Origin of the sequence: Microbacterium panaciterrae (assembly GCF_039541635.1) — a bacterium.
Classification (GTDB): domain Bacteria; phylum Actinomycetota; class Actinomycetes; order Actinomycetales; family Microbacteriaceae; genus Microbacterium; species Microbacterium panaciterrae.
This window is the reverse complement of sequence record NZ_BAABGP010000010.1, coordinates 1-55778: the sequence shown is the minus strand read 5'-3', so window position 1 is coordinate 55778 and position 55778 is coordinate 1. Positions and strand designations below refer to the sequence as shown.

Here is a 55778-nt window from a genome sequence, read left to right as displayed (position 1 = left end):
CGCTCTCGCCGGTGCAGAGCTCAACCGCATCGCGGTCGAACACGGCATGCGCTTCGAGTACGAGGGATCCGTCATGAGTGGAACGCCCGTCCTGAGCTTCGCGTCCCGCGTACTGCCGGGGCTGCGGGTGTCGGGGGTGCAGGGCATCCTGAACGGCACCAGCAACTACGTGCTCGGCCAGATGGAGACCGGCATGACGCTCGCAGACGCCGTCGCCGAGGCGCAGGCCCTCGGATATGCCGAGGCCGATCCGACCGCCGACATCGAGGGGTCCGATGTGCAGCTGAAGGTCGTGATTCTCGCGAACGAGATCCTCGGTGCGAACATCACCACCGCCGACGTCGAGCGGCAGGGCATCTCCCGGATCACACCGGAGGACATCGCCGAGGCCGCGGCCGACGGTCGGCGATGGAAGCTGATCGGCGCCGCCCGGCGCGATCCCGACGGCCGCATCATCGCAACCGTGGAACCTGTGGCGCTGCCACTGACCCACCCGCTCGCCGGGATCACCGGGCCGACCAACGCCGTCTCGTTCGACACCGACCTGCTCGGCACGGTGACGGTCTCTGGTCCCGGCGCGGGGCGCACCGAGACCGGCTACGCCCTGCTCTCCGATATCATCGCGATCGATGCCCACCAGCGCGCGGCCGCCGAGGCGCTGCGATGAGCACCTCGGCCGTCGTGGGCGCGAAGATCACTGAGGAAGCCTCCGCGCTGATCGTGCGCGACCCGTTCGACGGGAGCACGATCGGCTCCCTGCCGCAGAGCACGCCCACCGACATCGAGTGGATCCTGAGCCGCGCGCGCACCGGCTTCCTGGCCTCCCGCGCACTGTCCCGGTTCTCCCGGCATGGGATCCTCGAGCGGGCAGCGGGTCTGCTGCGCGAGCGGGCCGACGAGGCGGCCGCACTCATCGTGCGCGAGGCAGGCAAGACCATCCGGCAGGCTCGCAAGGAGGTCCAGCGCGCCGCGACCACACTCTCGTTGTCCGCCGAGACCGCTCGTTCCCATGCGGGCGAAGTCATCCCGTTCGATGCTGTCGAGGGATCGGAGAACCGGCGAGGCTGGTTCACGCGCGAGCCGCTCGGCATCGTCGTGGCCATCACTCCGTACAATGACGCACTCAATCTCGTCGCGCACAAACTGGGCCCGGCGATCGCCGCCGGCGCCGCGGTGATCCTGAAGCCGTCGCCCTTCACGCCGTTCACGGCTGCGTTCCTCGTGGACCTGCTCGTCGAGGCGGGCCTGCCCGACTCGATCATCACGACCGTGCACGGAAAGGCGGATCTCGCGCAGGCGCTGATCGGCGTGCGCGAGGTGCGCCTGGTCTCGTTCACCGGAGGATTCGCGACCGGGGAGGCCATCGCCCGGGGTGCGGGCCTGAAGCGACTCGCGATGGAGCTGGGCGGCAACGCACCGGTGCTCGTGTTCTCGGACGCCGACATCCCCGCCGCGGTCGAAGCATGCGTCTCGGGCGCGTTCTGGGCGGCGGGCCAGAATTGCGTGGGAGCACAGCGGATCCTGGTGCAGCAGGACGTCTACGCGCACTTCCGTGATGCATTCGTCACGGCGACGAGAACGCTCGTCGCCGGAGACCCGGCGGATGAGCGGACCGACGTCGGCCCGATGATCTCGGTCGCCGCGGCCGAAGGCGTGCAGCGTCTCGTCGATGACGCCGTCTCCGCGGGAGCCCGCGTGCTGGCCGGGCACCGGCGGGAGGGGGCTGTCTACTGGCCGACCGTCGTCGAGGGCGTTGCTTCATCCTGTGCGCTGTGGCAGGACGAGGCCTTCGCGCCGGTCGTGGTGCTCTCCTCCTTCGAGACGGAAGAGGAGGCCATCGCACTCGCCAACAACGTCGATTACGCCCTGCACGCGGGCGTCTTCACCGCCGACGTCACACGCGCACTGCGGGTCGCCGAGCAGATCGAGGCAGGAGGCGTCATGATCAACGACTCGTCCGACTACCGCATCGATGCGATGCCGTTCGGCGGTGCCGGGTACGGGGCCATGGGGCGGGAGGGCGTGCGGTTCGCCTACGAGGAGATGACGCAGCCGAAGGTCTTCTGCATCCGAGCGTGAGGGCGCAGCGGCCAGGATCGGCCCTCACGCCCTGTCGATGACCCGGGTCAGCGAGACCGAGGTGACCGTGTTGTCGATCCCGGGGATCGCTGCGATCTCTTCCCAGATCTCCCCGATCCGATCCATCGTGTCGGCCTGCACCGTGACGAACAAGTCGAAATCGCCGGACTGGATGTCGCAGCGCACCACCTCAGGGATGCGCTCGAGTGCGGTCACCACATGGGCGCCACGCATCCGGTCGGAACGGTAGACCATGACGATCGCGGTCACGCGTCGCGCCGCCGCTGTCCCACGGACCACGGTGTACCCCGCGATCACGCCGTCGCGCTCCATGCGCTGGATCCGCTGCTTGACCGCATTCCGCGACAGGTGCACGCGGGCGGCGAGCGCGACGAGCGCGATCCGAGCGTCGGCTGTCAGCGCGGCGAGGATGCGCTGATCCGTTCCGTCCATGCGGCGCCGCCTCTTCACTCCATGCAATATAGACAATTGGCAATGTCCATGCCACACGCTAGCCTAAGCTGTCGCGATGCGTCGACATCGCCTGATCCGGGAGGAACCCCATGTCCGAACGCCCCGACCGCACCCGGCCTGGCACGCTGTCGGATGCGAGCCTCGCCGTCCACGCCGGCATCCACGTCGACTCGACCAAGGCATTGCGCACGCCGCTCGTGATGGCCAACTCCTATCAGCTGCCCGACGACCCCAGCGAGATCAGCTGGTCGGCGACCGCGCCGGGTCTCTACACGCGCAACACCGGCGTCAATCAGCAGGCCCTGCAGGAGAAGCTGGCCGCGCTCGAGGACGGCGAGGACGCGGTCGCACTGGCGTCCGGCGTCGCGGCCCTGCACGCGGTGTTCTTCACGCACGTGCGGGCGGGCGACCACGTGGTGGTCAGCGACGTGACGTACGAGGCGACCTGGCGCCTGTGGACGGAGCTGCTCCCGCAGCGCTACGGGATCGAGGCGAGTTTCGTCGACATGACCGATCACGACGCGGTGCGTGCGGCGATGCGCCCCCACACCCGCCTCGTCTGCATCGAGGCGATCGCGAATCCGACCACGAAGGTGGCCGATGTCGCCGTGATCGCGGCCATCGCGCACGGCGCGGGCGCGATCCTCATGGTCGACTCGACCTACACACCTCCGCCCGTCTACCGTCCCCTCCGCGACGGCGCCGACCTCGTCGTGCACTCACTGACCAAGTACATCAACGGTCACGGTGATGCCATGGGCGGCGCCGTGATCGGGCGGCGAGAGCTGATCGAACCGATCAAGGCCGACGCGATGGTGGACGTCGGAGGGATCATCTCGCCCTTCAACGCCTGGCAGATCCAGCGCGGATCCGTCACGCTGCCGCTGCGGATGCGCCAGCACCTCGCCTCCGCGCAGTCGATCGCCGAGCTCCTCGCGGAGGACCCGCGCGTCGCCTACGTCTACTACCCCGGGCTGCCATCGCACCCGCAGCATGACCTCGCCACCCGCCAGTTCGGCCGCGGCTGCGGCGGGATGCTGGCGTTCGCGGTCGACGGCGACCCGGATCTGCAGAACCGCTTCGTCGCGAACCTGCGTCTCATCACCTCGGGATTCTCACTCGGCCACGACGACTCGCTCATCGTGCACACCGGCACGGAGGGAGGGCGCGTCGCCGCGTATCCGGAACCGTTCCGCCGGATGGGTCACCTGCGGCTGTCCGTCGGACTCGAGGACGTGGACGATCTGCGGGCGGATCTGCGCAGCGCCCTGGACGAGACGTTCACCAGCAGGGTCTGACGACCTCGACCTGGCCGCGCGCGCGCCGCTCGACCGCGGCGACCGTGCCTGCTGCACCGTGTGCGGCGCATCCCAGCACGATGAGGTCGTCCCGACGCGCCTCTCTCAGCAGCGCGGATGCCGCGGAGCCCTGGCGGATCCGGCTCATCACCCGGATCCCCGGCGCCGTCGATCGCGCACGCGGTGCCGCTGTATCCGAGTCCAAGCCCGCTCGCGGCCCTCACCCCGCGCGAGCACGAGGTCCTCGTCCTGGTCGCGGAAGGGCGCTCGAACGCGGCGATCGCCCGCCGCCTCTGGCTCACCCCGCGCACCGTCGAAACGCACATCCGCGGCATCTTCGCCAAGCTCGACCTGATCGAGGACGCCTCCGACCACCGGCGCGTCCTCGCCGTGCTCGCCTTTCTCACCGCGCGCGACGAACTCGCCGGCTGACGTCGATCGCCTTCGCGGATCCGGATTGGCAGGACCTTCGGAGACGGCGAAGGCCCCGACTCTCGTCGGGGCCTTCGTCTACTGTCTCAACACAGTGTGCGCCTGGAGGGACTCGAACCCCCAACCTTCTGTTCGGCCCACGACCTCACCTGGACCGACCACGACGACACCGCAATGCGGCGCTACTTCGCCGAGCTCGACTCCGATCCCGCCATGATCTGGCGATGACCATCACTCCCCAATGGCGTGTCGCAATCGACACGTTCATCGAAGTCCAAGCCGCCGCCGGATCCCCCACCACCACGCAACGTTGCCGACGCCAACACCTGCAACACCTCGCCGCCCGCATCGGCGTCGAACCCTGGGACGTCACCGCCGACGCCCTCACCGCGTACGCCGCCACACAAGACTGGGCGCGAGAGACCCGACGCGGGAGGCGTGCCACGTTCACCGCATTCTGGGCGTGGGCGATCGCCACCGAGCGGACCGCCACGGATCCGAGCGCCGCACTCCCCAAGATCAAACCCGGCGACCCCGACCCCCGCCCCGTCCCGGATCGGGTCTACCTCGCCGCGCTCATCAAGGCCGACGCCGACGAACAGATCTGGATCGACCTCGCCGCCGAACACGGACTACGCCGCGCCGAGATCGCACGCATCCACGCCGACGACCTCACCCACACCCTCCTCGGCACCGACCTCATCGTGCACGGCAAAGGCGGGAAGAACCGACGCGTACCGCTCACCGGCCCTATGACCCGAGCACTCACCGACCGCGCGCAGCTGCTCGACGGCGGCTACCTCTGGCCCGGCGAGGAAGACGGGCACGTGTCCGCGCGCTGGCTCGGTCGCCGCATCTCCCGGCTGCTTGACGGCCCTTGGACGATCCACAAACTAAGGCACCGTGCCGCCACCCGATTCTGGGTCGCAGCGACCGGGGACCCGTACGCCGTTGCAGACCTCATGGGCTGGGCGAATCTCAACATGGTGCGCACCTACGTGCAGCAACCCACCGACCGGCTCCGAGCAATCGTTCACGCCGCCTCACGAGCTCACGCCTGACCTGGACCGCCAACTACCACCCACAGAGCGGCACGCTCCGGGCAGGTAGCTCCGCTCCGGACACGCGTCAAGGGTGCTCCGCATTTTGCTACGCAAAACCGCCTCCGGCGGCCCTTGACCCGCGCCCTCCACTCCACTGATCGGCGAGGGCGCCGAAATCACCAGGTGATTTCGGGCCAAGCCGAAACACCACACCGAGAGGATTCAAGACCATGTCAACCGCGATCTGCACCATCACCACCGAGTTCCACCCCGAAACCAACGCGAAGCTGCGCCTGGTCACGTACACCGGCGACGAAACCGGCGACGGGCAACCGTTCACCGAGTGGCAGGTGATCAGCGGCGGCGTCTGCGTCGCACGCCTTACCGCCGCACAGATCAAGACCGCCATGCGCGTCACCCTCAGCAGCGAGGAGCCGGTGCGATGACCACGAACGCCGTCGGCATGCCCATCCGCCACGAACCCGAAAACCTCGCCCTGCTCACGCTGCAGCTCGCGTCCGACGACATCGCCGCCGCGATCCGCGCGACCGTAGCGACGGACTACGATCGGGCGGCCCACCACATCACCGACGCCACCGACCTACTCGCCGTCGCCCTCAACCGACTTTAGAACACAGGTTCACAGCGATCGCTCACACCGAAACGGGATCCGCGGAAACACGCGGATCCCGTTCTTCGCGCCGGCCGGCGACGTCGCGATCGCGAAGCTCCGCCGGCCAAACCGACATTCGAACATCAGGCCGATCCCGCGACCCCGTCCGACTCCTCCGGGAAGTTCCTCGCGTACCACTCCCGCCACCTACGATCAGCATGCTCAGCGCCGAAACGCGCGGCCGCGTCCCAAGCCTTATCGACGCCACCATTCCACCCCTGACGAAACGACTCGGCGGCCACAGCCTCACGCTCGAGTCGAGCGCGCTTGTCTCGCCAAAGCGCGTAGACCACGATCGTCAGCATCACGCCGAGCAGGACGCCGATCAACAGCGCCGCGACCAGGTTGACGAACATGGCGCGGTCCATCCCCAGAATGTCCACACCCGCAAGCTACCGTTCGCGGTGCCTCCGACGCCACCCCCACCAGCCGAGCAGCGCGAGCAGCCCGACGGCCGCGACCCACGGCAACGGCAGTGCCCATATGCCGCGGAAGATCGCCGCGTGCACGATCCACCCGAGGATCCGATCGATAACGTCGTTCATGCTGCACAGGTGCACGCCGGGCGGATCAGCTTCGGACGGTCGCCACCGCAGTTCAGGCAGATGCCCTCCCCCGAGTCGACATGATCGACAGAGTCGAACGTGTCGTACGCGCCCTCAGCCCACGACCCCGGCCGCCACATCCACGCGTTCGCTTTGCCCTTAAGCTTCGCTTCCTTGTTATCTGACCAGGTCGTGAAGTCCATCGAGTCGTACGTCGTCCACCGGAACAACCGGTTCGAGCCCCACACGCGCGTGTCATCGCCGCGGTTCTCGATCCGCGGCATGAACCCGCGACACACGGTCACCGCCTGCGTGACCTCGCGCAGCACGATGTTCGCCCTCGACCACGACGGCGCCGTCCACCGCAGCAGAATGTCCCGCCGCCGCAGCTGGTTCAAGAACAGCTGCACCTCCTTGGGAAGCGATTTGCCCGCCTCGGACGCCGCGATGCCGATCACCTCATCCATGAGCACGTCCCCGTCGGAGAACGACAGCAGCTGGTCCCACCGCCGGAACGGCTCATACCCCGCATACGTGTCACCCGTGCGCGGGTCGAGGACTTTCACCGTGGACAGGATCGGCCGGCCACGGTCGATCGACAGCTTCGTGTCGTGCATCATCGCCAACGATTTGCCGTGACCGTTCGCCCCCACATACGCGTGGATCGTGTATCCCCGTCGCGTGCGGGATCCCTTCGATTTCCACCGGCGAGGCGAGCCAGCAGGCGCGCGCCGCTCCGCGACCCCCGCCTGCTCTGGCTCGCCCTCGACAATGTCACCGAACAACTCCAACACCGACTGGTCAGTCACCAGCCCCTCCAATCGCCGGAATATGTGCCGCCACAGCACGCACAACCTTGATGCCAAGCACGATGCCCCACGCCGCGACCGCCGCCGTCACGCACGCCCCGAGGACGCCCCAGTCGACCCAGACGCCGAGCGACGCGAACGTCGTCACCAAGTTGCTGACACCGGTCGCCATGTCGGTCAGCTGCTGCGGAGGCGTCCATGTGCCGAACAGACCCGCGAGCCACGTCACGAACTGCTGCGCCAACCCGAGGAAGAACTCGCTGATCACCCGTCACCACCACCCGCCGACCCCACACCCGGCGCGTGCACCACCGACGACGCCCGCCGGATAATACCGAGCCCGGTGAACCAGATCAGAATCGCGGAACCGATCAACCGCGCCCACGACGCGATCGATGCCGCAGGATCCGCGCACGCCGACAACGGATACCCGTCATAGTCCGCGTTCGCGCCCGCCAGATGCAACGGAATCTGCACGTGCGGACCCTGACAACCCGACCCGCCCGCAGGCACCACAATCGCCGTACTCACCACCGTCGGTAGTCGGCCGACGATCGTGGGAGCCCAGGCCGTCGCGATCGCGGTCTGCGTGGCCGTAAGCACAGACGTCCGCGGGACGAACGCCCACACTAGCGCGCACTTCATCGGGAGCAGCACCCACGCGATCGGGTCCGGCGCGGACGGCCACTCCGCCACGCACTGCCCAGTCGGGTCATCGCCGACCAGCGCGCCCGGGTTCGCTGTGTTCACCGGGTTCGGTTTCGCGATCCACAGCGTATCCGTCCCGGTCGCGGGGTCCGTGATCGTCGGCGTCGCGGTCTGCGTATCGAACGTGTGCCGATACACCCCACACTGATCCAAGCTCACCGGGTCACCACCGAACGTGCACTTGAACGTCTCGGTCCCGACCGTCTCGACCGTCCCTGCCGATGTCTTCGTCCACCAGTTCGTGCAATCCGCGGCCCACGTGTTACACGAGTCCGTGACCGTCCCGATCGTCTTCCGCAGCACGAGCCCGGCCCCCGGGACGCTCGGAGACATCGATTTCGTCTCCGTCGCCGTGAACGCGGGAACATCCTGCTTGCTGATCTGCGTCTTCGCCCCCGCCGCATCCGTCGAATCGACCTCGATCGTGGACGGGAGCAACGCCGGACCGCCACCCGGCTTCGACACGTACGCCTGTTCACAGCCAAGCCCCGCCGCGCTCATCGGCAGGCCCGTAGAATCCTTATACGTCGAACCCGTGCCCGTCGTCGTCGTGCTGTCCGACCACGTGATCTTGCACGACGGTGTGCGCACCGGGTCCGGCACGACACCGGTCGCACTCGCCACGATCACCCCGTCCGAAGCCCGCTTCACGCCAATGACAGGCGGTGCCGGGTTGGTCCAGAGCTTCCCCGACGGGCAGTATGACGAACCGCCGTTCATGTTTGCCCAGCCGGCATCACCCGCGTTGACCTTCCACACGGCGACATTCCCCGCGGGAACGCTGCTCGACCAGCACCAGTACCCATACGTGCCCACCGACGAGTACACCACCGCCCCACCGCCATACGTCAGCGTGTACGACGCGATCTGATCCGCATTCGGCGTGATCACCGTGCTCTTGCAATCCGGCGTGATCCCGAACGACAGAAACGCGTTCGTGCCCTGATACCACTCCGGCGTGTCACAGACCATCTTCTGATAGTCCGTCCCCGTCGCTGCCGCATACGCGACCAACCCGCCCTGCCCGAGCCCCCAACCGATGCTCGGAGCGATCAGCAGCACCCCCACCGGGCTCCCGACCCGCGCAACCGTCGCCGCCTTCGTCAACGGCACCACCACATCGGCCGTCGTGACTCCCGTCGTGGCCGCAAGCCGCGCTTTCGCCGCCGAGATCGCCAAGTTCCGTTGCGCATCCGTCGCCAGACCCGCCCCGACCGTTTTCGACGCCACCGACGGCAACACCGGAACCGGCTCCACCGGAGCCGGCGGCGCGGTCACCGCGTTCGCTGCGCTCGGTACCGCCACCGCGAAGACCGCCGCAATAGCGACAGCCGCGAGAGCGGCACCCAACCTGCGAACATTCACCGCACACCACCTTTCACCGCATCGAGGTACGACGACGCCCCGCACACGACTCGCGTGCGGGGCGTCGAAGGCTCACTTGGCCGTCTTCTTGAAGAGGCCGATGAGCTTGGGGAAGCCCCAGAACGCCGCCGCGACGCCGAGACCCGCCGCGACGACGAGCCCGCCCGCCGTGACCACCTGCGGGCCGAGCGACGCCAGCGCCGCGGTCACGCCCGAGAAATCCACCGTCAGATCCGTGGGAACCATGTTTCACCCCCTTCCCCAGCCAAGTACCGACCGGAACAACCCGACCAGCACACCCGAACCCAGAAGCAGAAGCGCCCCTGCGAGAACATCACCCGTGGACATCAGCCGTTCCGGTATTCGTCGGAACGCTTGTACTCCATGACCCCCACGACGTGTTTGAACAGCTGGATCAACCGGGGCACGCCCCACCAGATCCCCGCGACCACGAGCGCGCCGCCGACGACGAGGCCCGCCGTGAGGGCGATCTTCGCGCCCAGTTCGCCGAGCATCGGCGCGAGCACGTCGACCAGCGGCGACGCCGATCCGATCCGAATCATGAGATCCCCTTCCAGAGCCTCAGCAGAGCGCTCACGCCGATCGTGAGAGCCTCAATCGCGACCAGCGTGGCCACGAGCGCACCCGCCGCGGCGATCGCGGTCACCGGGAACCGCCGATGTACCGGCCCGCCACGTAGCAGCCGATCCAACCGAGCAGCACCGCCCAGATGTGGACGTCCGGGACCGGGATCGAGAGCGCGTCCATGTCAGTAGCGCCCGTCCAGGACGACCGCGGCCGTGACCACCAGGAAGGTGAACGCGCCCACAATGCCGACGAACCAGGCCGCGATCTCGAACACGATCAGGCCTCGCCGCGCTTAGCGATCAGACTTCCGATGTACTGCCCGAGGTACACCGACGCGGCACCCAGAACCGCAAAGACGATGTGCCCGATGGCCTGCACGTCCATGGCAGCGCCTACTTGCCCGAGGTTGCCGCGTGGAGCGCGGACGAGATCGCGTCGAGCGCGGAGTAGGCCGGGGCGACCGCGACGAGGGACACGAAGCTGATCTCCTGCCCGTCGCGGGACATCGAACCCTCGGAGACACGGGCCTCCACGGCGACATACTCGCCGAGCTGGGGCAGCTGGAGCTTGTCGCGGACCCGGTACCGGATCACGAGTTGCCCGCCGTCGCCCTGCGACAGCAGCACGTCGTACCGGTCCACATCACCGACGATGCCGCGTGCACGATCCTCGGGGGAAACCCACCCGTTTCGTTCCTGAACCGCGATCACGGTTCCCGCCGCGATGATCCGCGGATCGACCTTCACTCCGATAGCCATCTCACCCACCTGTTTCTGTCTCAGAAGCCCCGTAATCCCGGGATGCTCCGAGTCTTAACGACGAGCAATCGACTTGTGAAACTGCAAATCCGGGACTTGTGAAACGTCAATTCAGCGGAGGCGGCCACTCGAACGGCACGAGCTCGCCCACGTCTTCCACCCGGTCCTCTTCGACGAGATACAGGATCCGGGCCAACACGTCGGGATCGTCCCGGACCGACCGCCAGTGCGCCGCGCGGATCACGATGACGCGCTCGTCTTCGACCTCCTCCGCTTCCGCCTCGGCGATCTCGTCATCATCGACCTCAGCGATACCCGCAGCCTCTTTCAGACCCCGGGACCAGGTCATCGAGCGTCGCCCCGACGTCGACGCCGCGTATTCGATCCAGTACGCGCGGTTACGGTCGCGCTCATCCTCCGAGAGCCCGTCGAGGTCGAGGAGTTCGAGCGGGACGAGGGAGTCTTGCCGACCCTTCTTCAGATCCTGCCGGGTCATCTCCGACCCGACTTTCCACCCGCGCTTTTCCCGGTCGCCCTCCTGGAGCTTCGACACGTACAGCGCGACCACGTTCCCGTGACGGACCGAGCGGATATCGACACCGCGCCGCTTCGACGGACGCCGGCCACCATGCTTCACGACCATCGCCGCCCACCGCTCGTACAGCCACGAGTGCAGTTCGCGTTCCCGCTCACGCCCGATGCCCTGCTTAGCGATCCGAGCCGCCTCCGCCACCTCGGCATCGCGCCGCTTCGCTTTCGCGATCTTCACGCCCCGAACCCGGGGCGCGGCCGCGTCCACCTCCGCCCACGCTCTCGCGGCATCCTCGCGCGCGTCCGCCACCGCGCCGGGCAGGTCCACGAACAGCAGCACGTGCAGGTGCGCGTGCCACCCGTTCTGCCAGCCCAGCGTGACCTCCTGCGCTTTGATCCAATGCCGGATACCGTGCCGCCTGGTGAACCGCTTCCACGGAGCCCCGTTGATCGTCGCCGTGAACGCGTGCGTCAGCGCGTCCATCGTCCTCGTCAGCGAGTCTTCGGCCCAGTGCCGCACCGTGAGCGTCAGGAACAGGAACTGCCCGCCCTGCTTCTCCCACCACGCCGCCGCATCCTGGACCTCGCCCGAGCGGTGCTCGCGGATCCGCGACCCGCAGCACGCACACGACCACACCGAGCCGCACGTCTGCACACCCGTGAACCGTGCCGGACCGCCCGCCGCTTTCATCACGCCCACCGTGTCGCCGGTCTGCCACCCGCACGTCGCCGGGCGCAGCGCAAGCCGGACCGCAGCATCCTGACCGTGCACCGCAGCAGCGTCATCGAGCAGCCACCGGCGCGACACAACCCGACGCGCGAAACGGTCTCGGCGAGCCGCCCGGAAGGCACTCGCGTCACGGCGTCGGGTTACCGTATTCGCCGTGGTACCAAGTCCGGCCAGCGGCTCCGCCGCCCCGGCCGCGAAACTAACCACGAGAACCCTCCAGAACGCACGAGGACGCCGCGTGAGCGACCAACGCATGCAGGGACGTGAACCGGTGCCCGCACGACGGGCACGGCACCCCAGCCGGATCCTGGCCACCGCGGACGCCGACACGTGTCGGCGGGAGACCCACGCGGGCCTGCGCACGCTCGAGGTGCTGCAAACCGATCGGAGCCGGAAGATCCGGGACCGCGGTCGGCTTCTCCCACCCGCAATCCAGGCACAGCACGAAAGAGCCGAACTCGACCCGGCACACGTGCTCACACCGCCCGGTCACGGCAGATTCCCGAACACCAGCACCGCGAGGGTCATCACACCCACAAGGACCACCCCGACCCACACCTCAAACTCAGGCACCGGCCACTCCGGCCCACTCACCGGTCGCCCTCCCGCAGCGCCGCGTAGCCGTCACGCAGGCCGAACCAGCGGGCGCACCACAGGTACACCAGCCCGAACAGCACGAACGCCTGCGCCAGGCCGCTCACAGCGAGATCCGCTCGAGAATCGCATCGCGACCCGGCCAGTCCGCGATCGGAGCCTCAACGCGCGCGAAGCACTCCGGGCACATGTCGAAGACACCTTCGTGACCCTCCGACGCATCCGTCCACCGCCACCCCAGCGGAGGCGACACGGAACCGCGTCCCACCATCGGCACCGCGCGGCCGCACAGATCGCACGTCACCACGTGCCCCCGGCTCACAGCCCGGCCAGCCGATCGCCCGGCGACCGCCACGCGGTCACGGCCTCCTCGGTGAACAGCCGAGCACCGTTCACCCCCGGAAGCTGCACCGCGGCCTCCAGCTCGCCTCTTCGCGCGGCCAGATTCACCGACTCCCTGCACAGTCCGTGCCGACGCGCCACCTGCGCCGCCGTCAGCAATCCTCCGGGCAAAACATCCAAGATGTTAGACACATTTGGCAACCTACCAGAAGGTTCCCAAAAACATGCAACATCTACGATGTTCCGCGCGAAAATGACTATGCAAGACCCAACAGACCGGAGGATCGCCGATGTCACTCATCACGAGAGCAGCCACACAGGGCGAACGGTTCGCCCGCGCGCGAAAGTTCCGCGGCTTCAATCAGACGGAGATGGCACGCACCCTCGGCGTTGCAACCAGCACGATCAGCAACTGGGAGAACGACCACGTCGATCCGCCGTTGTCAGCCGCCGCGAAGTGGGCAACGCTGACCGGCCAGACGATTGACTGGCTCGTGTGGGGCGACCGCGGAGACGAAGAAGCCCCCTCCGGGGAGGGGGCTTCCGCACTGTCTCAACACAGTGTGCGCCTGGAGGGACTCGAACCCCCAACCTTCTGATCCGTAGTCAGATGCTCTATCCATTGAGCTACAGGCGCATCGGTCTTTCACAAGACCGCCCGCTCTCGCGGGCCTCGTCAACAATACCTCAGAGGCCGCCGGGAACGCGAATCGGGCGGGCTCGGCGTCAGCGCGGCTGGCGGGCGCTGCGCTTGTCCTCGCGGGCCGTCTCCTTGGCCGCGATCTTGTCGGCCTTCTCCTGCCGTTTACGGCGGGCACGCTGGTCCGACGCCAGCCCCTGCAGATCCACCAGACGCAGCGCCTGCATCCGCGCCTCGCGCATGGTGGCGTAGTCGGGATCCTCATCCGGGCGCATCGCCTCGACCCGCAGCCGGCGCTGCAGGTTGCCCGCGACGTCGCCCCAGGCCGCGGCCCGCGCGGCCTCCACGAGGAATCGCAGCGTCTCGGGATCCTCTGCCATCTCGCGCAGCCGATCCGCGACCGCCGCCGACTGCTTCGCGCGCCGTTTCAGGTTGCGCACGTCGCGGTCGCGGTAGTCATGCGTGCCGTGCGGATCCGAGTAGCGGCCGTGCGCGCGCTTGCGCAGCGAGTTGGCCATCTCGGCCGCCTCCTCCGACTCCGCGACGAGATCGAGGAGCGCCTCACGGGCATCGTTCATGTACTTCGCCACGTCGAAGGATCCGCCCTGCGCGATCGTTCCGACCAGGATGTGGTTCTTGACGACCAGGCGGGCGGCGGAGGTGGCGATGGCGACGCCCTCGGCGACAGCATCCGCAGTCTTTCCCACTCCTACCTCCCGATATCGAGAGTACCGGTTCCGCCCAGGTGGGACATGAGGCAGGATGGGATCGTCTGAGCCCACCCGACGCGCGCGAGGATGCGAGCGAGGGCGCAGCAGTAGGAGGAGCGTTGCGCGTTCTCGACGTGTCCGGCCGCAGCAGTGCGATCACCGGAGCAGCCAACGGCATGGGCGCAGAGACGGCCAAGGCGCTCGCGCGCCGCGGCGCGGAGCTCGCCCTGATCGATCGTGACCGCAGCGGGTTGACCCGGGTGGCCGATGAGCTCCGCGCGGGCGGCACCAGGGTCACGGTGCATCCGGTCGATCTGAGCGATGACGCTGCTGTCGCCGCCATCGCCGCGGAGATCAAGGCCGAGCACCCCCAGCTGCAGTCCCTGATCACGTGCGCCGGATCCTCGATGCTCGGCTCCCTCGACCAGCTCACGATGGAGGAGATGCGCTGGCTGATGGACGTGAACCTGTGGGGCACGGTGTCGATCACGAAGGAGCTGCTGCCGCTGCTGCGCCGGCAGCCGGCGGCGCACATCACCCACCTGGCGAGCATCTACGCGCTGGCCGCCCCGGCCGGGCGGATCCCGTACGCGATGACGAAGTTCGCGGTGCGCGCGTTCTCCGAGGCGCTGCGGCACGAGCTGGAGGGTTCGACGGTCTCGGTCGGCGCCATCTATCCGGCCGGGGTCCGCACCGGCATCATCCTGCACGGGCGCTATGCGGCGGCGATCGATCCCGGGGTCGCCGGCCGGGCGGCCGCAGCCCAGGCCGCGATGTACCACATGGAGCCGGCGGACGCGGCGGAGCGCATCGTCCGCGCGACCGTGCAGCGCCGGGCGCGCACCCTCATCGGGCGCGAGTCGGGGCTCGTCGACGCCCTCGTCCGGCTCGCCCCGGTGCGGTACTGGGGCGCGATGCGCGCGCCGCTGCGTGAGGCGATCGACACCACGACGCCGATGACCCCGCACTGAGCGACGGCACGGCCGGACCGTGCCGGGTGGTCATTCCCCGGCCGCGGGAGCTCCTTCGAGGATCTCCTCGTCGGCGGTGGCCGTGGACGCCTCACGCCGCTCGGCGGTCGCCGCGGTGAGCTGGGCCAGCCGGCGCCGCGCGGTCTCCGTACCCGCGCGGAGGTGCCGCTGCACGCGCAGGCGCAGCGTCGGCAGGTCGCGCAGCGCCAGGGACTCGTAGATGCGCGCGTGATCCTCTGCCATCGAGAGGAGGTCCTCGTGCTCCTTGAACAGCAGGATCAGCCGGCTGCGCATCATGCCGAGGATCTCGTCCACTGTCGCGTTCTGCGCCAGCTCGGCCATGAGCAGGTGGAACTCCGCTCCCGCGACATGCGCCGCCGGCGCGTTCCCCGCCTTCGCCGCCGCGAACTCGCGATCCAGAACCGCCTTGACCTTGGCGAGCCCGTCCGCCGTGTGCCGGCGCGCGGCCATCTCGAAGACGACGACCTCGATCGCGTCACGGACCTCGGCGATGTCGTCCACATCCTGCGCGGTGAACTGCCGCACGACCGCCCACGAGCGCGGACGGGCGAGCAGCAGGCCCTCGTTCACCAGCGACTTGATCGCCTCTCGCACGGGCAGCCGGCTCACCGCCAGTTCGTCCGCGATCTCCCGTTCGATGAGCCGGTCCCCCGGCCTGCGAACGCCCGCCAGGATCGAGTCCCGCAGCAGCCGCAGGACCCTGGCTGATTCCAGTTCGACGTTCCCCACGTTCCCCATGGGGACATTGTGGCACCGGCATCGGACGGTGGCACTTGTCGTACTCAGTCCATCTACGCGGGCGTCTGTGCGCCGTGCTCGCCGAGCCAGGTGAGCACCTGGGCGGCGGCCTCCTGCACCGGCAGAGCAGCGTCGACGACGAACCCCGCCTCGTCCGCGCCCAGCGGCTCGAGGGTCTCGAGCTGCGAGTCCAGCAGCGCCGCCGGCATGAAGTGACCGAGCCTGCGTCCGAGCCGCTCCGCCAGGTCGTGCCGAGTGCCCTCCAGGTGCACGAACTCCACGCCGGGGCGCGCGAGGACGGCGCGATAACTGCGCCGCAGCGCCGAGCAGGTCACGATGCCCGGCTCTCCCGCGGCCTGCCGCGCATCGATCCATTCCCCGATCAGCGCGAGCCACGGCCAGCGGTCCTCGTCGGTGAGCGGGATCCCTTCCTCCATCTTCGCGACGTTGGCCGCGGGATGCAGGTCGTCCCCCTCCTGCAGGGCCCACCCGAGACTGCCCGCCAGGACCCCGGCGAGCGTGCTCTTGCCGGATCCGGAGACCCCCATCACGACCAGGATCGTCGACGGCTGTGTCTGCAGCGTCATGATCGGCCCCCGATCAGCCCGCGAACGGGCTGATCACCAGGACCCCGGCGAGGCCGACCACGGAGATGAGGCACTCCATCACCGACCACGACTTCAGCGTCTGCGGGATGCTCAGGCCGAAGTACTCCTTGATCAGCCAGAAGCCCGCGTCGTTGACGTGCGAGAGGAACAGCGATCCGGATCCGATGGCGAGCACCAGCAGCGCGGATCCGGCCGAGGACATGCCCAGGTCGTGCACCAGCGGCTGCAGGATCCCGGCGGCCGTGATCGTCGCAACCGTGGCGGATCCGGTGGCGACGCGGATCAGCACCGCGACCAGCCAGGCGAAGAACAGCACTGCCGGCAGGGCTCCGCCGATGCCGGAGATCGCGTGCGCGATGACCGTGCCGATCGTGGAATCGACGAGGACCTGCTTGAATCCGCCGCCGGCGCCCACGATGAGGAGGATCCCGGCGATGGCGGGCAGCGAGGCCGAGACGGACGCGCCGACCTGCTTCGAGCTCATCGCGCCGCCGCGGCCCAGCACCACCATGCCGACCAGCACGGCGATGAGCAGCGCGATCACGGGCTTGCCGAGGAAGTCGATGACGCCCTTGAGCGCCGAGGTGTCGGTCGGAGCCACGACGTCGACGATGGCCGACAGCAGCATCAGGAACACGGGCAGCAGGATGCTGAACAGGGTCGCGCCGAAGCTCGGGCGGCGGCGCGCCTGGACCGCGGCGGTGTCACCGGGCTGCGCGGTGTCCTGGTCGGTCTGGAACAGCGCCGGCACGGGGACGTCCACCCAGCGTGCGGCGAGCTTTCCGAACAGCGGACCGGCGATGATCACGGTCGGGATCGCGATCAGCACGCCGAACGCGAGCGTCACGCCGAGGTTCGCGCCGATCAGGCTGATCGCTGCGAGGGGGCCGGGGTGTGGGGGCACCAGGCCGTGCATCGCGGAGAGGCCCGCGAGGGTGGGGATCGCGATCTTCATGAGCGAGACGCCGGAGCGGCGCGCGACCAGGATGATCACCGGCACCAGCAGCACCAGGCCCACTTCGAAGAACATCGGCAGGCCGATCAGCGCGCCGACCAGGCCCATCACCCACGGCAGCGCCGCGGCGCTCGCCTTCGAGATCAGAGTGTCGACGACGCGGTCGGCTCCGCCCGAATCGGCGAGCAGCTTGCCGTAGATCGCGCCGAGGGCGATCAGCACGCCGACGCCGCCGGCGGTGGATCCGAAGCCGTTGGTGAAGCTCGTGATGGTCTGCGTGGCCGACATCCCGGCGACGAGGCCGGTGACGATCGAGCCGATGACGAGGGAGAGGAACGGGTGCAGTTTGACCCAGGTGATCAGCACCACGATGACGGCGATGCCGAAGAGGGCGGCGGCGATCAGCAGCCACTCCGGTGCGGTCGTGGTCGGCGGGACCGGATCGGCGGCCCCGAGGAGGGCGGGGAGGACGGCGAGAGGGTTCGAGGACATGGCCATGAGCTTCCTTGATATGGCGGCGGATTTTGCCCCAGCATACGAGATAAGTAGGACTTAATCAACCAATAGCCTCAATACGCCTGGTTACTGGGTGAACATCGGGCTTCTTGCCGGACTATCGACATAATGGAGCCATGGGCGAAGGAACCGGTGACGGAGCTTCCGCGCAGCACCGGCGGCTGCTCGACACGATCGGCGTGCGCATCGTGGAAGGCGTGCTGACACCGGGGTCTCGCCTGCTGACCGCCGATGTGGCGACCGAGCTCGGCGCCTCCCGCTCCGCCATGCGGGAAGTGGTCCGGGTCCTGGAGACGGTCGGCATGGTGGACGTCCGCCGCCGCGCGGGCGTCGAGATCCTGCCCGCCGAACGATGGAGTCCGTACGCACCCGAGGTGATCCGCTGGCGGCTGGACGGATCCGGCCGGCTGCGGACGCTGCACGAGCTCAGCCAGCTGCGCTCCGCCGTCGAGCCGCTCGCGGCCCGTCTCGCCGCCGCGCAGGCCGGCCCGGAGCAGCGCACCGCGCTCGTGCAGGCGGTGCTCGGCATGGTCGAGCACGGCGATCGCGCGGACGAACCGGCCTACCTGCAGCACGACACCGACTTCCACCGCGCCGTGCTGCGCGGCTCGGGCAACCCCTATCTCGCCGGCCTCGCCGACGTGGTCGCCGCGCTGCTGCACGGTCGCACCGCGCACGCGCTGATGCCGAAGCACGCCGACAGGACCGCGCTGCAGCTGCACCAGGACGTCGCCGCCGCCATCACGGCCCGCGACCCCGAGGCGGCCGCGCGCGCGATGGCCGCGATCGTGACCGAGGCCGACGACGCGGTCGAGGCGATGGCGTCCCCCCTCACAGATCACTGAAGCGCTCCCGGGCGCCGGGCTGCCACCGGGCCTTATCCCGCTGATAGGTTGCGGCCAGCACCCGCCTACCCCGGCCGCGCATAATCGAAGCATGACGAAAGCCGCGGACACCCGGGAACAGGGGACGCACGCGCCGAGCGCGCTGCCCCGGTTGCTCGCCGCCGGAGTCAGAGGCGTGCGGCGCGTGCGACGAGCAGCGACCGCCACCTCGCCCGCCTTCGATCTGGCCTACGTGCGCAGGGGGCGGCGAGCACGGACCCCGATCGTGATCATCCCGGGCGGACCGGGCCTGGGATCCGTGCTCCCCTATCGTCGGCTGCGCCGGACGGCCGCCGCCCGCGGGCTCGACGTCATCATGATGGAGCACCGCGGGGTCGGCCTGTCGCGCGCGGATCTCGACGGGCGCAGCCTGCCCCTGTCCGCGATGCGGGTGGTCGACGTGATCGACGACCTCGCCGCCGTGCTGGACGAGGAGGGCGTCGACTCCGCCTACATCGCCGGATCCTCGTACGGCAGCTACATCGCGGCGGGATTCGGCGTGCGCCACCCCGATCGCGTCGCCGGCATGCTGCTCGACTCGACCCTGCAGTCCGTCGCCGATCGCGACGCGGAGCGGGCGATGATCCGCGGGCTGTTCGTCGACGCGGACACCCGGATCGCCGCGTCCGTGCGCGCATTGCTCGACGAGGGCTCTGATCCGCGGATCCTGCTCGGCGTGCTCCGTGCGGCGTACGAACTGGGCGGTGAGGAACTGCTCGGTCCGCTGCTGCAGCAGCGCCTGCAGGGGCTTCCCGGTTCGGGGCGTTCGCACGGATCGGTGTGGACGGCGCTGGAGACCTACGTCGATCGTGCGGAGTCGGAGGCGCACGTTCCGGGCTTCTACGAGTTCGACCTGGTCGGGGCGATCGCGTTCCGCGAGCTGGGCTTCGGGCCCGACCCGGACGGATCCGCCCTCGACCCCTCGCTCACCTACGCGCCGATCGCGGGCCGGTTCCCGCAGTTCGCGGGCGAGCCGTTCGATCTGCCCGCCGACGCCGCGGGTTTCGACTGGCCGACCGTCCTGCTCGCGGGATCGCGGGACCTGCGCACACCCGCCGCGGTAGCCCGGCAGGTCGCCGACACCGCACCGGACGCCGTGCTCGTCGAGATCGAGAACGGGCACAGTGCGCTCGAGTCGCATCCGCTCGCCCTGCTGCACGCCCTGGACCGCCTCAGCCACGGCGAGCAGCGCCGACTGCCCGAGGAGGCCGCGATCATGAACCGCCTGCCCCGGCGCGGCCTGATCGCGGGCCTGCCGCGGCTGCTCGCGACGGGTGCCCGCTGGGAGGCGGCACTGCGGCCCTGAGCCCCGGCCTCAGCCTTCGAGCCGCACCGCCGAGATCGCGCCGTCCGGCCAGGTGACGCACACTGTGATCGCGCCGTCCGAGGCGGGCACGGTCACCGCGCTCGGCGCAGGTTCGATCCCCCGCCCGAGCCGGACGGCGGCGATCACGATGCCCCCCTCGGCGACGCCCGAGACATCCAGCCGCGGCACGCTCGTGATCTCCCCGATCGGCGAGGTGCCCGACTCGACGTGCACCGACACGCTCACGCTCTCGGCACCCCTCTCCGTCAGGATCCGCAGCTCGGATCTCAGGCCGCCCAGGTCGAGCGCGATCGCACCGTCCGCGACCTCGGCGTCCGCGGCGGCGGATCCCGTGAGCGGCCAGCCACTCACCCGCAGCGGGAGCGGTGTCTCCGGCACCCCGGCGCGGGGCAGCCGCCGGGTCGCGCGCACTTCCCACGACCCGCGCAGCACGCTCGCCGTCTCGAGCAGCGGACCGTCCGTCACCACCCCTGCGCGGCCGGATCCGTGGTCGTAGGCGGGGCTGTCGATGCTCGAGTCGACCCAGTGCGCGTCGGCCACCGAGCTCGCGTGCGCGGCCACCCCGTCGTCACCGATCGCACCGCGCACGAACCCGGTGCGGTGCGTGGACCGGCCCGCGGCGTCGAGCGCGCCGACCATGTTGTCGGCGGGATCGTCGATGGTCGCCCCGGTCAGCGGCGGCAGGGTCGCGCTGGAGTAGCCGAACCGCGCGTACAGGGCCGAGTCGCCGGTGCGATCACCGGCGCGAGCGTGGTCGGCGCCGTGGTTGATCACGCGCACGATGCCGTCCGCGGCGGTGCCGCTCACCAGCCAGCCCGCCGGGCGGATCACCCGGCGCACGTCGCCCTGCTCGATCGGCAGCGGCTGCTCCACGGCCGTCCACACCTCGTGGTCGGCGGGCAGCACGAGCCCGAGGAACCCCTTTGACGCCCAGTACGGCGAGCCCGCACCGGAGTAGGTCTGCGCCATCGCCGGCCACTCGCCGAACAGGCCGACCGAGAGCAGGCCGCTCTCGTCGATCGCCCCGCGTTCCACGAAGGCGCGCAGCTGCCCCGACGCCCCTCGGCGCAGCATCCCGAGTGGCAGCCGGGTCGCGCCGGAGACCGCGCCCATCCAGAGCGGGGCGGCCGTCGCGAACCGGTAGATGAGGCTGCGTCCCTGCAGCACGGGCACGCCATCCGCGCCGATCAGCGCCGAGTAGTCATCCAGGAAGTCCGCCAGCCGGGCGCGGAACACCGGGGCGAGCGCATGGGATCCGAACTCCGCAGACCCCGACGAGCTCGCCCACAGCAGCGGGTACAGGTGCATCGCCCAGCCGCAGTAGTAGTCGTAGGCGCGGACTGCGCCGTCGGCCCACCAGCCGTCGGTCTGGTAGTAGTCCTCGATCCGCGCAAGGTCGGCGGCGATGCGGGCGGGGTCGTGCGGCCCGCCCACCGAGGCGAGGAAGGTCTCCACCGTGATCCGGAACCACAGCCAGTTGTTGTCCGGGTAACCGCCGGCCGGGCTCAACGCGAGCCAGTCGAGGATCTGCCGCTGCGCGACCGGATCCAGCCCGTCCCACAACCATTCCCGGGTGAGCTGCAGCCCGAGCGCGATCGAGGCGGCCTCCACCTGCACCTGCGCGCGCTCGTCCGGGCGCGGCCAGCGCTCCGGGTTCGACGGGTCCGTTCCCGCGATCAGCCCGTCGTGGTACCACTCCAGGAAGCCGTGCGGGTCCGCACCCCGTTCGCCGGTGAGCCGGAACGCGAAGAGCATGAACGACCGCGCGAAGCCCTCCAGCCCGTCACTGGCTTCTCCGCTGCTGCTCACCACACCCGGCAGGCGCACCTGGCTGCGGCTGGATCCGAAATACGGCCGCAGCGACAGCAGCAGGTGGTCGGCGACGGCGGCCCAGTGCGCGCGGGTCCATCCGGTGTGCGGGGAGAGCGCGCGATCTTCCGGGGGCAGGATCAGACGGGCGGGGTCGAAGGCGGTCACAGGGTCTCCTTCAGGAGTGGGCGGGGTGGGACGCGCGGGGCGGGACCGGCGTCGTCGGTGATGCTCGGACGGAGCGACGACTCACGCACGTGCAGCTCGGGGCTGAGCTTCACACGGTAGGCCGGGCGGCTGCTGCCCGCCTCGAGCCGCGCGATGAGCAGGTTGACCGCCTCACGCCCGACGTGCTGCTTGGCCGGGCGCACGGCGGTGATGGCGGGATCGCCGAAACGGGCGACGTCGTCGTCGTAGGCGACGATCGCGAGGTCGTGGGGCACCCGGATCCCCCGGTCCAGCGCGTGCTGCTCGAGCGCGAGGGCCTGCGGGTCCGGCAGCACGATGACGGCGGTGGTCGCGGTCTCGCGGATGAGGCGCAGCGCCTCGTCCATCTCGCGCTCCCGCCCCGGCGCGTCGAAGCGCACCCCGGTCATCGACACGACGTCGACCGGCAGCCCCAGCGAGCGCAGCGCGTCCCGCCAGCCGCGCCGCACGTGGCGGCCGGTGGGATTCTCGGACTCCACGATCAGGCCGATCCGCTCATGCCCGGCAGCCACCAGGTGCCGTACCGCGAGCGCAGCGCCGGCCGCATGATCCGAGACGACGGATTCGAGGTGCGGGGCGGCGGCAGCCGCGCGCACGCGGCGCTCGGCGAGGACGACCGGCACCGGGAGCGCGTCCAGCCACTCCAGCATCTCGATCCCGTGCTCGGCGTGCGTGTCGGGCGCGACGATCAGGCCGTGCAGGCCGGGGGTGTTCAAGAGCGCCTCGACCTGGCGCCGGTTGTCGCGCAGCTCGTAGGTCGACGCGCGCAGCAGCAGTCGCGCGCGCAGCTGCGTGGCCTGGGCCCTCGCCCCGTGCACGATCGGCGGCCAGTAGTACTCCAGAGAGGGCACGACCATGCCGATCGTGTACCGGGTGACGGCCGGATCGTGCCCGACCAGCGCCGGGCTGAGGCCGGGCTCGATGGCGCTGCGCAGTGTGGCTCCGCCGTGCACGCGGGTGACCAGTCCCTGCTGGGCGAGGGTGTTGATGTCACGGCGCACGGTGAGCTCGCTCACCCCGAGCCGTCGGGCGATCGAGGACACGCCGACCGAGCCGTGCTCCCGGATCTCGTCCATGATCCGTTCCCGGCGCTGCAGCGCGAACAGCGGATCCTTCCCGCTCACGACAGCTCCTCGACCACGGTCGTGAGGGCGCCCGCCCTGGCCGGGAGGTCGTAGACGAGGCGGGTGAGCACCGCGCCCCACACGGCGATGAGCTCGGGATCGTCGAGCTCCCACTCCTCGACCGTCGGGACGACCGCGGCGCCGCCCTCGAGGGTCGCCGTGATCCGGATCCGATGCCCGTCGGCGGCGACCTCCACTCCCTCGCCGCGCGGCTCGACCGAGCCCGACGCGATGAGGTGCACCCTGTTCCGGCCGTCCTCCTGCAGCCGCCAGCGGTCGATGATCTCGATCCGGTCCGCGGCTCCGTCCAGGGCGCCGGCTCCGAGGAATCGGAACCTGCGCCGCCACGAATCGCCGTCCGCGAGGGCGTACGCGCCCGCGAGTTCCAGCTCGAGCTCGACCGGCCCCTGCGTGTGCGCGGCCGCGGCCTCCCCCGGCTCACCCGGCGGCGCGAAGATCACCCGCGCGACGAAGTCCGGGCCCTCGCCCTGCTCGAGGCCGAGCGGCGCGGGCGCACTGTGCCAGCTGCTCTGCATCGCGCGGATCCCGTACCGGTCGGCGCCGAAGGTCTGCGCGGTGTACGTCGGCTTGCCCACGTCCACGAGCAGAGGCCGCCCGCCGGACGCGACGAGGAAGGATCCGAGGTCCTTGTGGTTGTGGTTCTCATCGTTCGTGCCGCCCTTCGCGGCGAGCGCCAGGCCGTCCTCGACCCCGGCCGCACCGCGGCACACCAGCACTTGCACCGAGGGCAGCCAGACGACGGCGGGCAGCGGCGCGGAGGCGGGCGGAGCGGCCCGCCAGGACTCATCGACGAGCGCCCGCACCAGCCGCGGCAGCCCACCGGCGACGTCCGCCACGGGCGCGCCCGGCCGACGTGCCGCACGGGCCCAGGCCGTGACCCGCTCGTCGCCGATCCTGCCACCCCACCGGAACGGGAGCTGCCAGGGCACGGGCCCGTGCGACCGGGCCCAGCCGTCGGCTACGTTCACGTACCAGTCATCGCCGAGATGCATCCGCATCGGGAAGCGCAGGGTCTCCGCGACGACCGGGATCGCCGCCGCGTCCAGCGCACCGTCGGTCGCGCGCGACACCAGCTCCAGCATCTCGAGCATGCGCCCGGCGCCGTTCCACCAGTACGCCACGCCCTCGTCGATCGCACCGTCGGCGGGCAGCTCCGCGACGTACCTGTCCAGGCTGTCCAGCGCCCTCGCCGTCATGCGCGCCACGCGTGCGGTGTCGTCCAGCAGCAGCATCGCCGCGAGCAGCACGTTGCCGAGGATCCACGGATTCCAGTTGTTCACGTCGCGCCAGTAGCCCAGCCACCACAGGTCGTCACGCGTCTCGAACGGCGTGAACACGCGCACTTCCGCCTCGTGCCGGATCCGCTCCCGCAACCCCGGCCAGGACGGCGCCCAGCGCCCGCCGAGGATCCGGTCCGCGACCGCCAGCTGCGCCACGATCTCCCCCGCCACGAGGTCCAGGTAGGGCGAGGAGACGTCGGGCAGCACGAACCCGCGGCGGGTGTGCGCGTCGTCATGCGCGGGCAGGGACCACGTGCTCTGCTCGCACAGCACCACCGCACCGTCGGCCGCCTCGTCGATCCAGCGCTCCGCACCCGTGGCGGCCGCCGTGATCACGGCCCGTGTCAGCCGCTCCTGGCGGTCCGACACCGCGCGCTCGTAGGCGGCGCGATCGCCGTCGCGGACGTACCGGGCGAACAGCGAGCCGAGCGCGTCCGGCCAGGGCCGCCCGAGATCCGCCGCGGCGGCATCGCCGATGCGTTCGATCGTGATCGGATCCATCCGATCCCACACCTCGCGGCGGGCGAGCGGCGGGATGCCGACCCGCTCACGCAGCGTCTCCGGATCGAGTCCGTCGAACGATGCGTGCAGCGCATCCGCGCGCATCGCCGCTCCCCACTCCGCGAACAGCGGCCCGCGGAATTCCGCGGGAACCACGATCGTCCCGTCGGGAGGCGCCGCGTGTGCGCTGACCCGGGAGAGGGCATCGGATGCCATGGTCACACCTTCGTTCATGTCGGTATTTGTGCGAATCGGATCGTTCTGTTTCATCTCGAACGAGTCTGAGTATCTACTGAGTTCAGCGACGACGCAATGCCCTGCCTCGTCGGGATCTGACGAAGGACGGACACCCCGGGAATGACCGCAACGACCACCCCCGAAGCTCTCGTCGTGATGTCGCGCGACGTGTTCGAGCGTCAGTTCGATGCCGCGCGGATCTCCCGGCTGCGCGACCTCGCGATGGTGCCGGATCCGGTCTTCACGGACGACCTGGACGATCCCGCCCTCGCCGATCGCCTTGCCACGGTCGAGGTGCTGCTCACGGGCTGGGGCGCCCCGCGCCTCGACGCCGCGCGGCTCGACCGGATGCCGCGGCTGCGCGCGATGCTGCACTGCGCGGGATCCGTCCGCCTCCAGGTCAGCGACGAGTTCTGGGCACGGGGGATCCGCGCCGCATCGGTCGCGGACGTGAACGCCGTACCCGTAGCCGAGTTCACCCTCGCCGCGATCATCTTCGCCGGCAAGAAGGCGCCCTTCATCGCCGCAGACCCGGAGAGCCGTCGCCTGAACGGGCTCGCGGCCGAACGGTTCGGGGAGCTCAGCAACCTCGGGCGTACGATCGGCGTGGTCGGCTTCAGCAGGGTCGGGCGCCGCGTCGTCGACACCGTGCAGCAGCTGGAAGACGTCACCTGCCTGGTCGCCGACCCGTACGCGGATCCGGCCGAGATCGCCGCCGCGGGCGGCGTGCACACGACGCTGCAGGAACTGCTCCCGCGCGTCGACGTGCTCTCCCTGCACGCGCCGGAGCTGCCCTCCACGCGTCACATGATCGGCGCAGGGGAGCTCGCGGCGCTCCGCGACCACGCCACCCTGATCAACACGGCGCGCGGCAGCGTGATCGACACCGCCGCGCTCGAGCGGGAGTGCGCGAGCGGTCGCCTGAACGCGATCCTCGACGTGACAGACCCCGAGCCGCTCCCCGCCGACTCGCTTCTGTACCGCCTGCCGAACGTCATGATCACTCCACACCTGGCCGGATCCCTCGGATCCGAGCTGCATCGCATGACGGACGCCGCCCTCGATGAGCTCGAACGCTTCACCGCAGGGCTCCCCCTGCACGAGGAGGTCACCGTCGACGCGCTGCGGCTGATCGCCTGATCCTCCCGACCCGCACCATCCCATCCCGCACCCAAAGGAGTCACCCCGCATGAAGAGAAAGCTCATCGCCGTCGGCACTGTCGCCGCGGCGGCGCTCGTCCTCGCCGGCTGTGCCGGCACCTCGACGCCCGCATCCACCGCCTCGGACGGCAGCGCGAAGTCCACCCTGACCATCGCGCTGTGGGATCTGCAGAAGACGCCGGAGTTCAACGCCCTGATCTCGGCGTTCGAGAAGGCGAACCCGAACATCACCGTGCAACCCGTCGACATCCCCTCGGTGAACTACGAGGACAAGATCACGACCATGCTCGCCGGTGGCGACAGCACCGACATCATCACGGTGAAGAACCTCACCGACTTCGGCGGCTACGTCAAAAAGCAGCAGTTCCAGAAGGTCGACGACGTCGTCAAGGAGCTGCCCGCGGACAAGATCCCCGCGCTGCAGCAGTACACCTACCAGGGCTCGACCTACGCGACCCCGTACCGGCAGGACTTCCACGTGCTCTACTACAACAAGGACCTGTTCCAGAAGGCGGGTGTGCCGGATCCGGAGAACCTCACCTGGGACGAGTTCGCCGCCGACGCGCAGAAGCTCACCACCGGCAGCGACGCCGACAAGGTCTACGGCGCGTACATCCACACCTGGAACTCGATGGTGCAGGGGTATGCGGCCGTCCAGCAGAACAAGTCGTACGACAAGCCGGACTACTCCTGGATGGCCGACCAATACAAGGTCACCCTCGACATGCAGAAGGCAGGGTCCATCATGGACTGGGCCACCGCGAACAGCCAGAAGACCAGCTACCAGAACATGTTCGAGACCGGCAAGGCCGCGATGGTGCCGATGGGCAGCTGGCTGATCGCGCCCCTGCTGGCCGACAAGAAGGCCGGCACCACGAACGTGAACTGGGGGATCGCGCCGATTCCGCAGCTGAAGTCCGGGAGCAAGATCACCACGATGGGCGGGCCCACGGGCTTCGGCATCAACAAGAACGCGAAGAACACCGCGGCGGCGAAGAAGTTCCTCGCCTTCGCTTCCGGCCCCGAAGGCGCCAAGGCCGTCGTCGGCGTCGGGATCGTCCCCGCCTACCACGGCGCCGACATCACCAAGGCATACTTCGCGCTGCCCGGCATGCCGCAGGACAGCCTCTCGAAGAAGGCGTTCGCGCCCGACACGATCCGCCCGGACGGCCCCACCGGCCCCGATGCGGCGGCGATCGGCGGCGTGCTCAACCAGGAGCACCAGCTGATCATGACCGGCAGCAAGCCCGTGTCCGACGTGCTCACCGAGATGGCGAGCCGCGTCAAGAACGAGGTGCTGCAGCAGTGAGGCACCCGGCCGCTGAGCCTGTCGAAGCCCCTTCGACAGGCTCAGGGACCGACCACAGCTCAGGGACCGGACCCACCCCTTCCCGTTCCGGAACGAGGACATCATGACCACGATCGCCGATCGACCACCCGCCCCGCCGCCGACGTCGCGGGCTGCCGCAGGACGCCGCATGCGCCGCCGCAGCATCCTGGTCGGGTGGAGCTTCATCCTCCCGAACTTCGTCGGCTTCGCCCTGTTCACGCTCGTCCCCGTCATCGCGGCGTTCGGCCTCGCCTTCATGAAGTGGGACGGCTTCAACGCCCCGGAGTTCATCGGGATCCGCAACTTCACCCGCCTCTTCGGCGATGACAGCTTCCACGTCGCACTGCTGAACACCGTGCTCTACGCGGTGGGGCACGTGCCGCTCACTCTCGCGATCTCCCTGTGCCTGGCCCTGCTGCTGAACCAGAAGCTGCGCGGCATCGCATTCTTCCGTGTCGCGATCTTCTTCCCGTACATCACCTCGCTCGTCGCGATCGCGATCGTGTGGAACATGCTGTTCAACCCGACCAGCGGCCCGATCAACCAGTTCCTGCACCTGATCGGGATCGCGCACCCGCCCGGCTGGACGGCGAGCACCACCTGGGCGCTGCCGGCCGTGATCATCACCGGCGTGTGGCGCGATATGGGGTACTACATGGTGCTGTTCCTCGCCGGCCTGCAGGCGATCCCGCACGAGTACTACGAGGCCGCGTCCGTGGACGGCGCCGGCAGGTGGCGCACCTTCTGGAACATCACGCTGCCGTCGCTGCGCCCCACCACGTTCCTGGTGCTCGTGCTGCTGAGCGTGTCGAGCTTCAAGGTCTTCGACCTCATCTTCGTGATGACCCAGGGCGGGCCGGGCAGGGCGACCCTGGTGCTCTCGCAGCTCATCTATCAGGACGGCATCATCAACGGCCAGTTCGGCTACGCCTCGGCGATCTCGCTCGTGCTGTTCGTGATCGTGCTCGTCGTGACCGTGTTCCAGTTCCGGATCCAGCAGAGGAGGGAGCGCTGATGAGCTCACTCGCCTCCGACCTCGCCCGTGAGGTCGCCGCCGGCGGCGCACCCGGTCGCCCCTCCGCGTCCCGCGCACCCCGCAGCGCCCGGCGCACCCGCACGCGTCTCGGCCGGGCCGCGATGTACGTGCTGCTGACCGTGCTGCTGGGGATCGTGCTGCTGCCGTTCTTCTGGATGCTGTCCAGCTCGTTCAAGAACGACGTCGACGTGCTCACGGTGCCGATCCAATGGATCCCGAAGACGTTCGTGTGGACGAACTACGCGAAGATCTGGACCGAGATCCCGATGGCCGGCTACCTCGCCAACTCGGCCTTCCTGTCGATCGTGATCACGATCCTGCAGGTGCTCACCGGCAGCTTCGCCGCCTACGGCTTCTCGAAGGTGCGCTTCCCCGGCCGCGATGCCCTGTTCCTCGCGTACATCGCGACGATCGCGGTGCCGTGGCAGGCGTACATGATCCCGCAGTACGTGATGATGCAGAAGGCCGGCCTGACGAACACCTTCGCCGCGCTCATCCTGCTGCAGGCGTTCGGCGCGTTCGGGGTGTTCCTGATGCGGCAGTACTACATGACCATCCCGGACGAGCTGAACGAGGCGGCCAGGATCGACGGGCTCAGCGACTACGGCATCTGGGCGCGGATCATCCTGCCGCTGTCGAAGCCGGCGCTCGCCTCCCTGGCGCTGCTCACGTTCGTGAACACCTGGAACGACTACATGGGCCCGTTCATCTACCTCTCCAGCAACCAGCTCTGGACCGTGCAGATCGGCCTGCAGTCGTTCATCGGCCAGTACTCGGCGCAGTACGCGATGATCATGACCGGCTCCGTGATCAGCGTGATCCCGATCCTCGCCATCTTCCTCGCCGGGCAGCGCTATTTCATCGCCGGCATCGCGACGAGCGGGATGAAGGGATGAGCGCGGTGACGGGCGAGCGCCGCAAGGCCCGGATTCCGCGCCTCGACCACGAGAGCATCGACACGATCTTCGGGTATGCGTACGCGCTGCTCGTGGTCGACGCGCTGCTCGTCGTCTTCAACCTGCCCCTCGCCGTCATGCTGTTCGTGACCGTGGACTCGCTGCAGTCCTGGCCCTTCTTCCTGTTGCTGTCGCTCACGCTCGCGCCGTCGCTGGCGGGCGCCTTCGAGGTCTTCCGCAGCATGCGCGAGGACGGACGCTCTACGCCGGTCCTCGCGTTCCTGCGCGGGTACCGGAGACGCGGAGCTGCGGCCTTCGTGGTGGGGCTCGTCACCGCCGTCGTGGTCGCCGCCGCGCTGTTCGACGGGACCGTGCTCGCAGGCACCGTCTGGGCACCCCTGCTCGGCCCGCTGCTGGCGGTGCTCGGCGTCGGAGCGATCGCCGTCGCACTGTTCGCGCTCGCCGGCCTCGTGATGTTCGGATCCGTCTCGATCAGGGCCATCGTCAAGGCGGCCCTGTACCTGGCCGTGCAGCGCTGGTACTTCAGCCTCCTCTCGCTCGCGATGGTCGCACTGACGGGTGCGGCCGTCCTCGCCCAGCCCGTGCTGGGGGCCGCCCTGGTCCCCGGCATCCTGCTCTACCCCGTCTTCGCGAACGCGCAGTACTCGTTCAGCCGCATCCTGGAGTTCTGACCCGATCGCCCGCACTGAGAGAGGCCCCTCCGATGACCCGCGCCTTCGACGCACAGCATCTCGACTACGCTCCCTGGGATTTCCTCGGCGATGCCTCGGCGGAGGAGAGCGACATGCAGCGGGCCCTGCAGGCGCAGTTCGTCCGGGAGAACCCGACCTCCGTTCTCGGCGAGAACTGCTTCATCTCGCCACTCGCCGCGGTGCAGACCTCAGAGCTCCACCTCGGCAATCGCAGCTACGTGGCCGCCCACGCGCACCTGTCCGGCGACGTGCGCGTCGGTGACGACTGCTCGATCAATATCGGAACGGCCGTTCGCGGCACGGTGTCGATAGGCGACGCGGTGCGCATCGGGGCGTCGACCTCGATCCTGGGCTTCAATCACGGGTTCGCGCCCGGCATCGAGGTGTTCCGGCAGCCGCACTCCTCGAAGGGGATCGTGATCGGCGACGACGTGTGGATCGGAGCACACGTCGTGATCGTCGACGGCGTCCGCGTCGGCTCCGGGGCAGTGATCGGCGCGGGTTCCATCGTGACGAGGGACGTCCCCGCGGGCGCACTCGTCGCGGGCAACCCGGCCCGGATCCGACGCTGGCGACAGGATCCGGCCGCCGCCCTGCGAGCGCGGCTGCGTGATTTCGACGCCCGGATCCGATCCGAGCTCACAGCGATCCTCGATGCCTCCTGGCGAGCGGACCTGGGCTGCTACGTCGACAAGCCCGGCGCTGTGCCGACGCTGCGCGCACAATGCGACGCGGTCGAGATCGCGATCACCGTGAGCGGGACGGCACCGGAACGTCCCCCGCGTGCCGAGGCCGCTCGACGACTCTCCGCACTGCAGGATCCCGCGACCGGCCTGTTCCCCGAGCTCGAGGCGGACGGCCGGCCATCCGCGCTGATCGGGGACTTCCCCGGCGATGGAGCGGACTACCGGATGCTCTGCACCGGTTACGCCCTCGGTCTTCTCGGCGCACCGATCGCGCACCCCATCGCGTACCCGCTCGCGATCGACGGCGACGAGCTCGTGCGCGCCCTCGAGAGGCAGCCGTGGGGCGAGGGGACGTGGGCCGCCGGCGCCTTCGTCGACGCCGTCGGCACGGCCCTGCGCTGGAACACCGTGCTCTCCCCCGCCGCGTCGGCCCGTCCGACCGCCACGCTGTTCGGCTGGCTGCTGCTGCATGTGTCGCCCGAGACGGGCATGTGGGGCTCGGCGCCCCAGGGCGGGGATCTGCTGCAGCTCGTGAACGGGTACTACCGGCTGACCCGCGGCACATTCGCGCAGTTCGGCGTGCCGCTGCCGCACCCCGAGAGGGCGATCGACACGGTGCTGCGCCATGCCGGCGACGCGCAGTACTTCGCGCCGGAGCGACAGAACGCGTGCAACGTGCTCGACGTCGTGCATCCGCTCTGGCTGCTGGGCCGGCAGACCACGCATCGTGCCGCCGAAGCGCGGGAGGTGCTCGTGCGGCTGCTCTCCGACGCGCTCGAGCATCATGTGCCGGGGAAGGGATTCGGGTTCGCGGCGCCGTCGCACGCCGGCGGCGACGCCGGCTCCCGGACGCCGGGGCTGCAGGGAACCGAGATGTGGCTGTCGATCATCTGGATCGCCGCCGATGCCCTGGGGCTGTCGGATGAGCTGTCGATCCGTCCGCGCGGCGTGCATCGTCCTGAGCCGGCGTTCGGCAAGACCTGGCGCTAGCGGTGCCCCCACGGGACGGCCGCCGGGGCCGCGACCGACTCCCGAACGATGAGCCGCGTGCCGACGATGATCTCGCCGTCGGCGTGACGGCCGAACGCGTCGTCCGTGCGGCTGAGCGCGAGGCGCACGCTTTCGCGCCCCATGTCCTCGAGCGGCACGTGCACCGTGGTCAGCTTCGGGGTGAGCTCGCTCGACTGCGGGATGTCGTCGTATCCGACCAGGGAGATGTCCTCCGGCACCCGCACCCCCTGCGCGGTCATCGCGTCCAGGGCGCCGGCCGCGACCAGGTCGTTGGCCGCGAAGACCGCAGTGACGTCGAGCCGGGCATCCAGCAGCTCACTCATGGCGGCGTGCCCGAACCGCCGTCCGAACGCCCCTTGCCGCACCAGCTCCGGCGTCACCTCGAAGCCGTGCGACTGCATGGCGCGACGATAGCCGGCAAGGCGCGCGACGCTCGTGGAGAGCCCCACCGGCCCGCCGAGATAGACGATCCTGCGGTGCCCCTGGGAGATCAGGTGCTCGGTCACGGCGAAGGCACCGCCCTCGTTGTCATAACCGACGATCTTGGTGGGCACGTTCTCGCCCACCGACGGGCGTCCGCACAGCACGAGCGCGGATCCTATCCCGGCCAGCGTTCTGGCGCGCTCCGCCATGCGCCGTCGGGCGCTGGCATCGTCGTATCCGCCACCGACCACGATCACCGCGTCGGTACGCTGGCTGATCATGCGGTCGATGAGCTCGATCTCGCGATCGACGTCGCCCTGGGACGCTGCCACGATGCACAGGCGCCCTGTCGTCGCGGCCTCCTGCTCGACGCCGCGCACGATGTACGAGAAGAACGGATCGACGAGGTCGTTCACGATGATGCCGACGCTGTGCGTGGAGGAGCTGGCGAGCGCACGGGCATGCGCGTTCGCGGTGTAGCCGAGGTCGTCGATCGCGCGCTTGACGGCGTCGCGGGTGGACTGCGCAACCGGATAGTTGCCGTTCAGGACGCGCGACACGGTGGCCGACGAGACGCCGGCCTGCTGGGCCACGTCCGACATCGTGACGGTGTGCGCCCCGCGGATCGCTGCGCTCTCGCTTTGCGTCGTCATCCCGTCCTCCCTTCGTCGATCCCGCGACCCCCGTCGCGGCTGTGCGCCCGGCATCGGTCAGGCGGTGTAGGCCAGCTCGTCGGCACGCAGTTCGTGCACGAGGGTCCCTCGACCAACGTAGTGCTCGACCTCGCGCACAGCGGAGTCGCCCAGCCGGTGGATCTCATTGCCCAGCGCACCCGCGATGTGCGGCGTCAGCACCACATTCGGCAGCGAGTACAGCGGCGACCCCTCCGGCAGCGGTTCGGGGTCGGTGACGTCGAGATACGCGTCCAGACGCCCTGTCACGGCCTCCGCGGCGAGCGCCGCGGTGTCGATCAGCGCGCCGCGCGCGGTGTTGACGATCACTGCGCCGTCGCGCAGCAGAGCGAGCTCGCGGGCCGAGATGATGTGCCGGGTGTCAGGCGTGCTCGGCGCATGCAGGGTGAGCACGTCGCTGCGGCGGCACAGCTCGTCCAGCGGCACGGCCTCGACGCCGAGGCGCTGGGCCTCCTCCGCGGTCAGGTAGGGATCGCAGACGAGGATCCGCGCGTGCAGCAGCCGCACGAGACGGATCACCTCCCGCCCCACGCGCGAGGCCCCGAGGATGCCGATGGTCACGCCGTTCGCCCCGATCGGCGGCACGCCCGCAACAGACCGACGACGTCGCGTGGTGCGCAGCTGATCCGCGAAGCGGCTCGCCCGCTTGAGACCGAACACGATCGCGGCGAAGGTGAACTCCGCGACCGGCGTCGCGTTCGCGAAAGCCGCCGTGCTGACTCTGATTCCGCGGCGGAAGGCCTCCTGGTCGAGGAAGGTCTTGACCGTGCCTGCCGTATGCGCCAGGACCTCGAGCCGGGGGCAGAGATCGAGCACCGCGGCGTCGATGCGCGGCGTGCCCCACCCGGTGAGCATCACCGTGGCGTCGCGCAGGGCCGCGCGGGCAGCGGGCGCGTCGAAGTCGACGATCGGCAGCGGACCCACCAGGTCCACCACGCTCCGCAGCCGGGCGAGCGCCTGGGCGGAGAACACCTCGGCGAACGACTCCTCCGCCATGACGACCACGGCCGTCGGCCTTGTCGTCGCGAGATCCTGATCCACGTCGATCCCTTCTTTCCGTTTCTGATAGTAAGCGCATACTATGCCTCACGTCCAACTGGCTCACCGATCCTCTTTCATAAAACCTCGTAAATCACACACTTCAACGATTTTCAGGTCGGCGTTGACACTCCGACGACATTCTGTACCGTCGCAGAAATAGCAAGCGCTTTCTAGTGGTTGCGGAGAACCGATGACGCTCTCCCCGCGTCGCGTATCGAGGTTGATGATGAGCAGCTACAGCGAGGCACTCGTGCAGAGCACGACCACCCCCGCCGACCGCGCCTCCGGCACGAGCCCCATCCCGGAGACGCCGGCGCGCCACCGGCGCGTCCGGAGCGTCGGCGGCGTCCCGGTCAAGAAGAAGCGCACCCTGTGGGCGCGGATCAAGCGCGACCGGATGATGCTGATGCTGGTCGCCCCGGGCTTCCTGTACTTCGTGGTGTTCCACTGGCTGCCGCTGCCCGGCAACATCGTGGCGTTCGAGAACTACCAGCCCTATCTCGGCTTCATCGACAGCGCGTGGGCGGGACTCGACAACTTCGTGAAGATCTTCGGCGATCCCACGTTCTGGCAGGCGCTGCGCAACACACTCGTCATCACCGGCCTGCAGCTGGTGCTATTCTTCCCGATCCCGATCGTGCTGGCGCTGCTGCTGAACAGCATCATGTCCGGCCGGATCCGCAAGTTCGTGCAGAGCGTCGTCTACCTGCCGCACTTCCTCGGCTGGGTCATCATCGTGTCGATCTTCAACCAGGTGCTCGGCGCGACCGGCGTGGTGCCCCACGTCATGCAGGCGATCGGGCTGCCGCCGTTCGAGGCGATGACCACGCCGTGGTTCTTCCCGTTCCTGGTCTCCATCCAGTCCGCCTGGAAGGACGCGGGCTGGGGCACGATCATCTTCCTCGCGGCCCTGATGAACATCGACCAGGAGCTGTACGAGGCGGCGGCGGTCGACGGCGCCGGTCCCTGGCAGCGCATGCGCAGCATCACGATCCCCGGGATCATGCCCGTGGTCATCCTGCTGTTGATCCTGAACCTCGGCAGCATCCTCTCGGTCGGCTTCGAGCAGATCGTGCTGCAGCGCGACAACGTCGGGGCAGGTGCGGGCGAGGTCCTCGACACCTGGGTCTACTACAACGGCATCCAGAACGGGCAATGGGGGCCCGCGGCCGCCGTCGGCCTGGTGAAGGGCGTCGTCGGGCTCGCCCTCGTGCTCGGCGCCAACAAGGTCGCTCATCTGTTCGGCCAGGAAGGGGTGTACTCCAGTGGCAAGTGACGTGCAGCTGACGACCAGAGCGGTCGTCATGCCGAAGAATCGCCGAAACGGCCGCCGGATGGACTCCGCACGGCCGGTCTGGATGGAGCGGCCCAGCACGCTGGGCAGGACTGGCAAGGCGATCGTGATCACGCTGATCTGCATCGTCACGATCTACCCGTTCCTCACGGTGATCTCGACGAGCCTGTCGGACAGCACCGACATCGCCAACGCGAACGGCCTCGTGCTGATCCCGCTGCATCCGACCTTCGCGGCCTACGAGACGATCTTCGCGGGCGGCGTGGTCACGGCGGCCCTCGTGCGCAGCATCCTGATCACGGTGATCGGCACGGTGCTCTCGCTCGCCGCGACCGTGGGCATGGCCTACGGGCTCTCCCGCCGCGATCTCGCATTCGGCAAGTTCATCCTGCTGACGGCGCTGTTCACGATGCTGTTCACCCCCGGCATCATCCCCAGCTTCCTCATGGTCAAGCAGCTCGGTCTGCTGGGCAGCTACGCGGCCCTGGTGCTGCCGACTCTCGTCTCCGCCTTCAACCTCGTCGTGGTGCGCTCGTTCTTCATGGGGCTGCCGCAGGAGCTGTTCGAGGCGGCGCGGATCGACGGCGCCGGAGACTTCAGGATCCTCGTGAAGCTCGTGCTCCCGCTCTCCAAGGGCGTGCTGGCCGTCGTCGGGCTGTTCTACGCGGTGTCGTACTGGAACGCGTTCTTCAACGCGATGCTCTATCTGAAGAGCGATCAGTGGCCGCTGTCGATGATCCTCCGGCAGTACGTGCTGCTCGGGTCCCCGCTGGACACCGCCTCGGTCGGCGAGATCTCGGCGCCCTCGCAGGCGATCCAGATGGCGGTGGTCGTGATCAGCCTGGTGCCCATCCTGCTCGTCTACCCGTTCCTGCAGAAGTACTTCACCAAGGGCGTCCTGACCGGTGCGGTCAAGGGCTGACGCCCGCTCCCCCTCCTCCATCCCGACAGCACCACCCGACAGAAAGGAGCCATCGTGGCTCTCGAAACGAATCGGCGAACCTTCCTCTCGTTCGCCCTTCTCGGCGCCGTCGGCGTCGTGGCCGCCGGCTCGCTGGCCGGCTGCGGCACGCAGACCGCTTTGAACGCATCGGCGGCCTCGGCCTCCGTGCTGCCGAAATACATCCCGCTCTCCGGCGTGACGGCCGATCTTCCCGGCACCGCCGCCGGGGTGCCGGCGGCGTTCCTGAACTACCCGGCGAAGCCATTCCGGGCGGTCGCCGCGCCGTTCATGAAGGGGCAGAAGGTCTCGGCGATCACGAACATCTTCGGCCCGCCGCCGACCCCGGCCGACAACAATCCGGCGTGGCAGGCGATCCTCAAGCGCCTGGGCGGCACGGTCGACATCACCGCCGTGTCCAGCGACGACTACGACACCAAGCTGAACACGGTGATCGCGGGCAGCGACATGCCTGACCTCATGCTCAACGACGGCGCCGCGATCGCCGACATCATCGGCTTCCTGGAGTCGGCGTGCCAGGACCTCACGCCGTTCCTGGCCGGCGACAAGGTCAAGGCCTACCCGAACCTGGCGAACATCCCCCAGGCGTTCTGGAAGCCGACCGTGCAGAACGGCAAGCTCTTCGGCATCCCGATCCCCCGCGGCATGACCGGCGGATCCGGGTTCATCAACCAGACGTTCTTCGAAGCGGCCGGCGTCTCCGACACCAGCACGATCAAGAGCGCGGACGACTACTTCGCGCTCGCCAAGCAGCTCACGGGCGCGAACCGCTGGGCGCTCGGCAGCACCAAGTTCGGTCTCATCCCGTTCGAGCACATCTTCCACGTGCCGTACAACTGGACCCTGAAGAACGGCAAGCTCGTCAAGGACTTCGAAACCCCGGAGTATCTGGAGGCGATCAGCTTCGTGCAGAAGCTGTACGCGGCGGGCTGCTACGCGCCGGGCAGCGAGGGGTGGACGAAGTCGCAGATGTCGAACGCGTTCATCTCGGGCCAGGTCGCGCAGATCTACGACGGACTGCCCGCGTTCGGCAAGCCCGGCGGCTACCAGCAGACCGTCCCGGCGGCGAACCCGGCCAACAAGGTCGCGCCGTTCCTGCCGTTCAGCGCCCACGGCGGCAAGGCGACGGTCTGGCTGGACAACATCGATTTCGCCTGGACCATGGTAAAGAAGGGCAGCGCCGATCACATCAAGCTGGTGCTGCAGGTCGCCAACTTCCTGGCGTCGCCGTTCGGGAGCGAGGAGTATCTGCTCATGAACTACGGCGTCGAGGGTGCGGATTACACGAAGGACGCCCAGGGCAACCCCGTGCCCACGCCGCAGGCCGCGCTCGACACGGCCGTGCCGTGGAAGTACCTGGCCGCGGGCCCGAACACGCTCTACTCGCCGCAGTTCCCCGACGCGATCAAGACGCTGCACGCCGCGTACTCGAAACTGGTCCCGCTCGGCGTGGCCGATCCGACGCAGGGTCTGTTCAGCCCGACCTACGCGCAGCAGGGCCTCACCATCGCGAAGCCGATCAGCGATACCGTCACCAACTTCATCGCCGGCCGTGGTTCGCTGAACGAGGTGAAGAGCGCGATCTCGAGCTGGAAGAGCGCCGGTGGGGACAAGATCCGCGCCGAGTACCAGAGCGCCCTGAACGGCCCGACGGCGAGCCCGTCGCCGTCGGCCTGAGCGGCACAGGATCCGTGAACGCGGGAGAGGGCAGCGTGGGAGAGGAAAGCGTGCGGGATCACATCGCCAAGACCCGGATGGATCCCGCCCTCTCCCCGTTCACGGGGTGGAGCAGGGCGCACTGGGAGGCCGTCGCCGACCACTGGCTGGGCCAGGTCGCCCGCTACGACAGTCCGGGCGGAGCGCTCCCCCGCCTGCCGGGCCGGATCACCGGCGACGGCGTGCGCCGCGAGGGCATGGAGACGGTGGGCCGCTCGTTCCTGCTCGCCGCCCCGCGCATCGCCGGCGCCGCGGACGTGTCGGATCCGGTCGTGCAGGGCCATCTGGAGCGCTACTCCCGCGCCCTGCTCGCGGGCACGCAGCCCGGCGGATCGGAGACCTGGCCGCGCGGGGTCACCTGCCGGCTCCCGCTGACGGGGATCACGAACTCGATCGTCGAAGCGGCCAACATCGCGTTCGGCCTGCACGTCAGCCGCGAGCAGCTCTGGGACGGGCTGACCCGTCCCGAGCAGCGGCAGCTCGCGGACTGGCTGCGCCACCACGCGCGCTGCGAGGTCTGGCAGAACAACTGGCAGCTCTTCCCCGCGATGGCCGAGGCCTTCCTGCGCTCGGTCGGCGAGGACGCGGCCGGGCTGCAGTCGCAGCGCAACGTCGCCCGCGTCGAGTCCTGGTACCTCGGTGACGGCTGGTACACCGACGGCCCGGAGCACGCCGTCGACTACTACAACGCCTGGGCGATCCACCCGTATCTGTGGGCCTGGTACCGCATGACCGATACCGTGCACACGCCGGACGGGCAGCGCCACCTGGAGAGGCTGCACGAGTTCACCGGATCGCTGGCGCATCTGTTCGCCTCGGACGGTTCCGTGCTGCACCAGGGTCGCTCGCTCACCTACCGCACCGCGGTGCTGGCCGCGCTGTGGTGCGCCGACGCCTCGGACGCGAGTGCGCTGACCCCGGGCCAGACCCGCCGGATCGCGTCGGGCGTGCTCTCCCGGTTCACGAGCCAGGGCGTCGGGGTCGGTGCCCCGCTCACCCTCGGCTGGTACGACGCCTTCGAGCCGATGTGCCAGGACTACAGCGGCTTCGGCTCCCCCTACCTCGCCGGGATCGGATTCCTCGGTCTCGCACAGCCCGCGACCGCACCGGTGTGGACGGCTCTTGAGCAGGCGCAGCCCTCAGATCAGGGCCCCTTCACGCGGCCGATCGAACCGGTCGGCTGGGTGCTGCGCGCCGCATCCGACGGCATCGTGCGAATGGCGAATCACGGTTCCGACCACGCCACGCTGCCCGTCGGCGACGACGTCGACCGGGACGATCCGCACTACGCCAAGTTCGGCTACACGACCCACACCGCTCCCGGCACGGGGCCCGCGTGGGTCGACGCGATCGACTCGCACTTCGCCCTCGTCGACGCAGAGGGCAACGGCAGCCGGCGCAGCACGCTGCGGGCGACGCGCGTCGACGGCGCACTCTCGGGATCCGTGCACGTGCCGCAGTTCGCGCGCCGGGCTCTCCCGGGATGCGCCGTGACGACGGTCACCGCCAGTGGTGACACGTTCGAGGTGCGAGCGCACCTCGTGCAGACGGACCAGCCCTGGGCGATGCGCGAGGGCGGCTACGCGGTCGCCGACGACACGCCGCTGGATTCCGGCGTCTTCGAGGACGGCGCCTGGGTGCGCGGGCGCGACGGCCTGCTGTCGGCGGTCGTCGCCCTGCACGGCTGGGACGAGGACCCGGCACTCGCCCCGGTCCCTGAGTCGGGCGAGGGGCCCGGCCCGTCCGCACCGGGCGCGCGCGTCTTCGCCTACCGCGACGCGAACGCGTTCGGCCCGCACTCCGCGACACCCGCCCTCGTGGGTCGCACGGGCATCGGCAAGACGGTCGTCGCCACGCTGCACGTGCTGGAACGCGGCGGCGCTGTGGATCCACACGCCTGGCGCGACCGCGTCACCGTGCAGGTCGACGGCACCCTGGTCCGCATCGACGGCCTCGGCGACGACACCGTGGCCGTCGACCTCGCGACCTTCGTGCCCTGGGACGGGCACGCGGGTCTCACCGGGCCCCGAGGGGACGCGGCATGATCGAGCTGCTGTACGGCGCCGGCCCGCAGGAACGGCGCCAGGATCCCGCGATGCGCGCCTTCCGCGCCGATCGGTTCGGTCAGTTCGTGCACTGGGGCCTGTACGCCCTGCCCGCCGGAACCTGGCAGGGCCGCACGATCGACTTCGCCGCGGAGTTCCTGATGCACTCCGCCGGGGTGAGCTGCGAGGACTGGGCCGCGCTGGCCGCCGACTTCACGCTCGACGGCTTCGATCCTGCACTCTGGGCCCGCACCGCCAAGCGGATGGGCGCCCGCTACGTGACCGTCACCACGAAGCACCATGACGGGTTCTCACTGTGGCCGAGCGCGTTCAGCGACTTCACGGTCGCGGCGACCCCCTCCGGCCGCGACGTGCTCGGCGAGATCGTCTCCGCGTACCGTGCCGAGGGCCTCGCCGTGCACCTGTACTACTCGGTGCTGGACTGGCATCACCCCGATTGGCGGTACGCGCTCGACACGGACGACGATCGCACCGCGTTCGACCGGTATCTGGCGTTCGCGACGAACCAGCTCGTCGAGCTCGCCGAGCGGTACCCCGACGTGCGGGGCTTCTGGTTCGACGGCACGTGGGATGAATCGGTCAAGGCGCACGGCCGCTGGACGCACGAGATCGAGCGGATCCTGAAGGCGCGGATCCCCGGCGCGATCGTGAACAGCCGACTTCGGGCCGACGATCTCGGCGCCCGTCATTTCGACTCGAACGGCGCTCTCATGGGCGACTACGAGAGCGGGTACGAGCGTCGTCTTCCGGCGCCGTGGGACCGCTCGGTCACCGCGCGCGACTGGGAGGCGTGCGCGACGATCACGCAGGCGACCTGGGGCTTCCACCACTCCGCGTGGGCCGATCGAGGCCGCAAGACCCCGGCGCAGATCGTCGAGCAGCTCGTGCAGACGGTGAGCCTGGGCGGGAACCTGCTGCTCAACTTCGGCCCGCGTGGCGACGGCTCCCTGGTCCCGTCCGAGGCCGAGCTCGCCGACCGGGTCGGCGCCTGGATGGAGGCGAACGGCGCGGCGGTGCACCACAGCGGACCGGCCGAGGGCTGGGACTACCCCGGCTGGGGCTTCTACACCGCGCCCATGGATCCGGGCGCTGCGGACACCGGATCGGGCCTCGTGCACGCGATCGTGACCAGGATCCCGGTATCGGGGATCCTCACGATCGACGTACCCCCGGGGCTCGAGGTGCACAAGATCCGCTCGCTCGCCGACGGGACATCGGTGCCGTTCACCGCGCTGGACGCCCGCACGGTCCAGCTCGACTCACCCGCCTCGGCGGGCATGCCGCTCGTGTACGCCATCGAGGCCGGGCCGGCCGAAGAGCCCGGCGGCCTGCGCGAGCCGAACCCGGACGTCGCGCTCGTGTGATCCGCACGAGCGGGCGCCTTCCCGTTCCGCGCTTCAGACGCAGGAACGGGAAGGACTTCACCCCCACCCTCCGCTTCGAAGAGGAAAAGGAAAGGGCATCACCATGAAACAACACCTGAAGGCGCGCCGCAATCGACCGCGCCGACTTCTCGCGCCGGCACTGGCCGCGGGAGCCGTCGTGGCGCTCGCCGTCGCCGGGGCCCCCACTGCCGCGGGAGCGGGCACCACTCCGATCCCTCCGCAGTACACGGCGGCGGCCACCGGGAAGATCAGCGGCTCCCTGCTCAGCGACATCGCCGGTTCGGCGTTCGTGGGCAAGGACGGGCAGTTCCATTGGTCCAACGGCGACACGCCATACGACTCGAATCCCGCGCATGCGTGGGCGCGCACCTTCACGAACGCCGATCTGGGCGCCGTGACCGCCGGGGTCGGATCCTCGACCCGGCTCGCGCAGGCGCCCGCGTACTACGGCGATCCCGGCACCATCTGCTATCAGCTCGACAAGGATCCGAACTTCCCGATCCCGTCGCCGCAGCAGGACGACCACTGCGACGTCATCGGCGTCTGGGTCGACGCGTCCGGCGTGTGGCACGCCCTGCTCAACGACGAGTTCCAGTTCGACCCGTGGCAGACCAAGGGCGCGGATGCGACCATCGCGCAGAAGGTGTCGACCGGGCACCACAACAACCGGATCCTGCTGGCCACATCGAAGGACGCCGGCGCATCCTGGCAATATCAGGGGCCGGCGCTCACCTCGGCCTGGGATGACAACCAGGTCATCGACAGCGCGGCGTCGCCCGGCCAGTCGTATCCGTTCGGCAACTCCGGGTGCCGGCTGTTCGTGGACTACTCCACCGGGTACTTCTACATCACGTACAATGTGAAGATCTACAAGAAGCCCGCGTCGTCGACGCTGGCGAGCTGGACCGAGATGGCGCGCGCGCCGATCAGCGGCGGCATGGCCAGCGGCACCTGGCAGAAGTGGTACGACGGCGCCTGGTCCCAGCCCGGGGTCGGCGGCATCGACGGCAACGTCAACTCGATCGGCGGGTTGAACGTGTCGTACGACCCGGCGACCGACCGGATCGCGTGGCAGGGCTCCGGCGGCAACGCCACGGCGTCGTATCAGGCCGCCAAGGTGGCGAGCGATCACCTCATCGCGTTCTCCGACGCCTCGGGCAACACGTACACGGCGAACACCCTGGCGCACACGATCGTGAACAACGCCACCGGGCAGTCCGCACACGACCGCACGGTCTCGTACCGCGACCCGGTGACCGGGCAGGACATGACGCTCAAGGCCGTCGACGACAAGTACGAGAACGGCGTGAAGGTCGTCACTGGCGGCATCTACGTGACGCAGACGGATCCGACCACCGGCGCGTCGCAGAACGTCGACCTCATCACGAACAGCGCCTACTACAAGGATCCGTCCTCGCAGCTGCTGTACCTGCCGTCGGCGAACAACGAGTCGGCGATCTCGTACAACGCGTTCTCGGGCCTGTACCGGATCGTCGGCTACGACGGGAACGTGTACGAGACCGCCGATCTGGGAGACCCGAACTCGTGGAGGGTCGTCGGGCTGATGCCCGCGGGTTCGAACGGCGGCTACCTCACGTCGCTCGACAACGGCAGCCTGACCAATCAGAACGTCACGGGCCGCTCGTTCCTGACGATCTCCGACCTGAACGGCACCGTGGTCGACATCGCGCAGACCACTGGCGACGCCGGCGCCCCGGTGAGCCGCGAGTACACCCCGCAGGACTCGGCCGGCACCCCGGTCAGCGCGGACGGCTCGTACGTGCTGCGCGTCGGAGGGAAGGCCGTCACCGCGAACCGCGGACCCGGCCTCGACGGCGGCAACGGTGCAGCGACCGGAGTGTCCACGTGGAAGCTCGTCCCGGTGCAGGATCCGCGTACGGCGGGTGCGAACAGCGGCTTCTATCGCCTCGTCGACACCGCGACCGGCAAGGATCTGCAGGTCTCCGGCGGCACCCCGGCGGAGCAGCGGGCCGTCGACGCCGTCGTCACGGTGGGCGTTGCGCAGCCGGACGCCCAGCCGCTGACGGCGACGAGCCTCGGCACTCCGGGCGGCAGCGACCAGTGGTACCTGCAGCGCGTGGCGACGAACGGCACCTCGCTCGACGGATCCACCACCTACCGTCTGGTCAACCGCAACAGCGGGCTCGCCCTGCAGTACGTGAACGAGCGCATGCGGCTGGCGCAGCAGGCGCCGGGGGACGGCTCGCAGTACGTCACCATGACGGTGCGGTAGCCCGGAACGTGCGTCACGCGGAGCCGGGCCGAGGATCGTTCTCGACCCGGCTCCGCCACGCTCCGCCCGGTGTGCACGCGCCTCTGGACGCGCAGGTCCCGACGAGCGCATGCTGATCCCATGACTGCATTCGCACCGACCCGCGCATTCAGCGGATTCAGCGTCGACGACATCGACGCCGCCCGCGCCTTCTACGGCGAGACCCTCGGCCTGGAGGTCTCGACCAACCTGATGGGGTTCCTCGACATCCACCTGCCGCAGGGCGGATCCATCCTCGTGTACGGGAAGCCGAACCACACGCCGGCGAGCTTCACGATCCTGAACTTCCCCGTCGATGACGTCGAAGCCGCCGTCGACGACCTCAACGCCCGTGGCGTGGTGACCAAGATCTACACCGACCCCGACTTCGGCACCGACGAGAAGGGCATCGCGCACGGCGGCCCCGGCCGCGGCCCCGACATCGCCTGGTTCACGGATCCGGCCGGTAACGTGCTCGCGGTGCTCTCCGCAGGCTGAGCGGCGGGTCGGCACCGCTCATCCGCTGAATCGGTGCTGCACCTCGGCGTACGGGAGTGCACCGTCGAGGAAGCCCAGCGTGCCCGTGTCGAGCAGTTCCCGCCCGGCGCGCTCGAGCGCGGTGAGCGCCGCACGTGCCAGGCTGCCGCCGAGGCTGACCCGCTTCACCCCGAGCGAGAACAGCGTCGGCGCATCGATCATGCGCGATGCCAGCCCCGCCACGATGTTCAGCGGCACCGGGATCTCCGCAGCGAGGCGCCGGATCGTGTCTTCGTCGTTCACGCCCGGAACGAACACGCAGTCCGCCCCCGCCGCCACGTAGCGATGCGCGCGCTCGACCGTCTCGGCAAAGGGATCCGCCGCGCCGCCGAAGAAATACGCGTCGGTACGGGCGTTGAGCACGAACGTGCCGCGTGGCGCCGCGTCCCGCGCGGCCACGATCCGGTCGGCCGCTTCGTCGATGCCGAACAGCCGCCCGCCCGCGGTGTCCTCCAGGTTGCCGCCGACCGCTCCTGCCTGCACCGCTCGGGCCACCGTGCGCGCGACCGCCTCGGCGCTGTCGCCGTAGCCCGACTCGAGATCCGCCGTGACCGGCACGTCGACCGCGGCGACGATCGCCGCGACGCGCGCGATCATCGTGTCGAGATCGACCGCCCCGCCGTCCGGCACGCCAAGCGACCACGCGATGCCGGCGCTGGTCGTGGCGATCGCGGGGAATCCGAGTCCGGCGAGAATCCGCGCAGATCCGGGGTCCCATGCGTTCGGGAGGACGAAGCCGCTGCCCTGATGCAGGGCGAGAAACGCGGTTGCGCGATCGGTCGACATGGATTACCTCCGGGTGGCTGTGCTGCTCTGTGCCTACTCCGCGCCGGAGGGCTCGTCAAGAAGCCGGCGCAGGATCGTCGCCGCGGCTCCCGGCGACCACGATGACAGCGTCGGCCGCAGTCGGCCTCGCGACGTCGACCGAACCGGGGGCAAGGCCCCTTTGGAGCAGGGGTTGACTTTCGGAAGCTTCGAGCGCCCATTGTGTACTGAGCAGACGGCACAAGGCAGTCCGCTGGACGGGACGAAGGCGCTTCACATGGGAAAATTCACGTATGAGACCGCGATCAAGGTCGACATCGATGACCGCATCCTCGCCCACCTTCAGGCCGTGATCGGCAGCAAATTTCGTCGCGGTGAAGCGTTCTTCTTCAGCTGGCGCGATGACCCGAGCGCTGGTGACGGCCGGACCACGGTGTGGCTGCACCCACAATCATCGCTCGTCTACAAGTTCTACGGCAGCCGGCTACCCCAGATCAACCGCGCATGGGTGGAAGCGCTCGCCTACGTAGCCAACTCGCCGGGTGGACTCTACGTCGTGCCCGAGCCCGCCGAGCAGGCCGCGGGTGTGGCAGCCATCAGCGAATTGCACGTGGGCATGCCCTTGCAGGCATCCGCGCGGTGAGTCTGGTCAGCCTGTGGAGGTGCGTTGGGTACTGAGGATGTCGAGCGAGCGATCCACCACGTTCTCGGCGACCGTGCGCAGGGCGAGGTTATGATCGCGCGCGTAGCCACGTAACGCATCGAACGCGGCGTCCATGTCCAGGTTGCCGATCTCGGAGAGGACACCCTTGGCCTGCTCGATGAGGATACGACTGTCCAGTGCATGCTGGAGCTGTTCGGCGAGGAGCGTCTTCTCGTTCACGAGACGCGCCTGTAGGACGCCGATCGTCGCGACGGCGGCGAGGGCGCGGACGGCCGCGGCATCCGCTTCGTTGAGAGCGCCGATTTCGGTGCCGAACAGGTTGAGCGCTCCGATGACGTTTCCACGCAACCGCAAGGGTGTCGTGTACAGCGACCGGAATCCTTGACTGAGGGCTGCGGCGGCGAACTCCGGCCACGTGGCCGCCGATTCCGAGATGTCGGCGATGTTGTTCGGAGTTCCGCTGGTGAAGCAGTCGATGCACGGGCCCGAACCCGCGGCGAGCTGCATGACTTCGACAAGGTCAGCACGTTCACTGGTCGAGGCGACGAGTTCGAGCGATCCGAACCGGTTGGCCAACAGGATACCGCCGGCCTGTGTGTCGAGGATGCTGATGCATTCCTGCATCAGCATGTGCAGAAGGTCAACGACGTCATAGTCCGCCACCAGGGTGTCGGACAGCTTCACGAATGCCTCGCTCAGCCGCACCTCTCGCGTGGTTTCGCTCATGAAGTCACCTCACGTTTTCACATCCGCCATGGAGATCATCGCTGCCGGTCACGTGGCTTCGTTTCGGAAGTCCAGCCGCCGTGCCACCACTTCTCCTGCCACGTATTCTACCGACTGCGCATGCGCGAAGGCGTAAGCCTGAAGGCGCACGAAGGCCTCCGTCGCACTCGTTCCGAGCTGTGCGAGGATCATGCCGGTGGCTTGGTGCACCTCGCGCCGAATTCCGGGCCCGTGCTCATCACCCGGTCGCGACTCGTCGCCCTGCTGAGAAGCGAGACGCATCGCGGCGGGACCGATCAAGGCGGCCAGTGCCAGCGCCCGTGCGACTTCCGGGGTGCTGAGCGGCCCCGGACTCGCGCGGTACATGTCCACCACTCCGATCATCACGGCGCCGAGCACCATGGGTATCGCGAACAGCGCGACGGCACCGGAGGCCGCTGCCGCAGCACCGAAGACCGGCCATCCGGAATGGTCGGCATCCTGGAGATCGGGGACCAGCACGGGCCGGGCCGTCCGCGACGCCACCCAGTGCGGCCCCTCGCCCAGGTCGAACTGCAACCGCTCCAAACGCGCGGCGACGAGATCGCTGGCACCGATCACGAACTGACCGCTCCGGCCGACGACGGAGATCGAGACACCGGTGACCGGAAGCTGGTCAAGCAGCAACGAGCAGAGTTCGGCCGCTGACCGACGCCCGCCGCCCGTTGAGTCCGTGGTGAGCAAGCCGACCATTGGCGCCTCTCATCCCTCAACGGGTCGTGGGACCAGCATCGAATCTCCGTACCTGCCGCAATTGCACATCAGCTGCCACGAACCCCGTCAGTCTAGCCATCGACGCCCCAGGCGAAGGGGGATTGGCAACGGCACGATCGCACCCGCAAGGTTTTGGCGTAATGTGTGAAGGGAGCACGTTCTCTCCAGACTTCGGAGCACGCGTCAGAATCACTGCCCGCACAGCGGGTGGTTCGATCAGATGCGGAGACCGAGTATGGAGACGACAATGTCGACGGACGCACTTCAGGACTACCTCGATCAGATCGGGCCGATCGACACGCTGGAACCCGAGGACGAACGTGAGCTCGCCAGATGGATCGAGGTGGGAGCCCTCGCCGAGAACCGGCTGTGCGCGGACCGTCCGATGGACCCGGAAGGTCGCTGCGACGTCGATTCGCTGATGCGCTCTGGCCGGGATGCGTACCGCCAGTTCATGCGCTGCAACCTCAAGCTGGTCGTGAGCATCGCCAAGAAGTACACCGGCCACGGACTCCCCCTGATCGATCTCATCCAGAACGGCAACCTGGGGCTCGACAGGGCGGTGAAGCAGTTCGACTACACGCGCGGCCTGCGATTCTCGACGTGCGCGGTCTGGTGGATCCGCCAATCCATCTGGCAGAGCCTGGCGGGCGAAGCCCGGTCGATCCGCATCCCCGTCCACACGATGGAAGCCATCAGTCGCCTGCACCGCCTCGACGCACAACTCACGACGTACCTCAGACGCGCACCCGCCGTCGCAGAACTGGCCGAGAGCGCACGGCTCCGCCCCTCGGAGGTGCGCCGCCTGTTGGCCGCTGATCGACGCCCTCTGTCACTGGACCTCGTCGATGACGGTGCCGACTCCCCCGCGATACGGGAGCAGATCGTCGACGACGACGCCGCCTCACCGGAGCAACTCGTCGAGGCGCGGATGATGATGGCCGCCGTCCGCGACGGCATCCGCGGGCTGCCCGACAGAGAGCGCGCCGTCGTGTGCATGCGATTCGGAATCGACGGCCGATCGCCGATGACGCTGGTGCGCGTAGGAGTCGCACTCGGGGTATCCAAGCAACGGGTGCGCCAGCTCGAGCGGCGCGCACTCGAGCGCTTGCGTACACCGGAACTCGCCGCCTACCTCGGCGGCTACGTGGGGACCGCGACGGCAGAGCCGGAGGAGTTGGCCGCGGCATGAGAGCGGCGACCGGCCGCTGAGGAGATCGGTCCGTCGGCCGCACCTCACCGCCGCAACTCTGCGACCGCGAAGCAGGTCGCGGTGCTGCCGTCGATGAGCGCGGCGACGTGTCGCCGGGGATCGGCGATCGCGACGACGAGCATGCTTGACGCGTGCAGCAGATCGATGACGCCGCCCGCTCGATGGGCCGTTCGCGACCCCGTTGCGCTGAGGATGACGCCCTGGAGGATCTGGCGAACCCCCAGCGCCCGGATCGCCCACGTCGTGACAGCATCCGGACGGTCATCGAGTTGCGCTCGCGCGATGACGGTGGCACCGGTGAGCTGCCAGAGCCCCCACACCACGCGGACGAGGTCAGCGCGGACCATCGACGCGTCCTCGTCCGACGAGTGCCAGCACACAGGCGGCGACCGTGGCACCGATCGACAGCAGCAGTCCGTGGTGTTGCGAGGCCCACATCTGGATGCTTCGGGTGATGGCCCGATCATCGAAACTGCCGTGTGCTCCATAGTCATGACCTCCGGAGCCGTCGGCTGGTTCCCAGAGGTTCGTCGGCCTGTCCGCCGGTTCGGGGCGATCGACCTGCTGCGAGGCGAAACCGGTTCGCGCGAGGTAATGATCCAGCAGGCCAGGGACGATCGCGTTCGCGGCGAGGGCCCTCATCGTGCTGCCTCCGACCCAGTACTCGCGACGGTGAGGGTGGTCGGCGGCGTACAGCACCGCCCGTGCGGCGAGCTCGGTCTGGTAGATGGGCGGCACCGGCTGCGCGGGCTTCGGCATGCGGTTGATGACCCAGTCGAACTGGGGGGTGTTCACGGCGGGCATCTGAGGCATCGTCACGCGGACGTGACTCTTCGCGTGCAGGAGCTCACAGCGCAGCGACTCATGAAAGCCTTGGATGGCGTGCTTGGAGCCGCAGTACGCAGTCTGCAAGGGGATGCCCCGATAGGCGAGCGCCGATCCGACCTGGACGATCGTGCCGTGATCTCGCGGCAGCATCCGTCGCAGCGCCACCATCGTGGCATACACGTAGCCGAGGTAATTCACCTCGGTGACCCGCTTGTACTCGGCAGGGCTGATCTCGGTGAATCGCGCGAAGACCGAGGTGAAGGCGACGTTGACCCAGATGTCGATCTGGCCGAACGCCTCCTCGATGGTCGTCGCCGCCGCCTCGAGCTGTTCGGGGGAGGAGACATCCGTCGGGATGGCGAGCGCCGTTCCGCCCGCCGCTTCGATGTCGCGCACCGCCGCCGCAAGGCCGACCTCGCCCCGCGCGAGCAACGCGACCTTGGCGCCGCGGGCACCGAATGCCTGCGCACTCGCCCGGCCGATACCGCCGCTCGCTCCCGTCACGACGACGACCTGGTTGGTGCGCGATGCCTTCATGATGACCTCCGGTGAAGTGACGGCCAGCCCCTGTGGGCCGGCTCGCGGGACCGTCGGTGCCGTTCGCTGCGTCCGTGTCCTCGGTCTCGATGCGAACGACAGCCCCGCTCGGTCATCAATATGCGCCGATCGCGTCAGAAGACAAGAGCGATCGTGGCGGCCCGAGTTGCGCCGGAGTCATCGAGAGAACTCACCCTCTTACCTCGAAGGACCTGTCAAGTCAATGGAGTAGCGGAGAATGCGCCGTCGACCGGACGATGGATCCCGTAGCAGTGCGACCCACCACGTGGATCGCGAAACCGTCGAGGAGGCGTCTGATGTTCAAGAGCTGTGGGAACCGCTTTGGCCCCACGATCTGGGTCAAGGTGAGGCACGTGACGCCCCGAAGCCGCAGACCCGACGCGGGCGGTGCAGCATGAGCATCGGAACGGGAATCGTCCTGATCGTCATCGGCGCGATCCTCGAGTTCGCGCTCAACATCACTGTCGCATGGGTGAACCTTCACCTGGTGGGATACATCCTCATGATCGCCGGCGCGGTCGTGCTCATCCTCGGGTTGATCTTCATGCTCCGCCGCCGGCGTACGGTGACCACCAACCGGACGATGGACGACCCTGAGACGCGGGCGCAGACGACTCGGCGCAGCACCAGCAGGACGAATGACGAGGTGCTCTGAGAGCCCGAGAACACGACACGACCGAATGAGGGCACCGCCGAACAACGGAGCAGATCATGAGCAGCGATCTCAGCGGGATGCGCGCCGGCGGGAGCGATCCGCGGATCGACCGTCTTGAGGTTCGGGTCTACACGGTTCCCGCCGACGAACTCGAAGCCGACGGCACCATCGCCTGGGACTCGACGACGATGGTGCTCGTGCGGGCTCATTCCGGCGGTGTCATCGGAACGGGCTGGACCTATGGGCGCCGCACCTCGATCAGCTGCGGATCCCACTCGCGACGGGCGTCGAACTCCGGGATGGATCCGTAGGCCGAGGCATACAGAATGAAGAGGGAGAGCTGAACGTCATCGTCGTGCAGGAGGTCGACCGCCGCCTCGACCGCCTGTTCGGCGAGTTCGACGATTCCGACGCACTGCTCCCCTTCACCCAACGCGTCCAGCAGCGCTCGGCTCAGCGGGCCGCGCGCGACGGGAGCTGTCGCGGTCGGCACCATGGGCAGGGTCGCGTTCATGGATGGCCTCCTTGCAGGGCTCGTATGTTCAGAGGAATCGCTGCGCGACGAGCCGATGTTCCCGCGCGTGGCACGGCTGCGGTGTCAGTCCTCCCGGGTCTCGGTCTCGGCGGCGAGCTTGTCGGCTTCGGCGCTGTCGACCAGATCCTCATTGGCATCCGGGTCGAGCTTCTCGTCACCGCCGGCATCCTGCATGAGCGGGACATCAGGATCCTGTTCCGCGTCGTGCGGGATCAGCGGCATCTGCGGGTTGTTCGTCATCACGTTCTCCTTCACATCTCTTCGTTCAGGGCGTGCGCCAGGCGCATGCTGTGCGGCATGCCGCGCGTCCTGGTGGGGCGCGTCAGGACGTACGGCGTCCTGTGACCGAGCGAAGCAGCCAGGCGATCACTGCGAGTACGAGCAGGACAATTCCCACCCAGAGCAGGAAGTTCAACGACTGCACGAGTCCACCGGTGACGGCCAGGATGATGGCGATCACGATGAGGACGATGAAGAGGATATTCATGACGGACTCCTTCCGCGGTGCACCGATGTGACCGCGGCCCTCACCGTATTCGGTGGCGCCTTTCCAGGCCAGGGGCTTGACGAATCGCCTGAAGAGGGGAAAAGGGTTCGGATCAGGTCACCTGCTCGGAGTTGCGATGGCGACAAGGCGTGCTGCACGGCTTCGAGTACGTCGACCGCGGTCGCGTAACGGCGCGGCACCGCGACGGCGCGCAACCACACGACATCGACCTCCAACCCGGACATCTGACTCACGCACGCGACCGTATGCCTGACATCCGTGCGATCGAATCGGTTGTCCAGGATCAGCCAATCGCTCTCGGTCAGGCGGCGCATCTCGAAACGGAGACTCGTCAACATCGACATGTCTCTCCCTCCCTCCGTCACAGGATGGGCCGCATCCGGGAGTAAGTCACGACTCTTGACACCGGGCCTTGGCGGGGCTATCAGACCGACGGTCCACCATCGCCGCTGGGCTGCAGTAACGATGTTCGCGGAGGAGATCAGCTCGACGTGAACGCGAACAAGCAGCAGACGGACCTCATACGTATGGGAGGTATGGTCGACCCATGGGATTCCTCTACTACGGCAGCGCGGAACACCCGATCGAGATCGACGACCTCACGCTTGCGCATCTGAAGGTCGTGATCGCGACGAAGCTTCGACGTTCGGAGAGCTTCACCTTGTCCTGGCGCCACGACGACGAACAACCCCGAGGGCGCTCTACGATCTGGTTGAACTCGGCCATCCCGCTTCGATTCGAGTTCCAGGGACCAGACCCGCCCGAACTCGATCCTCAGCGGATCATCGCATACGCGAATTCCGCGAACACTTCCGGAGGGATCCTCATCCCCGACGAGCACATTCTCGGATTTCCCACCCGCGGCACCTCAGCCCCATAGCGGACACCTGGCCGGCTCGGGAGCTGCGCTCACCAGATCCCCGGCTCGCCTTGCGCGGTCTTCGCAGACGACTCTGGGCGGCGACGACCACGCTCAGCGCGCGACGAGGAAGAGTGCGATGGAGGCCACCCCCACGGTCGGGATCGCCGCGACGAGTCCCCACCGCAGGAAACGGCCCCACCGGATCGTCACGCCCAACTCGACGACGCGGTGGTGCCAGAGCAGCGTCGCGAGCGACGCCCAGGGCGTGATCAAGGGTCCGAGGTTGACGCCGATCAGCAGCGCCATGAGCAGCACCGGATCTCCGGAGGCGACGGGTTCGAGGACCAGGTAAGCCGGCAGGTTGTTGATGCCGTTCGCCCCGAGCGCACCGACCGCGGCGACCTGCAGCAGGTCTCCGATGCTGTGACCGTGCACCGCCAGCGGTGCGAGCAGGGCCGAGAGGCCGCGCGCATGCGCGGTCTCGACGATGACGAACAGCGCGCCGGCGAGCCCGAGCGCCTGCCAGGGCACGAGGGAGAGCCGCAGCGCCTGTCGTCGCCGGACGACGAAGACACCCAGGAGCGCGATGGCCGCCGCGGTCGCCGGGATCCACACATCGCGGGTGAGGGCGAGCAGCGGCAGGAGGACGAGGAGCACCGACGCGGCGGTCCAGAACAGGACGGGATCCCCGGGCGCCCGACGCCCCGGCAGCGGATACGTTCCGAACAGTGCGCGACGGTGCCAGACCGTGAGGATCGCCACCGGGACGATCACGCCAGCGAGCGCCGGCGCCCAGCTCAGGACGAGGAACGCGCCGGGACTTCCTCCGATCACGGGGGCGGCGAGCAGGTTGGTGAGATTCGAGACCGGAAGCAGGAGTGAGGCGGTGTTCGCCAGCCACACGGTCGCCAGGGCGAACGGCAGCGGAGCGACCCCGACGCCCTGCGCGAGGAGCACGACGACGGGCGTCACGATGACCGCGGTGGTGTCGAGGGAGAGGAACACGGTGCTGACCACGGCGAGCCCGATGACGCAGGCCCAGAGGATGAGCACCCGGCCCCGCCCCCACCGGCCGAGATGCTGGGCGACGACGTCGAAGACGGCGGCGTCGCGAGCGAGCTCCGCGACAATCGTGATCGCGACCACGAACCCCAGCACCGGGACGACACGCCTGGTCAGGGAACCGGCGCCGCTCGGAGGGAGGGCTCCGGTCACGAGCAGAACCGCCGCGACCGCCAACAGCACCGCCACGATAACGCTCCCCGGACGAAGCCGTCCGCTGAATCCATTCATCAATCCAAATCGTAGAGCGAACACAGCAACCGCAGGTTGAGCCACAGTCGCAACAACCACCAGCCGGCCAGGGGACTTCGACCTTTCAGCCGACGAGGCGGACACTCGCCCTCGAGGGGGAGGCTCTCCCTGGCAATGCCAATCGCGTCCCGTGATTCCTTTCAAGGGTCCCGAACCGGTGGCGACCCGTTCGGGACCTTGAGCTCCGCGGCTTGGCGAGTAGCCCGTATGCCTGGGCACCCGCATGCGCCGGGGAGCGATCTCACCCAGGGTCGAGGATAGAAGTGCGGCGCTGGTAGAGGTAGGGCCTTGACACGAGCTTTAGAGGGGGCTAGGGATCCTAACCGAATGCTCCCGCAGTCACTTAACGCCGCTCTTCGGCCTGGTCGTCGTCTATCAGTCCGAACGGATAGTTCAGCGCGTTCTCGATAGTGAGCGGTGATGCTACCGGTCAGCGAAGCTCGGCGTCGTTCGGGTTTACGCGCGATTCTTACGCAGCCGTCGGCTCACTGGAGGACAGCACGATCCGACGTTCACCGAACGCGGCGGTGACCTCCACGGTCCCGCCGAGTGCTTCGACATAGGCGCGCAGGGTTGCCAGTCCAGACCGGTCGAGGTCGCCGGCCTCGAGAGCGGAGATCGTCGGCTGGGTGAGCGCCATGCGCTCCGCAAGCTCCTTCTGTGTGATGCCCTGCTCCTCACGGATCTCACGAAGACGGTAGGCACGCGCCTCCGCGTCGAACCGTTCCCGATGCTCCGCGACAGCCTTCTCATCGGGCGCCCGCTTCGCGCGCAGGTCGCTCCAACTGGCGGTCGAACGCGCCTTGGTAGTTGCACTCATCTCAGTCCTCCTCCCGTTCGAGCCACTCATCGAAACGTGTCTCTGCGACAGAGACGCTCTCGTCGTACCACTTCGTCCACTGGCCGGCCTTGTCGCCGGCGACCAGCAGGATCGCCCTGCGCTTCGGGTCGAACGCGAACAGAATGCGGACCTCGCTGGCACCCGCAGATCCTGGCCGCAACTCCTTCATATTGTGATGACGCGAACCATGGATCCGGTCAACCAGCGGACGCCCCAGCACCGGGCCACGATCTGCCAGATGATCAATCGCCGCCGCGATCAAGTCATACGTGTCGTCATCGAGACCAAGCAGCCACGACTCCACATCACCCCAGAGCCGCACATCCCACGTCATCGGTCTCAGTATAGATCAGAAGCGATATCGACTCAAGACAATATGCCGATCATGCGCGAAACGCCAGTCTCGCGGGCCGACATTCCTCACCGCCACTCAAGCGTCAGGGCGGGTCCCTGACATCGTCGAGGACGATGTGTCCAACGTCGACATCGTGAAGACCGTGAACCGTCCTGAGACATGACAGTCGCAGTGCTGGTGGACAGGGCCGCTGCGGAATACGCATTCCTTATGCAAACGGCGTTCCTACGAAATAGCTATGGCCCGCGATCCCAGTGTTTACAACGGCTCGAGGATCAGGACTTGTGGCGGAGACGGAGGGATTTGAACCCTCGGTCCCCTTAAAGAGGACTCCACCTTAGCAGTGCCTTGTCAGACACTCACGCTGCGTGATTCTGCGAGTGAATGCAGGTCATGCAGGTCAAGTCCCGTGTCGTGGTGTAATTCCTGTTGCTCCGTGGTGGGTGGGGTTTAGGCGGTCAGG

General features: G+C 68.7%; 59 protein-coding genes, 1 tRNA gene and 1 pseudogene (1 of these 61 running past the window's edge). 29 read left to right on the top strand and 32 right to left on the bottom strand.

From position 1 onward, the window contains the following. Positions 1–667 carry the 3' portion of a homoserine dehydrogenase gene (locus ABD882_RS08235; RefSeq protein ID WP_345185984.1) on the top strand. Its footprint begins 389 nt before the window's first position, so 667 of the gene's 1056 nt are visible here — the last part of the coding sequence; its start codon lies off the left edge, out of view; the stop codon is at positions 665–667. Further along, complete coding sequence (locus tag ABD882_RS08230) at positions 664–2079, top strand: aldehyde dehydrogenase family protein (RefSeq protein WP_345185982.1); 1416 nt, start codon at positions 664–666, stop codon at positions 2077–2079. Before ABD882_RS08235 ends, ABD882_RS08230 begins: the two co-directional genes overlap by 4 nt. 24 nt (positions 2080–2103) lie before the next feature. Here the strand turns inward: ABD882_RS08230 and ABD882_RS08225 are convergent, their stop codons facing one another. After that, on the bottom strand, positions 2104–2532 hold the full coding sequence (locus ABD882_RS08225) for an Lrp/AsnC family transcriptional regulator (protein WP_345185981.1): 429 nt from the start codon (positions 2530–2532) through the stop codon (positions 2104–2106). 110 nt (positions 2533–2642) lie between these two features. Between ABD882_RS08225 and ABD882_RS08220 the strand changes: the two genes are divergently transcribed. From ABD882_RS08220 to ABD882_RS08200, 5 genes are all read left to right on the top strand, one after another. Beyond that, entirely contained in the window at positions 2643–3851 is a 1209-nt protein-coding gene (locus ABD882_RS08220) for a trans-sulfuration enzyme family protein (protein ID WP_345185979.1), read from the top strand. A gap of 117 nt (positions 3852–3968) precedes the next feature. Further along, positions 3969–4283 (top strand): helix-turn-helix domain-containing protein, encoded by a 315-nt coding sequence (locus ABD882_RS08215; protein WP_425563348.1) that lies wholly within the window; start codon positions 3969–3971, stop codon positions 4281–4283. Between the two features lie 224 nt (positions 4284–4507). Further along, on the top strand, positions 4508–5344 hold the full coding sequence (locus ABD882_RS08210; RefSeq protein ID WP_345185977.1) for a tyrosine-type recombinase/integrase: 837 nt from the start codon (positions 4508–4510) through the stop codon (positions 5342–5344). Positions 5345–5556: 212 nt separating this feature from the next. Next, positions 5557–5772, top strand: a complete 216-nt coding sequence (locus ABD882_RS08205; protein WP_345185976.1) for a hypothetical protein — start codon at positions 5557–5559, stop codon at positions 5770–5772. Beyond that, positions 5769–5957 (top strand): hypothetical protein, encoded by a 189-nt coding sequence (locus tag ABD882_RS08200; RefSeq protein ID WP_345185975.1) that lies wholly within the window; start codon positions 5769–5771, stop codon positions 5955–5957. The genes ABD882_RS08205 and ABD882_RS08200 overlap by 4 nt, the downstream gene beginning before the upstream one ends. Before the next feature lie 125 nt (positions 5958–6082). Here ABD882_RS08200 and ABD882_RS08195 read toward each other — a convergent pair whose 3' ends face one another. The 10 genes from ABD882_RS08195 to ABD882_RS08150 all read right to left on the bottom strand — a co-directional run bounded on the left by ABD882_RS08195 (position 6083) and on the right by ABD882_RS08150 (position 13161). Beyond that, entirely contained in the window at positions 6083–6382 is a 300-nt protein-coding gene (locus ABD882_RS08195) for a hypothetical protein (RefSeq protein ID WP_345185973.1), read from the bottom strand. Between the two features lie 9 nt (positions 6383–6391). After that, the gene (locus ABD882_RS08190; RefSeq protein ID WP_345185972.1) at positions 6392–6544 is read right to left on the bottom strand and encodes a hypothetical protein; all 153 of its coding nucleotides are present in this window, start codon (positions 6542–6544) and stop codon (positions 6392–6394) included. Then, a complete protein-coding gene (locus ABD882_RS08185) occupies positions 6541–7392 on the bottom strand; it encodes a hypothetical protein (RefSeq protein ID WP_345185970.1) in 852 nt (283 codons plus the stop codon). The genes ABD882_RS08190 and ABD882_RS08185 overlap by 4 nt, the downstream gene beginning before the upstream one ends. Then, a complete protein-coding gene (locus ABD882_RS08180) occupies positions 7346–7621 on the bottom strand; it encodes a hypothetical protein (protein ID WP_345185969.1) in 276 nt (91 codons plus the stop codon). The genes ABD882_RS08185 and ABD882_RS08180 overlap by 47 nt, the downstream gene beginning before the upstream one ends. Further along, positions 7618–9240, bottom strand: a complete 1623-nt coding sequence (locus ABD882_RS08175; protein ID WP_345185967.1) for a hypothetical protein — start codon at positions 9238–9240, stop codon at positions 7618–7620. Before ABD882_RS08175 ends, ABD882_RS08180 begins: the two co-directional genes overlap by 4 nt. A 258-nt stretch (positions 9241–9498) precedes the next feature. Next, positions 9499–9672, bottom strand: a complete 174-nt coding sequence (locus tag ABD882_RS08170) for a hypothetical protein (protein ID WP_345185966.1) — start codon at positions 9670–9672, stop codon at positions 9499–9501. A 101-nt stretch (positions 9673–9773) separates the two neighbouring features. Beyond that, on the bottom strand, positions 9774–9989 hold the full coding sequence (locus tag ABD882_RS08165) for a hypothetical protein (RefSeq protein ID WP_345185964.1): 216 nt from the start codon (positions 9987–9989) through the stop codon (positions 9774–9776). Between the two features lie 417 nt (positions 9990–10406). Beyond that, on the bottom strand, positions 10407–10772 hold the full coding sequence (locus ABD882_RS08160; protein ID WP_345185963.1) for a hypothetical protein: 366 nt from the start codon (positions 10770–10772) through the stop codon (positions 10407–10409). Positions 10773–10878: 106 nt separating this feature from the next. Further along, positions 10879–11994 (bottom strand): protein rep, encoded by a 1116-nt coding sequence (locus ABD882_RS08155; protein ID WP_345186085.1) that lies wholly within the window; start codon positions 11992–11994, stop codon positions 10879–10881. A 951-nt stretch (positions 11995–12945) separates the two neighbouring features. Then, entirely contained in the window at positions 12946–13161 is a 216-nt protein-coding gene (locus ABD882_RS08150; protein WP_345185962.1) for a hypothetical protein, read from the bottom strand. Positions 13162–13259: 98 nt separating this feature from the next. Between ABD882_RS08150 and ABD882_RS08145 the strand changes: the two genes are divergently transcribed. After that, positions 13260–13568, top strand: a complete 309-nt coding sequence (locus ABD882_RS08145; RefSeq protein WP_345185961.1) for a helix-turn-helix transcriptional regulator — start codon at positions 13260–13262, stop codon at positions 13566–13568. Here the strand turns inward: ABD882_RS08145 and ABD882_RS08140 are convergent. Both ABD882_RS08140 and ABD882_RS08135 read right to left on the bottom strand, forming a co-directional pair. Then, positions 13534–13606, bottom strand: a tRNA-Arg gene (locus ABD882_RS08140). The two genes, ABD882_RS08145 and ABD882_RS08140, sit on opposite strands and share 35 nt — an antisense overlap. An 89-nt stretch (positions 13607–13695) precedes the next feature. Beyond that, a complete protein-coding gene (locus tag ABD882_RS08135; protein WP_345185959.1) occupies positions 13696–14316 on the bottom strand; it encodes an asparagine synthase in 621 nt (206 codons plus the stop codon). A gap of 122 nt (positions 14317–14438) precedes the next feature. Here ABD882_RS08135 and ABD882_RS08130 point away from each other — a divergent pair, with 122 nt between their 5' ends. Next, positions 14439–15290, top strand: a complete 852-nt coding sequence (locus ABD882_RS08130; protein ID WP_345185958.1) for an SDR family NAD(P)-dependent oxidoreductase — start codon at positions 14439–14441, stop codon at positions 15288–15290. A 30-nt stretch (positions 15291–15320) separates the two neighbouring features. Here the strand turns inward: ABD882_RS08130 and ABD882_RS08125 are convergent, their stop codons facing one another. From ABD882_RS08125 to ABD882_RS08115, 3 genes are read right to left on the bottom strand one after another with little or no spacing between them, the layout of a single operon-like run. After that, positions 15321–16049, bottom strand: a complete 729-nt coding sequence (locus ABD882_RS08125; RefSeq protein WP_345185956.1) for a GntR family transcriptional regulator — start codon at positions 16047–16049, stop codon at positions 15321–15323. A 53-nt stretch (positions 16050–16102) separates the two neighbouring features. Further along, positions 16103–16636, bottom strand: a complete 534-nt coding sequence (locus ABD882_RS08120) for a gluconokinase (protein ID WP_345185955.1) — start codon at positions 16634–16636, stop codon at positions 16103–16105. Positions 16637–16649: 13 nt separating this feature from the next. Beyond that, on the bottom strand, positions 16650–18104 hold the full coding sequence (locus tag ABD882_RS08115) for a GntP family permease (RefSeq protein WP_345185953.1): 1455 nt from the start codon (positions 18102–18104) through the stop codon (positions 16650–16652). 140 nt (positions 18105–18244) lie between these two features. Between ABD882_RS08115 and ABD882_RS08110 the strand changes: the two genes are divergently transcribed. Next, entirely contained in the window at positions 18245–18973 is a 729-nt protein-coding gene (locus ABD882_RS08110) for a FadR/GntR family transcriptional regulator (RefSeq protein WP_345185951.1), read from the top strand. A 91-nt stretch (positions 18974–19064) separates the two neighbouring features. Continuing rightward, a complete protein-coding gene (locus tag ABD882_RS08105) occupies positions 19065–20318 on the top strand; it encodes an alpha/beta fold hydrolase (RefSeq protein ID WP_345185950.1) in 1254 nt (417 codons plus the stop codon). A 9-nt stretch (positions 20319–20327) separates the two neighbouring features. Here the strand turns inward: ABD882_RS08105 and ABD882_RS08100 are convergent, their stop codons facing one another. From ABD882_RS08100 to ABD882_RS08090, 3 genes are read right to left on the bottom strand one after another with little or no spacing between them, the layout of a single operon-like run. After that, on the bottom strand, positions 20328–22316 hold the full coding sequence (locus ABD882_RS08100; RefSeq protein ID WP_345185947.1) for a DUF2264 domain-containing protein: 1989 nt from the start codon (positions 22314–22316) through the stop codon (positions 20328–20330). Next, positions 22313–23479, bottom strand: a complete 1167-nt coding sequence (locus tag ABD882_RS08095; RefSeq protein WP_345185946.1) for a substrate-binding domain-containing protein — start codon at positions 23477–23479, stop codon at positions 22313–22315. The genes ABD882_RS08100 and ABD882_RS08095 overlap by 4 nt, the downstream gene beginning before the upstream one ends. Continuing rightward, positions 23476–25497 (bottom strand): heparinase II/III family protein, encoded by a 2022-nt coding sequence (locus ABD882_RS08090; RefSeq protein WP_345185944.1) that lies wholly within the window; start codon positions 25495–25497, stop codon positions 23476–23478. The genes ABD882_RS08095 and ABD882_RS08090 overlap by 4 nt, the downstream gene beginning before the upstream one ends. 141 nt (positions 25498–25638) lie before the next feature. Between ABD882_RS08090 and ABD882_RS08085 the strand changes: the two genes are divergently transcribed. The 6 genes from ABD882_RS08085 to ABD882_RS19110 all read left to right on the top strand — a co-directional run bounded on the left by ABD882_RS08085 (position 25639) and on the right by ABD882_RS19110 (position 32330). Next, entirely contained in the window at positions 25639–26658 is a 1020-nt protein-coding gene (locus ABD882_RS08085; protein WP_345185943.1) for a hydroxyacid dehydrogenase, read from the top strand. A gap of 49 nt (positions 26659–26707) precedes the next feature. Beyond that, positions 26708–27988, top strand: a complete 1281-nt coding sequence (locus ABD882_RS08080) for an ABC transporter substrate-binding protein (RefSeq protein WP_345185942.1) — start codon at positions 26708–26710, stop codon at positions 27986–27988. 103 nt (positions 27989–28091) lie between these two features. After that, positions 28092–29024 (top strand): carbohydrate ABC transporter permease, encoded by a 933-nt coding sequence (locus ABD882_RS08075; RefSeq protein WP_345185939.1) that lies wholly within the window; start codon positions 28092–28094, stop codon positions 29022–29024. After that, positions 29024–29941: a carbohydrate ABC transporter permease gene (locus ABD882_RS08070; RefSeq protein WP_425563347.1), complete on the top strand. Its 918-nt coding sequence runs from the start codon at positions 29024–29026 to the stop codon at positions 29939–29941. Before ABD882_RS08075 ends, ABD882_RS08070 begins: the two co-directional genes overlap by 1 nt. Continuing rightward, the gene (locus ABD882_RS08065; RefSeq protein WP_345185938.1) at positions 29938–30633 is read left to right on the top strand and encodes a hypothetical protein; all 696 of its coding nucleotides are present in this window, start codon (positions 29938–29940) and stop codon (positions 30631–30633) included. Before ABD882_RS08070 ends, ABD882_RS08065 begins: the two co-directional genes overlap by 4 nt. 32 nt (positions 30634–30665) lie before the next feature. Continuing rightward, positions 30666–32330, top strand: coding sequence for an acyltransferase (locus tag ABD882_RS19110; protein ID WP_425563346.1), 1665 nt, complete (start codon positions 30666–30668; stop codon positions 32328–32330). Here ABD882_RS19110 and ABD882_RS08055 read toward each other — a convergent pair. Both ABD882_RS08055 and ABD882_RS08050 read right to left on the bottom strand, forming a co-directional pair. Then, positions 32327–33427: a LacI family DNA-binding transcriptional regulator gene (locus ABD882_RS08055; RefSeq protein WP_345185937.1), complete on the bottom strand. Its 1101-nt coding sequence runs from the start codon at positions 33425–33427 to the stop codon at positions 32327–32329. The two genes, ABD882_RS19110 and ABD882_RS08055, sit on opposite strands and share 4 nt — an antisense overlap. 57 nt (positions 33428–33484) lie before the next feature. Beyond that, the gene (locus ABD882_RS08050) at positions 33485–34507 is read right to left on the bottom strand and encodes a hydroxyacid dehydrogenase (protein ID WP_345185935.1); all 1023 of its coding nucleotides are present in this window, start codon (positions 34505–34507) and stop codon (positions 33485–33487) included. Between the two features lie 226 nt (positions 34508–34733). On the opposite strand from ABD882_RS08050, the gene ABD882_RS08045 reads away from it, so the two are divergent. The 7 genes from ABD882_RS08045 (at position 34734) to ABD882_RS08015 (ending at position 44699) form a co-directional block, all read left to right on the top strand. Beyond that, positions 34734–35783, top strand: coding sequence for an ABC transporter permease (locus ABD882_RS08045; RefSeq protein ID WP_345185932.1), 1050 nt, complete (start codon positions 34734–34736; stop codon positions 35781–35783). Further along, entirely contained in the window at positions 35773–36723 is a 951-nt protein-coding gene (locus tag ABD882_RS08040; RefSeq protein ID WP_345185931.1) for a carbohydrate ABC transporter permease, read from the top strand. The genes ABD882_RS08045 and ABD882_RS08040 overlap by 11 nt, the downstream gene beginning before the upstream one ends. A gap of 54 nt (positions 36724–36777) precedes the next feature. Next, positions 36778–38439, top strand: coding sequence for a type 2 periplasmic-binding domain-containing protein (locus ABD882_RS08035; protein WP_345185929.1), 1662 nt, complete (start codon positions 36778–36780; stop codon positions 38437–38439). Positions 38440–38474: 35 nt separating this feature from the next. Beyond that, positions 38475–40523: a DUF2264 domain-containing protein gene (locus ABD882_RS08030; RefSeq protein WP_345185928.1), complete on the top strand. Its 2049-nt coding sequence runs from the start codon at positions 38475–38477 to the stop codon at positions 40521–40523. Then, the gene (locus tag ABD882_RS08025; protein ID WP_345185925.1) at positions 40520–41908 is read left to right on the top strand and encodes an alpha-L-fucosidase; all 1389 of its coding nucleotides are present in this window, start codon (positions 40520–40522) and stop codon (positions 41906–41908) included. The genes ABD882_RS08030 and ABD882_RS08025 overlap by 4 nt, the downstream gene beginning before the upstream one ends. A 103-nt stretch (positions 41909–42011) precedes the next feature. After that, a complete protein-coding gene (locus ABD882_RS08020) occupies positions 42012–44183 on the top strand; it encodes a hypothetical protein (RefSeq protein WP_345185924.1) in 2172 nt (723 codons plus the stop codon). Positions 44184–44303: 120 nt separating this feature from the next. Beyond that, complete coding sequence (locus ABD882_RS08015; protein ID WP_345185922.1) at positions 44304–44699, top strand: VOC family protein; 396 nt, start codon at positions 44304–44306, stop codon at positions 44697–44699. Positions 44700–44717: 18 nt separating this feature from the next. Here ABD882_RS08015 and ABD882_RS08010 read toward each other — a convergent pair whose 3' ends face one another. Continuing rightward, positions 44718–45524 carry an isocitrate lyase/PEP mutase family protein gene (locus ABD882_RS08010; protein WP_345185919.1) on the bottom strand — a complete coding sequence of 269 codons (807 nt, stop codon included), beginning with the start codon at positions 45522–45524 and terminating at the stop codon, positions 44718–44720. A gap of 256 nt (positions 45525–45780) precedes the next feature. Between ABD882_RS08010 and ABD882_RS08005 the strand changes: the two genes are divergently transcribed. Next, the gene (locus tag ABD882_RS08005; RefSeq protein WP_345185918.1) at positions 45781–46146 is read left to right on the top strand and encodes a DUF7882 family protein; all 366 of its coding nucleotides are present in this window, start codon (positions 45781–45783) and stop codon (positions 46144–46146) included. Between the two features lie 6 nt (positions 46147–46152). Here ABD882_RS08005 and ABD882_RS08000 read toward each other — a convergent pair whose 3' ends face one another. Both ABD882_RS08000 and ABD882_RS07995 read right to left on the bottom strand, forming a co-directional pair. Further along, on the bottom strand, positions 46153–46893 hold the full coding sequence (locus ABD882_RS08000) for a GAF and ANTAR domain-containing protein (protein WP_345185916.1): 741 nt from the start codon (positions 46891–46893) through the stop codon (positions 46153–46155). A gap of 48 nt (positions 46894–46941) precedes the next feature. Next, positions 46942–47625: a GAF and ANTAR domain-containing protein gene (locus ABD882_RS07995; protein ID WP_345185915.1), complete on the bottom strand. Its 684-nt coding sequence runs from the start codon at positions 47623–47625 to the stop codon at positions 46942–46944. A 241-nt stretch (positions 47626–47866) separates the two neighbouring features. Here ABD882_RS07995 and ABD882_RS19105 point away from each other — a divergent pair. Then, positions 47867–47983, top strand: a pseudogene (locus ABD882_RS19105) (sigma-70 factor domain-containing protein); the annotation flags it as partial. A 6-nt stretch (positions 47984–47989) separates the two neighbouring features. Continuing rightward, entirely contained in the window at positions 47990–48838 is an 849-nt protein-coding gene (locus ABD882_RS07990) for a sigma-70 family RNA polymerase sigma factor (protein ID WP_345185913.1), read from the top strand. A 44-nt stretch (positions 48839–48882) separates the two neighbouring features. Here the strand turns inward: ABD882_RS07990 and ABD882_RS07985 are convergent, their stop codons facing one another. Together ABD882_RS07985 and ABD882_RS07980 are read right to left on the bottom strand one after the other, a co-directional pair. Next, entirely contained in the window at positions 48883–49206 is a 324-nt protein-coding gene (locus ABD882_RS07985; RefSeq protein WP_345185911.1) for a hypothetical protein, read from the bottom strand. Next, positions 49193–50224, bottom strand: coding sequence for an SDR family oxidoreductase (locus tag ABD882_RS07980; RefSeq protein WP_345185910.1), 1032 nt, complete (start codon positions 50222–50224; stop codon positions 49193–49195). Before ABD882_RS07980 ends, ABD882_RS07985 begins: the two co-directional genes overlap by 14 nt. 415 nt (positions 50225–50639) lie before the next feature. Here ABD882_RS07980 and ABD882_RS07975 point away from each other — a divergent pair, with 415 nt between their 5' ends. Then, complete coding sequence (locus ABD882_RS07975; RefSeq protein WP_345185908.1) at positions 50640–50900, top strand: DUF6458 family protein; 261 nt, start codon at positions 50640–50642, stop codon at positions 50898–50900. Between the two features lie 238 nt (positions 50901–51138). Here ABD882_RS07975 and ABD882_RS07970 read toward each other — a convergent pair whose 3' ends face one another. From ABD882_RS07970 to ABD882_RS07960, 3 genes are all read right to left on the bottom strand, one after another. Further along, positions 51139–51414: a hypothetical protein gene (locus tag ABD882_RS07970; RefSeq protein WP_345185907.1), complete on the bottom strand. Its 276-nt coding sequence runs from the start codon at positions 51412–51414 to the stop codon at positions 51139–51141. A gap of 84 nt (positions 51415–51498) precedes the next feature. Beyond that, positions 51499–51675: a hypothetical protein gene (locus ABD882_RS07965; RefSeq protein WP_345185906.1), complete on the bottom strand. Its 177-nt coding sequence runs from the start codon at positions 51673–51675 to the stop codon at positions 51499–51501. Between the two features lie 82 nt (positions 51676–51757). Continuing rightward, a complete protein-coding gene (locus tag ABD882_RS07960; protein ID WP_345185904.1) occupies positions 51758–51922 on the bottom strand; it encodes a hypothetical protein in 165 nt (54 codons plus the stop codon). A gap of 568 nt (positions 51923–52490) precedes the next feature. Between ABD882_RS07960 and ABD882_RS07955 the strand changes: the two genes are divergently transcribed. After that, positions 52491–52823, top strand: coding sequence for a DUF7882 family protein (locus tag ABD882_RS07955; protein WP_345185902.1), 333 nt, complete (start codon positions 52491–52493; stop codon positions 52821–52823). A gap of 93 nt (positions 52824–52916) precedes the next feature. Here ABD882_RS07955 and ABD882_RS07950 read toward each other — a convergent pair whose 3' ends face one another. The 3 genes from ABD882_RS07950 to ABD882_RS07940 all read right to left on the bottom strand — a co-directional run bounded on the left by ABD882_RS07950 (position 52917) and on the right by ABD882_RS07940 (position 55294). Then, positions 52917–54098: an SLC13 family permease gene (locus ABD882_RS07950; RefSeq protein WP_425563345.1), complete on the bottom strand. Its 1182-nt coding sequence runs from the start codon at positions 54096–54098 to the stop codon at positions 52917–52919. 490 nt (positions 54099–54588) lie between these two features. Next, complete coding sequence (locus ABD882_RS07945) at positions 54589–54939, bottom strand: helix-turn-helix domain-containing protein (RefSeq protein ID WP_345185898.1); 351 nt, start codon at positions 54937–54939, stop codon at positions 54589–54591. Position 54940: 1 nt separating this feature from the next. Beyond that, positions 54941–55294 (bottom strand): type II toxin-antitoxin system RelE/ParE family toxin, encoded by a 354-nt coding sequence (locus ABD882_RS07940; protein WP_345185897.1) that lies wholly within the window; start codon positions 55292–55294, stop codon positions 54941–54943. Positions 55295–55778: the final 484 nt, after the last annotated feature.

Coding starts and splice junctions, on each gene's coding strand:
- ABD882_RS08230 (WP_345185982.1), top strand. CDS start 664: ATGAGCACCTCGGCCGTCGTGGGCGCGAAGATCACTGAGGAAGCCTCC.
- ABD882_RS08225 (WP_345185981.1), bottom strand. CDS start 2,532: ATGGACGGAACGGATCAGCGCATCCTCGCCGCGCTGACAGCCGACGCT.
- ABD882_RS08220 (WP_345185979.1), top strand. CDS start 2,643: ATGTCCGAACGCCCCGACCGCACCCGGCCTGGCACGCTGTCGGATGCG.
- ABD882_RS08215 (WP_425563348.1), top strand. CDS start 3,969: ATGCCGCGGAGCCCTGGCGGATCCGGCTCATCACCCGGATCCCCGGCG.
- ABD882_RS08210 (WP_345185977.1), top strand. CDS start 4,508: ATGACCATCACTCCCCAATGGCGTGTCGCAATCGACACGTTCATCGAA.
- ABD882_RS08205 (WP_345185976.1), top strand. CDS start 5,557: ATGTCAACCGCGATCTGCACCATCACCACCGAGTTCCACCCCGAAACC.
- ABD882_RS08200 (WP_345185975.1), top strand. CDS start 5,769: ATGACCACGAACGCCGTCGGCATGCCCATCCGCCACGAACCCGAAAAC.
- ABD882_RS08190 (WP_345185972.1), bottom strand. CDS start 6,544: ATGAACGACGTTATCGATCGGATCCTCGGGTGGATCGTGCACGCGGCG.
- ABD882_RS08170 (WP_345185966.1), bottom strand. CDS start 9,672: ATGGTTCCCACGGATCTGACGGTGGATTTCTCGGGCGTGACCGCGGCG.
- ABD882_RS08165 (WP_345185964.1), bottom strand. CDS start 9,989: ATGATTCGGATCGGATCGGCGTCGCCGCTGGTCGACGTGCTCGCGCCG.
- ABD882_RS08160 (WP_345185963.1), bottom strand. CDS start 10,772: ATGGCTATCGGAGTGAAGGTCGATCCGCGGATCATCGCGGCGGGAACC.
- ABD882_RS08155 (WP_345186085.1), bottom strand. CDS start 11,994: ATGAAAGCGGCGGGCGGTCCGGCACGGTTCACGGGTGTGCAGACGTGC.
- ABD882_RS08145 (WP_345185961.1), top strand. CDS start 13,260: ATGTCACTCATCACGAGAGCAGCCACACAGGGCGAACGGTTCGCCCGC.
- ABD882_RS08125 (WP_345185956.1), bottom strand. CDS start 16,049: ATGGGGAACGTGGGGAACGTCGAACTGGAATCAGCCAGGGTCCTGCGG.
- ABD882_RS08120 (WP_345185955.1), bottom strand. CDS start 16,636: ATGACGCTGCAGACACAGCCGTCGACGATCCTGGTCGTGATGGGGGTC.
- ABD882_RS08115 (WP_345185953.1), bottom strand. CDS start 18,104: ATGTCCTCGAACCCTCTCGCCGTCCTCCCCGCCCTCCTCGGGGCCGCC.
- ABD882_RS08110 (WP_345185951.1), top strand. CDS start 18,245: ATGGGCGAAGGAACCGGTGACGGAGCTTCCGCGCAGCACCGGCGGCTG.
- ABD882_RS08105 (WP_345185950.1), top strand. CDS start 19,065: ATGACGAAAGCCGCGGACACCCGGGAACAGGGGACGCACGCGCCGAGC.
- ABD882_RS08090 (WP_345185944.1), bottom strand. CDS start 25,497: ATGGCATCCGATGCCCTCTCCCGGGTCAGCGCACACGCGGCGCCTCCC.
- ABD882_RS08085 (WP_345185943.1), top strand. CDS start 25,639: ATGACCGCAACGACCACCCCCGAAGCTCTCGTCGTGATGTCGCGCGAC.
- ABD882_RS08080 (WP_345185942.1), top strand. CDS start 26,708: ATGAAGAGAAAGCTCATCGCCGTCGGCACTGTCGCCGCGGCGGCGCTC.
- ABD882_RS08075 (WP_345185939.1), top strand. CDS start 28,092: ATGACCACGATCGCCGATCGACCACCCGCCCCGCCGCCGACGTCGCGG.
- ABD882_RS08070 (WP_425563347.1), top strand. CDS start 29,024: ATGAGCTCACTCGCCTCCGACCTCGCCCGTGAGGTCGCCGCCGGCGGC.
- ABD882_RS08065 (WP_345185938.1), top strand. CDS start 29,938: ATGAGCGCGGTGACGGGCGAGCGCCGCAAGGCCCGGATTCCGCGCCTC.
- ABD882_RS19110 (WP_425563346.1), top strand. CDS start 30,666: ATGACCCGCGCCTTCGACGCACAGCATCTCGACTACGCTCCCTGGGAT.
- ABD882_RS08055 (WP_345185937.1), bottom strand. CDS start 33,427: ATGACGACGCAAAGCGAGAGCGCAGCGATCCGCGGGGCGCACACCGTC.
- ABD882_RS08045 (WP_345185932.1), top strand. CDS start 34,734: ATGAGCAGCTACAGCGAGGCACTCGTGCAGAGCACGACCACCCCCGCC.
- ABD882_RS08025 (WP_345185925.1), top strand. CDS start 40,520: ATGATCGAGCTGCTGTACGGCGCCGGCCCGCAGGAACGGCGCCAGGAT.
- ABD882_RS08020 (WP_345185924.1), top strand. CDS start 42,012: ATGAAACAACACCTGAAGGCGCGCCGCAATCGACCGCGCCGACTTCTC.
- ABD882_RS08015 (WP_345185922.1), top strand. CDS start 44,304: ATGACTGCATTCGCACCGACCCGCGCATTCAGCGGATTCAGCGTCGAC.
- ABD882_RS08010 (WP_345185919.1), bottom strand. CDS start 45,524: ATGTCGACCGATCGCGCAACCGCGTTTCTCGCCCTGCATCAGGGCAGC.
- ABD882_RS08005 (WP_345185918.1), top strand. CDS start 45,781: ATGGGAAAATTCACGTATGAGACCGCGATCAAGGTCGACATCGATGAC.
- ABD882_RS08000 (WP_345185916.1), bottom strand. CDS start 46,893: ATGAGCGAAACCACGCGAGAGGTGCGGCTGAGCGAGGCATTCGTGAAG.
- ABD882_RS07995 (WP_345185915.1), bottom strand. CDS start 47,625: ATGGTCGGCTTGCTCACCACGGACTCAACGGGCGGCGGGCGTCGGTCA.
- ABD882_RS07985 (WP_345185911.1), bottom strand. CDS start 49,206: ATGGTCCGCGCTGACCTCGTCCGCGTGGTGTGGGGGCTCTGGCAGCTC.
- ABD882_RS07980 (WP_345185910.1), bottom strand. CDS start 50,224: ATGAAGGCATCGCGCACCAACCAGGTCGTCGTCGTGACGGGAGCGAGC.
- ABD882_RS07975 (WP_345185908.1), top strand. CDS start 50,640: ATGAGCATCGGAACGGGAATCGTCCTGATCGTCATCGGCGCGATCCTC.
- ABD882_RS07970 (WP_345185907.1), bottom strand. CDS start 51,414: ATGAACGCGACCCTGCCCATGGTGCCGACCGCGACAGCTCCCGTCGCG.
- ABD882_RS07965 (WP_345185906.1), bottom strand. CDS start 51,675: ATGACGAACAACCCGCAGATGCCGCTGATCCCGCACGACGCGGAACAG.
- ABD882_RS07960 (WP_345185904.1), bottom strand. CDS start 51,922: ATGAATATCCTCTTCATCGTCCTCATCGTGATCGCCATCATCCTGGCC.
- ABD882_RS07955 (WP_345185902.1), top strand. CDS start 52,491: ATGGGATTCCTCTACTACGGCAGCGCGGAACACCCGATCGAGATCGAC.
- ABD882_RS07950 (WP_425563345.1), bottom strand. CDS start 54,098: ATGAATGGATTCAGCGGACGGCTTCGTCCGGGGAGCGTTATCGTGGCG.
- ABD882_RS07945 (WP_345185898.1), bottom strand. CDS start 54,939: ATGAGTGCAACTACCAAGGCGCGTTCGACCGCCAGTTGGAGCGACCTG.
- ABD882_RS07940 (WP_345185897.1), bottom strand. CDS start 55,294: ATGACGTGGGATGTGCGGCTCTGGGGTGATGTGGAGTCGTGGCTGCTT.